A 56,845-nucleotide genomic window follows, 5' to 3' on the forward strand; every position below is an offset into this window, starting at 1 on the left:
AGCGTTGGTTTTAATCAACTGATTGCTGGTACCGTCGTTGCCATAGACCAATATACTGTCGGTTGCGGCAGTTAAGTCGCGGACATCAAGATCGGTTGCAGCGACTGTAACACTATCTGTGCTGGTATCAAGCGGCCTGATATTGGTGCGTCCGGTGTTATCAGTAAGTAAGGGGCGGACATTCGCACCGTCAAAGCCGTATAACTGACTTTTTAGCTGCGCAGGCTGATCTTGCAGGACCTTTAAATTAGGCACTTAATATTCCTCCTTTAAAATTAACATAATGCATTACAATATACTTTATGCGTGCAGGTTTCATTTGGTTACCAAATGACGGTTAATAATTGGAATTCTGCAATCGTCTCAGATTTGGTCTGCATTGTGCGAAATTTCCGTTTGAAAAATCTTTGCAATTTCATTCCATATTTCATGACGGAAAGTATCAGTAAGATCATAAAACAGCCTGACAGTCAGCGATATTTTGCTAACTGTCAGGCTGTCTTTATGACAAAATCAATTAGGCGGGAATATGTTACTTATAGGAGGATTTGCTTATGAGGACTATTTTTATAAAGCCGCCGCAACACAACGCCTTTTGGATTACAAAAGGCATATCGGGAAATTGCATGGTTTGCCAGCGTAAGCCGATACTCTTGTTTGGGCGGCAGGCAGGCAGGGTTTATCGCAGCTTACTGCAGTTTGATCTCTCGCCGTTACCTCAGGGACTGATCATTTTAAGTGCAAGGCTTGCCTGTTACATAGGTTATGATGAATGCCCCGGACGGATAAAGACAATTGATGTGTACCAGATTATGTCCAGATATTCTTTAAAAAGAAAATTACGCCGTACGCCCATCTTAACCAATAGTCAACCAATAGACAGTAAGCAAACCGCCAGTGGACCAGCGCAGGTGGTTTGCTTTGATACTACTTCATTAGTGCAGAACTGGTATAGTGGAGCAGCCGTAAATCTGGGAATACTCATTAAGGCTCATGATGAAACCTTGAACGAACTGACAGGACTGGTCAGCAGCAGGCATCCGGACTCCCAGCAATGGCCGTATTTGGAGATTGGTTATCAGGAGGCAGACGCGTCCCCGGGAAAATGCGCTTCGTCAACTCTTGAGCTTCAAAATAATGTAGTAAGTGCTGATGAATGGCAGCAAACGCCAGTTGTTAATATTTTGCGCTTTAATTACTCGTATATTGTTGTTAATACCGGCGCTCACGGGGCGATTGCCGTTTTGCAGCAGAGCGCCGACGGCCGCAGCTGGCAGGATGAAAGCGGTATATGCCGAATTGCGGCCGGCCAGTCGGCGGCTTTGATTCCGGGGTTTATTGTAAAATACGCCAGGCTGTGCTATAAGTCGCAATTTGCCGGTGAAGCCACCGCCTTAACTATATATTTACAAGGGCGAACGAGCGGGCGGTAAAGGTACAACATTTTCCATCGCTCAGCAGACTTTTTTTGCTATTTTGTGGTTAGACTAATTTTGAGGTGATGATGATGGACAAACTGCGCAGCTTGCTGGACAATACGATGTCCGATGTTTCTGAACGGGAGCAAATCTGCTGTCGTGACAATGCACCTGACGATCAGGATTTGGCGTTTCCGCCGGTTGCAGCTCCTAATCCACCCCAAAAGAATGAAAAAAAAGCAAAGTAAGTTGTATACAAAAGGACGGCAAAAAGCCGTCCTTTTGTATAACAACTGATGAATGCGGTACTAGCCGGCGATGAGTTTGTCTTTTTTCAGTATATGGTCATCAATCCAGTTAATCACGAATTCAAGAATGCCTAATAACGCTTTATCCTGGTTCCGGTCAAGATTATTCAGATCAATATTGTTTATTTTCTCAATAAAAGCAACATGTTCAACTTTATGGGAAAGAAATTTTTTATACCCAACGCTTAGCATATATTCTTCCTCCGAGTTGAAATGATAGATCGTATAGTCTTTGAGTTCTTCTAAAATAGCAATAATCTCGTCGTATTTATCAATGTAGAGATCGTTTTTTAACAGAGTTAGCGCTGATCCGGCAATTTCAAGCAGTTTTTTATGCTGATCGTCAATTTGTGTTATCCCTGTTTCGTAATCTTTTTTCCAGTTTATCACTGGGATTGGCCTCCTTTATACGTCGAAGTTAGCTCTGGCAGGCGGTATTGATGTCTTATACCGCTGATCATGATAAGCCGTATTAAGTACTAATAATTCCATTATACCAATATTGATTTTTTCTTCAACCCCCAATGACAATTCAGCAGACAATTTTAATCTGTATTAGACAATACGCAGGGCAACTGCTAAAATGTGATTATGAGATATTGAAAGGGGCCCAGTCTGTTATATGATACAATACTGATCTGCGAAGATTTTTTCTGTTGGTAGCAGGCAGCAATCTTGATGGAACCAGAGCTGAAAAAAATGCAGTTATTGCGTTTGTGCGCTCTGAACTGCCTGAGACCGATCCGGCGGGGATGATCATGGTGGGAGACCGCAAGTACGATGTGCTGGGGGCGAAAAACAACAAAATTGCGGCGGCGGCAATTGGTTATGGCTATGGCAGTCAGGCTGAACTTAAGGCAGCTGAACCTGACTATCTATTGGCAACCGTTCAGGAACTACACCGTTTTCTGCAAGAGAATTGATTCCTTTCGGGCAATGGGAATGACAGGCATACTTACCGGACTAGGCTGCGACTGGTCCGCTTCAATGCTATATAAGTTGGCGGAGGATTTGTATGGACATTTTTGCAAAACTCAAAATTTTAGTGGAACAAGCCTGTTCCGCCGACCTGATTACCGTTATTGCCGCCCCCGGACAGCAAGCCTCGGCTGTGGGGCAAATGCTGGCTGTTCCCGCAGGGCAGGCGCAGGTTGGACTGCTTGTTGACGCAGCCTTTACGGCGGGGGTGATACAGTACATTCAGACCCTGACATGGACAGCCCCGTGTTTAATTGAATTTGAACATGAAGGGCGTTATCAGTTATTCTGGGATAAACTGAGCGGCAGCCGTTGCGCGTTAGTGCTGGGCGCCGGGCATATCAGTCAGCCGGTAGTGGAATTGCTGGCTATGCTTGACTATAAAGTCACAGTAGTGGATGATCGTCCTGAGTTTGCCAATTGCGCCCGTTTCCCTCAGGCAGAGGTAATTTGCCGAAGCTTTGACCGGGTCATTGCAGAGCTGGCGTTAGAAAGCTACGCTGCCGTTATCATTGTTACGCGGGGCCATCGCTATGATTTGGATTGTTTAAGAGCAGCTCTGCCGCGCGCTGCCGGCTATATCGGCATGATTGGCAGCCGGCGGCGGGTTCGTTTGGTATTAAATATGCTGGCTGAGGAAGGCCTGGCTGAAGAACTGCTTCGCAGGCTGAAATCGCCGATCGGCCTGGATATTGGCGCGCAGAGTCCTGCCGAAATTGCTGTCAGTATTGCGGCCGAGATTATCGCAGCAGAGCGCGGCGGCAGCTGCCGGCCGTTAAGCAGCAAACAGGAGTGGTGAGATGGAAATAAGTATCCTTGAAGCTATTTGCCGTAACCGGCAGCAGGGCCTTAAGGCAGCTCTGGTTACCATCATTGACACACGGGGATCTACGCCCCGTAAAGCGGGCAGTAAAATGCTGGTGCAGCCTGACGGAAGGATTACCGGAACGATTGGCGGCGGCTGCGCCGAGGCTGAGGTCCGGCTGCAGGCGTTGCATGCAATTGACGCCGGGCAGTCGTTTGTCTATCAGGTTAATATGCTCAACGATGCGGCCGCCGATGAAGGAATGGTATGCGGCGGTGTTATGGAGGTTTTCATCCAGGTTGTATAAGAAAATGCAAACAGGAAACTGCTTGCATTTTCTTAACGCCCTGTAGGTAAATTTCTGATACTGAACTGTTTGCTCCCGGAATTTTTCTTCAAGGGGAACAGCGGAACATGACTGCGGCAGGTATCTTTGCGGCGAGCAGGAGTTTGGGCTTTTTTGTTGAACGGTAATATTGATATAGTCGGTATTCTGTTAGAAACCGAACTTGACATAGCGGCAGGTTATATTCGACTTATATCCTTAAGGAATAAGAGCGGAGGGTATGAAGATGGAAAAACGTATTCAGCATAAGTCTAAGGTTAGAAAAATGGCGGTTGTCGGGATGTTGTCGGCGATCTGCGTAATCCTGGGGCTAACAGGCTATGGATTTATCCCGCTGCCTATGGCAAAAGCTACGATTATGCATATTCCGGTGATTATCGGGGCTTTGCTGGAAGGCCCGGCCGTTGGCCTGCTGATAGGGTTAATCTTTGGTTTGTTTAGTATTTTTCAGAATATGGCAGCCCCTAATTTGTTGTCATTTGCCTTTATTAATCCCTTGGTTTCAGTATTGCCAAGGGTATTGATTGCTTTAACAGCGTATTATTCCTACCGGCTGCTGTCAGGGCGGCGGGAGTTTGTTGCGATTGGCTTGGGTGCGGCAATTGGTTCCCTGACCAATACCATTGGCGTTTTGGGCATGATTTATCTGCTGTATGCGGCTGATTTCGCAGCCGCCCGCGGGATCAATCCGGATACCGTATTCAATGTAATTGCCAGTATTGCCGTGATGAACGGCCTGCCGGAGGCTTTGGTTTCAGTGTTAATTACCATCCCGGTGGTGGTTGCGGTCAGAAAGGTAAAATAGAATGCGGCTATTCCGCTCCTGCATGGGCAGTCCGCCAGCCAGCCTTCTGCAGGCAGTCCAAAAAAATCAGCTGTCTCAACAGGGAGACAGCTGATTTTTGTTTTAATAACCAAATGTACGGCCTGTCTGACAATAACAGGTATAATTTGGCAGAACGTTGCGTATAATATACCGTTAAGGCTGCCGCTCCAGTACTGCACCACCCTGAAGTTCAGCTACGGCCGGTTTCCGTAAGCGCCGCCAGTTGGCATACGCCGGTATGCCTCGATTCCGCGGCCTTGTCTTGCGGGAATTCGTCCGCCATCAGCCCGCAGTTTCAAGATTGTCGCAGTACAAGTTCTGAAAATCATGGGTAATGCTGCGATTTTCCATCCGGTGGAAATCCGGCGTTTCATGGCTGGCGCACTCGGCCGGCAATTGAAAACGACTTTCCTTTGTGGGGATTGTTCCTACAGGTGGTTTGATTTCTACGGTGATTTCAAACATCCGGTGCCAGGGGAAGACTGCCTGAACGGCAACAGGATCCAGCCAGAGGTATTGCCGGGTAAACTTTTGCAGGCGCTCGTTGAGCTCTGGCAGCAGCTCAGGCTCCAGGTAGGCGATGTATTCGGGGTTGGCATAGTTTGGGACGATCCTATTCCGGTAAAGGTCTTTTCTGATATTAGCCTGATAGGCCCAGTCGTCGAGGTAGCGGATTGCCAGCAGCAGCTGGCGCGTTTTTGCATTCATGCCGCGGGCCAGCATGCCCTGCGCCACACTGTAGCCCATGGTATTACTGGCCGTATTCCAGCCGGAATAAGCGCTAAGCCGGTCCAGCAAATGCTGCTGGTGAAAGGCGTTTAATAAGGAGTTGTCAGACCCGTTGTCAAAGGCAATATCGGCAACCGCCACCGGAATGCCCTGGTTTAACCACTCGCCGATATCAGCGGCAAATTGGCGGGTGTATAGGTTATCCATTGCAAAGTTTTCAAATACTTCAGCTTCGGCTGTCTTGCCGTTTAATGGAGTGTTGACGGCCAGGATTAAATCAGGAGCGGCTGATTTGTCCGCCGGCCTGCCGCCGGCAGCCAGGATATGGTCGCGAATGGTTTGGTCAATTGGCTGGTCTTCATAACCGGCAGTTGTTGCTCCGCCTTTGCCAAGGGTATAATGAACGGCCACCGCCGGTTTTTGCCCGGTAAGCTCGTTATAAGCCCTGGCTAGCAGAAGGATGCCCAGTTGGTCGGCTCCGGGGAAAGCCAGATATTGGTTGTCCGCCAGTCCGCGGGTAAACTTGGTAAGCCAGCGGGCTTCACGGTGAGACTGGGAAAAAGGGGCGGTGTCGTCCCGGCCAATAATGAGATAATCAAACAAACCGTTGCGGGCCAAATCTACGAGCCGGGTATTAAGCTGGAAATTCTTTTCTCTGCGTTCCAGCCAGTCGGCCAGATATTCCGTCGGAATGGCTGCTTCCAGTGTGGCCATGGTTGTCCGTTCAACCGGCGTCAAGGCCTGAATTTCCCCTTTGTCTCTTAAGGCTGTCAGCTGGAAAATTTCCCGGCCGTAATGCTCATAATAAAGCGGTTCGACAACTGCCGAATCGGTTTGCGGCGATCGCATCAGCGTACTGAAAACATAAATAGGCATGTCGGGATATGCCTTACGCAAGGTGTTGTAATTTTGTAAGCGCCAGCCGAGCTCGAGGCGGCTAAAGCTGTGTATGCGGGAATCCACCAGACTGCCATACAACAATGCGTCATTTGACAATACTAAGGCATCCGCCGAGGCGGCATTGGCTTGTACCCACTCCCATAACCGCTCAGGATTGCCATTGCGGTTGCGGCCGCCAAGATAATCAACCGGCGGCGTTAAAATTGTCCAATCCACCGCTTTGACGGTGTCTGCCGCATAATCCAGTGATACCGGCCGGTCATCCAGTGGTACATACAGGATGGTTTTAGCCCACGCAGGAGGCAATATCAAGGCCCAGGCAAGACTGAAAACTACAAGTTTTAACCAAAGAAACTTCATTTTTCCCCCTTCTTAACTGTGGCAATATTTGTATAAAAATGGCCTCAATAATTGTCTTATTTACTATATCACATTTCCGTATTTTAAAGAATAATGTCGAAAATAATCTTTATGCAGCTTCGTCTGTTTTGTTGCAAAGCAGACGAAAAAAGGTTAATTATTTTAATAATAAAAATATTATAATAATTTAAATTATTTGTCTTATTTATATTGACAAATTAGGATTTGATGTGTAATACTTAGCGTGTAAGGTGTTTTGTGAAAAATTTCATAATGTCCAGAATAGGTATCCTTTCGTGCTTAAGCGGGAAGACAGGTAGAAAAGCCAGCGCGCTTCGCCAATGGATATCCGGGGGCCAAAGGCCGCCAGAAAAATTGTCTGTTCGACAATTACCGCTAGTATCTGAGTCAGCAGCTGGCGGATTAGCAACCGGGCAGATTGCCAGCTATGTGAAAAAATTCATAATATCGGCGACAGGCGATTTTAGGCTAATAGGGAAGGGCGGTGCGTTTCCCCCGCATGGCTTAAAAATCTGCAGTAACGACACCGGAGAAATCGGGGGGAGTTACAGATTTTGGTCAAATTCCTGTTGGACAATTACCGTTTGATCTGTAAGCCAGCAAACTGGCTTGGGATAAGTTATAGCAGCATTTTTGCAAAAAATTTTATACCATTCGGAATAGGTGCCTTTAGGGCTTAATAGAGAAGACCGGTGAAAAGCCGGCGCGGTCCCGCCGCTGTATAGTTGAAGAATCTGCAACAACGTCACTGGAGAGATCCGGGAAGGCGCAGAGTTTTGATGAAGCTAAGCCAGAAGAACTGCCTGTTCGACAATCACCGTTTGACCTGCGAGCGATGGGGAGGAGATTACCGGAAAGATTCAAAATTTTCAGGCTTATTTGCCGTGGGAATTTTGAGGTTCCTGTAATAAAAATGTCCCTTTTCGCCAGCGGCGGAGAGGGATTTTGTTTTTGAGGAGGTGATGAAGCGCTAGGCCGGGCGGCAGCACTGATTGATCTGTTTGCGAAAAACTAGCTGTAAATGAAAAATAGTAATTATGCTTTGAGCAAAAGGAAAGGAAGGATATGAATATGGGTTTGTTTACACTTACTGAGGAACAGGAAATGCTGCGCAAAGTGATCAGGGAATTTGTGGAGGCGGAAATAGCGCCCAAGGCTCATGAATGGGACGAACAGAATTATTGTCCGACCGAATTGTTTGGGCTTTTGGGTGAAATGGGCATTATCGGAACTTTTGTTCCTGAAGAATATGGCGGAGCCGGTCTGGGATTTATTGAACGGTCAATTTGCCTGGAAGAATTGGGCAGGCACTCGGCGGGCCTGGCGATCAGCGTAATGGCGCATCAGTTGTGCATGGGCGGGATATTGTTTTTTGGCACAGAGGAGCAAAAACAAAAATATTTGCCTGATCTGGCCAGCGGCAAAAAGATCGGCGCTTTGTCATTAACCGAGGCGACCGGCGGTTCGGATTTTATGGGGCAAAAGTCAACAGGCGAATTTAAGGACGGCAAATGGGTGCTGAATGGCCGAAAATGTTTTATTACCAATGCTGCTGTGGCTGATATTGATCTGTGGACGGTAATTACCGGGAAAAATGAGAAAGGCCGGCCAGTTATGACGGCATTTTTGATTGATAAAGATACACCAGGCCATACTTCGGGCCGGGTTGAGCACAAAATCGGGCTGCGGTCGTCAAACACCGGCGATGTGAGCTGTGTCAATGTTACACTTGGACCTGAGCAAATGCTGGCGCAGGAGGGCAGTGGTCCCAAAATAGCTTTATCCACTATTCAGGAAGTGGGCCGGGCCGGAATGAGCGCCATCAATGTAGGCATTCTGCGGGGCTGCCTGGAAGAGTCGGTCAAGTTTTCCAATGAACGGATTATTTATGGCAAACCACTCAACAAGCTCATGAATATTCAGTTTGCCATTGCGGAGACCAAGCTGGATTATGAAACGGCCTGGCTGCTGACTTACCGGGCGGCGGCGATGAAAGACCAGGGGCTGCCTTGTGCGGGTGAGTTTGCCCAGTCCAAATACCTGGCAACCGAGGGGGCCATACGGTCGGCTAAGCGTACCATTGATTTGATGGGCGGCTATGGCGCAATTAATGAATATCCGGTTGGGCGGTTTTTGCGGGATGCACTGGCCGGTTCGACCGCCGGGGCAACTTCGGATGTGTTGAAAGTCGTCATTGCGGCTGAAACGCTGAAACGCTGATCAACAGCAACAAAAAAGGAGGCAACAGTGTGGGGTTAAATATTGCAGTATGCATTAAATCGGTACCCGATCCCAACGATTACGATAAAATTACGATTGATATGAGAACCAAAACAATTACCCGGACCGGGATTCCGACCATTGTCAATCCTGCGGACAAAAGTGCGCTGGAAGCGGCTCTGCAGGTCAAAGAGAAGTATGGCGGCAAAGTAGTGGTATTTTGCATGGCTCCTCCTGAGGCCAAAAGCGAGTTGTATGAAGCAATGGCCATGGGAGCCGACGAAGCTGTGCTGTTATCCGACCGGGCGTTTGCCGGCGCCGATACGCTGGCGACTTCCTATACTCTGGCGCAAGGGATCAAGCAAAACGGAGCGTTCGATCTTGTCTTTACCGGCACTGAGAGCGCCGACGGCGCTACGGCCCAGGTGCCATCCCAGCTGGCCGAATGGCTGGGTATCGCCCATTTGTGGAATGTAAAGGAATTCGCTTTCAACAACGACCGGGAAATACAGGCCAAAGTCAAACTGGATAATGCGGTTGGCGAATATGTCATTAAGCTGCCGGCTCTGCTGGCTGTAGCCCGTGAAGCCAATAAACCCCGTTATACCAGTGCGATGGGTGTGATGAAGGCCCGCAAGAAACCATTGGCGGTGCTTGGCAAAACCGAACTGAAAGCGGATGAAAGCCTGCTGGGGCAGCAAGGTTCACCCACCTGGCCAGGAGATATCGCTATTCCTTCTATGGCCCGCAAAGGTCAGCAGCTTACCGGAACACCGGAAGAAATTGCAGTTCAGATATTTACTAAATTACGGGCTGCCGGCATCAACTTAGTTTCAAAGGGGGGAATTGGCTGATGCAAAATGATAAAGCATACCGGGGCATTTGGGTCGTGGCTGAGCAAACCGCAGATGGTTTGAGCGGCGTAAGCTTTGAATTGCTCACCAAAGCCAGACAATTAAAGGAGCAGGGCGGGATCAGTGAGCCGGTAACCGCCGTCATTTTGGGGGAGAATCTGGCCGGTTGCCAGGCTAAGCTGGCCGAGGCAGGCGCGGAAGCAGTAATTATCGTTGATCATCCGGAACTGCGTCTTTTTCAAAACGATATCTATGCGGCAATATTGAAAACTTTAGTGGAATTAAAAAAGCCGGAAATTGTTTTAATGGGCGCTACCGCGGCCGGATCAGATTTGGCGCCGACTCTTGGCGCCCGTTTGAAGACAGGCGTGTCGGCGCATTGTGTTGATTTACGGCTGAATGACGATGGAAACCTGGTTGCCGTAGTACCGGCTTTTGGCGGAAAAGTATTGGGTGATATCCTATGTCCTGAACGGCGGCCGCAAATGGCGACGATCCGGCCTGGTATTTTGGGTAAAGCCGCTTGCTATCTTAATGTGGAATGCTCGGTGGAACAATTTGACCCAAGCGCGATCATTGCCGAAGATCAAGGCCGGGTGAAAGCAATCGGCATTACCAGGGAAGAACAAAAAGGCGTTCCGCTGGAAGAAGCCGATGTGGTGGTAGTGGGCGGCTTTGGTTTGATGAGCAAAGAAAACTGGCAATTGATTGAGACCCTGGCGTTAATGCTGGGCGGAGCGGTCGGTTGCACCAGGCCGCCTCTTGACGAAGGCTGGGCGAAAGAATATCAGATGATCGGGACCAGCGGGAAGTCCGTTCGTCCGAAAGTATATATCGGGGTAGGCATATCGGGTGCAACCCATCATGTTTGCGGGATGAAGGACGCCGGGCTGGTTATCAGCATCAATAAAGATGAAAAAGCGCCTATCTTTGAGGTTTCCGATATTGGCGTAACTGCTGACGCCACTGCAATTCTGCCGTTGCTGATTGAGGTCATGCAGAGATATGACGACAATGTCGTTTGCTGATAAGGGGGCTGGGAAGTGAAATTTGATCTGAGTGATGATCAAAAATTGTTGCAGCAGCGGATCGGCGACTTCGCAAGGGACAAAATAGCGCCCGGAGTTGACGAACGGGATGAGAATGAATTTTTCGACCGGACGTTGTATGACGAAATGGGATCGCTGGGACTTACCGGTCTTTGCTATTCCAGAGACTTGGGCGGCTCAGGCGGAACCTATCTGGATTTTGCTCTGGCTGTGGAGGAAGTGTCAAAAACCGATGACAGCTTAGCTTCATCTTTATCAGCCTCCGTATTTCTGTGTCAGTGGCCGATTAGCCAGTATGGCACGGAGGACCAAAAGCAAAAATATCTTAAGCCGCTGGCTGAAGGCCGCCATCTGGGCGCATTTGCTCTCACTGAGCGTAATGCCGGCAGCGATGTGGCCGGCATGCAGACAACAGCGGTCCGGCAGGGCGGCGAATATATTCTAAACGGCGGCAAAATTTTCATTACCAATGGCGGCGAGGCCGAGACCTATGTTGTTTTCGCCATGACCGACCCAGCCAAGGGCAGCAAGGGAATAAGCGCCTTTATTCTACCCAAGGGGCTGCCGGGGTTTAACTTCGGCAAGCGGGAAAAGAAGATGGGAATCCGCGGGTCTGTAACCAGGGAATTAATTTTCGAGAACGTAAAAGTTCCGGCAGATCAGTTGCTGGGCGCCGAAGGTCAGGGCTTCAAAATTGCAATGACGGCGCTGGACGGCGGACGTATCGGCGTTGCCGCGCAGGCTGTGGGCATCGGGCAGGCCGCCCTGGATCATGCCATAAGATATGCCAAAGAAAGAGTGCAGTTTGGCAAGCCGATTGCGAGCCAGCAGATCGTGGCCTTTATGCTGGCCAATATGGCAACCAGGCTGGAGGCGGCGAGGCTTTTGACCTATCAGGCCGCCTATGCCAAAGATGAAGGCCGGCCTTTTTCCAAGGAAGCCGCTATGGCCAAATCGTATGCTTCCGATACGGCTATGGCGATTGCCACTGATGCCGTGCAAATTTTTGGCGGCTATGGATTCAGCCGGGAATATCCGGTTGAGCGGTTGATGCGCAATGCGAAAATAACCCAGATTTATGAAGGAACTAACCAGATTCAGAATATCGTTATTGCTAGCGCATTATTGCGCTAATCTTAAAATTCAATGTAAAGGTTGGGATAAAACATGACAGATGGAGAAATTTTACAAAAAATGCTCAGACAAAGCCGGCAAGCGCAGGCCGAAATTGAAAAGTGCAATCAGGCCCAGGTAGATGGTTTTGTCAGGGCAATTGGCAAGGCTATTTATGACAATGCCGAGCTTCTGGCCCGGGAAGCAGTGGATGAGACCGGAATGGGTGTGTATGAGGACAAAGTGGCGAAAAATAAAGGGAAATCCAGAATGATCTGGCTGAGCCTTAAAGACAAAAGATCAGTTGATATCATAAAAGAGGAACCGGAAAAGGGATTGGTCTATGTAGCCAAACCCAAAGGAGTAATTGCTGCAATTACGCCAACAACCAATCCGGTAGTAACGCCGATGTGCAATGCGATGTTTGCTCTAAAAGGGCGCAATTCGATTATAGTAGCGCCGCATCCCCGGTCCAAGCGTTGCTCGGCTCATGCCGTGGCCTTGATGAACGAGGCGTTAAATAAACTGGGAGCGCCGGAGCATTTGATTCAGATCATTGAAGAACCTACCATGGAACTGACCCAGGGACTGATGGGCGTTGCCGATGCGGTTGTGGCCACCGGCGGCATGGGGCTGGTAAAGGCGGCCTATGCCAGCGGCAAACCGGCTTATGGCGTGGGAGCAGGCAATGTGCAGGTAATTGTGGACAGAGAATACGATTATGAGCAGGCCGCAAAGGATATTATCGCCGGCCGCAAGTTTGACAATGGCATTATTTGTTCGGGGGAGCAATGCGTAATTACGCCCGCGGAAAAGCATGAAGAAATTATGGCTGCTTTTGCCAAACACGGCGGTTATTATATCCGGGAAGCCGAACAAATTGAAAGGTTTCGTAAAGTGATGTTTCCTGAAGGTAAAATCAACACCAAATTGGTTGGTCAATCGGTGCAGCATATTGCCGCAGCCGCCGGGGTTCCTGTACCGGAATGGGCAAAGATCGTCATTTTACAGTCATCCGGCAAGGGTGAACTGGATATTCTGTGCAAGGAAAAAATGTTTCCTTATATGAACACACTTAGCTACAACAGTTTTGAAGAAGCCATTGATATTGCCAAAACCAACTTGTTTTACGAAGGCGCAGGACATACCGCGGTAGTTCACTCTAATAATGAGGACCATCTTAGAGAGGCCGGCCGGCAGTTGCCAATCAGCCGTCTGGTAGTCAATCAGCCTTCCTCCACCGGAGCGGGAGGCAGCATCCATAACGGGTTTAATCCCACCACTACTCTGGGCTGCGGTTCCTGGGGCAACAACAGCATTTCGGAAAATTTAAGCTACGAGCATTTAATCAATGTATCACGAATTGGTTATTTCAATAAGGAAGCAAAGATGCCCGAAGATGCCACCATCTGGAATTAAGGAGGGGGAAAACTGCATGAAGCCATTTAGGATTGTGCCGCAAATAGCGATATATCAAAATTATGGTGAGTTTGCCGATGCGTTCAGCATCGGCTCCGATGACCTGGTGGTCACGAATGAGTATATTTATACTGCAGGAATGCAGCGTGATAACGATCAGAGCAAGCGGATTTTTCAAGAAAAATACGGGGTCGGGGAACCGTCCAATCATATGATGGATGCGATGCTTGCCGATGTGCGCAAGCATCAGTTCAAACGCGTTGTTGCCGTAGGCGGCGGTACGGTCATTGATATGGCCAAACTGCTGACGCTGGGCGGCAATCATACCGCCGCCGAGTATTTCAGCGGCCAAGTGGAGCTTCGCAAGGAAAAAGAACTTTTGCTTATTCCGACCACTTGCGGAACCGGCAGTGAAATGACCAATATTTCCATTTTGGAAATTAAAGAGCAAAATACCAAAAAAGGATTGGCGACAGACGTATTATATGCAGATTATGCGGTACTTATACCGGGTCTGCTGAAAAGTCTGCCATTTAAGGTTTTCGCCACCAGTTCAATTGATGCATTGATTCATGCCACCGAATCTTTTGTGGCTCCTGCTTCTAACCAGATTACCGAGCTGTTTGGCATCCGGGCGCTGGAAATGATTATCGGCGGCTATCAGCAGATCGTGGATAAAGGGCCTGAGCATCGTAATGTTATTATTGAAGATTTCCTTTTGGCAAGCGCTTATGCCGGCATTGCCTTTGGCAATACCGGCGTGGGAGCGGTTCATGCCCTGAGTTATCCGCTGGGCGGCGTTTATCATGTTCCGCACGGCGAGGCTAACCAGCAACTGTTTACCGAAGTATTTAAAGCCTATAAAAGAATAGATCCGGTTGGCAGGATTACCACTCTTGAAGCGCATCTAAGCAAGCTATTGGGCGTGCCGAACGCCAGCGTGTGGAAGGAACTCGACAGTTTACTGGAAAGTATCTTACCGCGTAAGCCACTGCGGGAGTATGGCATGAAACGGGCGGAGATTGAAACCTTTGCCGATAGCGTACTGGAAAATCAGCAACGGCTGCTGAAGAATAATTATGCACCATTATCTCGGCAGCAAATGGTGGACATTTATAGTCAGTTATATTAATTCAATTATATGGGGAGGTCATGAAAATGGCATTGAAAACACCAGAGCAATATGAAGAAAGTTTACGGAAAATGAAGCTAAAGGTCTATGTGCAGGGGGAATTGGTGGAAAACCCGGTTGATCATCCGATCATCCGGCCATCCCTGAATTCGGTGAAAAAAACTTATGAACTGGCGCAGATTCCGGAATATCAGGAACTGATGACCGCTGAGTCGCATTTGAACGGCGAGCGGGTCAACCGTTTCTGCCACTTGCATCAGAACACCGATGATTTGGTTAAAAAAGTTAAAATGCAGAGGCTGCTTGGTCAAAAGACCGCGGCCTGCTTTCAGCGCTGTGTAGGAATGGATGCAATTAATGCGGTGGACAGCGTAACATTTGAGATGGACGAAAAACTGGGCACTGACTATCATAAACGGTTTACCAAGTTTCTTGAGCGGATGCAGGAAGAGGACTGGACTGTGGACGGCGCAATGACTGACCCGAAAGGTGACCGCAGCCTGCCGCCCCATAAGCAGGCCGATCCCGACATGTACGTTAGAGTAGTGGAAAAGCGGGCTGACGGCATCGTGGTCAGAGGCGCCAAAGCCCACCAAACCGGGGCGATTAATTCGCATTGGATACTGGTTATGCCCACCATCGCCATGGGCAAGGACGATGCCGATTATGCCGTGTCTTTTGCCGCGCCGGCTGACGCCGAAGGAGTATTCTATATTTATGGCCGGCAGTCCTGCGATACCCGCAAACTGGAAGGCGTTGAAATCGATGTCGGCAATAAACAATTTGGCGGCCACGAGGCGCTGATGGTGTTTGAGAATGTGTTTATTCCCTGGGAGTATGTATTCATGTGCGGTGAATATGAATTCAGCGGCAGTCTGGTTGAGCGTTTTGCCGGTTACCACCGGCAAAGTTACGGCGGCTGTAAGGTTGGGGTTGGCGATGTCCTCATTGGGGCTGCGGCTTTGGCTGCCGAATACAACGGGGTTGCAAAAGCTTCGCATATTAAAGACAAATTAATTGAAATGGTGCATTTAAATGAATCGTTGTATTCCTGCGGCATTGCCTGTTCGGCTGAAGGGCAGAAAACGGCCTCAGGCAACTATATAATTGATTTGCTGCTGGCCAATGTTTGCAAACAGAATATTACCAGACTGCCCTATGAAATCGCCCGGCTGGCCGAAGATGTCGCCGGCGGCCTGATGGTTACCCTGCCGTCGGAGCATGATTTGCGTCATCCGGAAATTGGTAAAATTGTAGAAAAATACTTTAAAGGAGTAGACAGTATTCCAATGGAAGACCGGATGCGGATTCTGCGGCTGGTGGAAAACCTGACGCTGGGCACTGCTGCGGTCGGCTACCGGACAGAGTCCATGCATGGCGCCGGCTCGCCACAGGCGCAAAGAGTAATGATTGCCCGGCAGGGCGACCTGGGCAGCAAAAAGGAACTGGCGAAAGAGATTGCCGGTATCAAGAAAAAAAATCAGCACTAAAAAAAATTAGCACCAAAGCTGCCCTGGCTGGCGGCTAATCTATAGCGGAATGAGTGATGAGGATGGAAAATTGGCAAAAAAAGCATCAGCATAAGCTGGTTGGGGCGGCCGAAGCCGTTAAGCGTATTAAATCCGGCGACCGGGTGGTGATTGGTCATGCCTGCGGGGAACCCCAGGCGTTAACCAAGGCAATGACCGAACGCTACCAGGAATTGCAAAATGTTGAGATTGTTCATATGGTGGCAATGGGAGATTCCGCTTATGCCCAGCCGGGTATGGAAAAAAGCTTTCGGCATAATGCCCTGTTTGTCGGCCGGAGTACCCGCAAGGCGGTGGAAGAGGGGCGGGCTGATTATACTCCTTGCTTTTTCTCGGAGATTCCCCGCCTGTTTAAGGAAAAAATTCTTCCGGTTCAGGTGGCGTTGCTGCAAGTAACGCCACCTGATGAAGAAGGCTTTTGCAGCTATGGCATATCAGCCGACTATACGGTTGCCGCGGCTGAAACCGCCGAGTTGGTAATCGCCCAGGTGAACCGGCGGTTGCCGCGTACCCAGGGAGCGAGAATACACCTTGATAATATCAGCCTGCTTGTGGAACAAGAGGAGGATTTAATCGAGCTGCCCTCGCCGGTTATTGGTGACGTGGAACGCAGTATCGGACAGCAGATCGCCAACCTGGTGCCGGACGGCGCAACCCTGCAATTGGGCATTGGGGCTATTCCGGATGCCGTACTGCTGTTCCTGAAGGACAAGAAGGATCTGGGGATCCATTCAGAAATGTTTTCGGACGGGGTAGTAGATCTGGTTAACGCCGGTGTCATTACGAATCGTAAAAAAACCATCAATTCCGGCTTATTTGTCGCCACTTTCTTGATGGGGACACGCAAACTGTATGATTTTATTGACCAAAACCCGGTAGTGTATTTAAGACCGTCGGATTATGTGAATGATCCCTGCGTTGTTGGCCAGCATGAAAATATGATTTCTATTAATTCCGCTGTACAAGTGGATTTAATGGGTCAGGTCAATGCGGAAATGATGGGATCGAAGCAATTTAGCGGCATTGGCGGGCAAGTGGATTTTGTCCGGGGCGCAAGCCGGTCTCCCGGTGGGAAATCAATTATTGCCTTGCCGTCAACCGCAGCGAAAGGGTCTGTTTCGCGTATTGTAATCGAACTGGATAAGGGGGCAGCCGTATCGACCAGCCGCAATGATGTGCAGTACGTGGTTACAGAATATGGCACCGCTAACCTGCGTGGCAAAAGCATTCGGCAAAGAGCTGCGGCGCTGTTGGAAATTGCTCATCCTAAATTCCAGCCGTCGTTGCAGGAACAAGCAAAAAAAATAGGCCTGCTTCCCTGAGAAATATCAAGCTCGTTGCAGCGTGAAAAAATTGCAAGGTATCCGGATCTTATCAGATGCGGGTACTTTGCAGGCAAAACATGTGAATAATTTAACAATGCTTGCAGGTACTTAGTGTTTTATTCCCAATTAGTCAAAAAAAAATAAAGGAGCGATTAGTTCAGTGGCAGGAAAAATGAAAACCATGGATGGTAATGCAGCCGCCGCGCATATATCGTATGCATTTACCGATATTGCAGCAATTTATCCGATTACTCCGTCCTCACCAATGGCCGAGAGCGTGGATGAATGGGCGGCCCAGGGCAAAAAGAATCTCTTTGGGCAACCGGTAAAACTGATTGAAATGCAGTCGGAAGCCGGAGCCGCTGGTGCTGTGCATGGGTCATTACAAGCTGGAGCGCTTACCACGACATATACCGCATCGCAAGGTCTCTTGCTGATGATTCCGAATATGTATAAGGTTGCCGGTGAGCTGCTGCCCGCAGTATTTCATGTGAGCGCCCGGGCGCTTGCGGCCAATTCCCTGAGTATTTTCGGCGATCATCAGGACGTGATGGCGGCCCGTCAAACAGGGTGTGCGATGCTGGCTGAGAGCAGCGTGCAGCAGGTGATGGATTTGAGCGCTATTGCGCATTTAGCGGCAATCAAAGGACGGGTGCCGTTCATTAATTTCTTTGACGGCTTCAGAACATCCCATGAAATACAAAAAATAGAAGTGCTGGAATACGGTGAACTGGAAAAATTATTAGACTGGGAAGCGGTCAATAAATTCAGAAAAGGCGCCTTGAACCCCGATCGTCCGGTCGTGCGGGGAACCGCGCAGAATCCGGATATTTACTTCCAGGAAAGGGAAGTAGCCAATAAGTATTATGATGCCCTGCCGGAGCTGATTGAAGGCTACATGGCGGAGATCACCAAGCTGACCGGGCGTGAATATCACCTGTTTAACTACTATGGAGCGCCGGATGCGGAGAGAATGATCATAGCGATGGGTTCGGTGTGTGAGGCGGCCGAGGAAACGGTTGACTACCTGAACGCCAGAGGCGAAAAGGTCGGCCTGCTGACAGTGCATTTATACCGCCCGTTTTCGCTGGAACATTTCTTCAAGTATATTCCGCAGACAGTGAAAAGAATTGCGGTATTAGACAGAACGAAAGAACCGGGAGCGTTGGCGGAGCCGCTGTATCTTGACGTAAAAACAGCATTTTATGGCCGCCAGGATTTCCAGCCGGTGATTGTGGGAGGGCGGTATGCCCTGGGAGGCAAGGATATTGTCCCGAGCCATATCGTAGCAGTGTACGATAATCTGAAAGCCGAGCAGCCGAAAGATGGTTTTACGGTTGGGATTGTAGACGATGTCACGTTTAAATCGCTGCCCATAGGCGGAGCGGATATAGACACAACGCCGGCGGGAACAACGGCCTGTAAATTCTGGGGCTTAGGCTCTGACGGAACAGTGGGAGCGAACAAAAGCGCAATCAAAATCATCGGGGATAAAACAGAGATGTATGCGCAGGCGTATTTTGCCTATGACTCGAAAAAGTCGGGCGGAATCACCATGTCGCACTTAAGATTTGGGAAACAGCCGATAAAATCGCCGTACCTGATCCATAAAGCAGACTTTATCTCATGTTCGCAGCAGTCGTATGTAAATAAATACGATTTACTGGCAGGGCTGAAGGCCAATGGGACATTTCTGCTGAACTGCACCTGGACGGAGGAAGAGCTGGAAGAAAAACTGCCGGGAGCGATGAAACGGTATATAGCCGAGAACAAAATAAACTTTTATATAGTCAATGCGGTAAAAATAGCGCAGGATCTGGGGCTGGGCGGTCGCTTCAACATGATCATGCAATCGGCGTTCTTTAAGCTGGCCAACATCATTCCGCTGGAAAACGCGGTAAAATATCTAAAAGACGCAGTGGTTGGATCGTACGGAAATAAAGGGCAAAAGATTATTGATATGAACAACGCGGCCATTGACCAGGGGATAGAGGCGTCGATTAAAGTAGCGGTGCCTGAAAGCTGGAAGGGCGCGGCGGACGAAGCGGCGGCAGCAAAAGATGCGCCTGAATTCATCAAAAACATCCTTGAGCCAATGAACCGGCAAGAAGGGGATGCCCTGCCGGTCAGCGCGTTTGCCGGGATGGAAGACGGAACGTTCCCGGTGGGAACGGCGGCGTATGAGAAACGGGGCATAGCCATTTTGGTGCCGGAGTGGCAGGCGGAGAACTGTATCCAATGCAATCAGTGCGCGTTTGTATGTCCGCACGCATCAATCAGACCGGTGCTGGCGGATGAAGAGGAAGTAAAAAATGCGCCGGAAGGTTTTGCGGTAAAAGCGGCGCTGGGGGCCAAAGGACTAAGCTACCGGATGGCGGTTTCCCCGCTGGATTGCGCGGGTTGCGGCAATTGCGCGGATATTTGTCCGGCCAAGCAGAAGGCGCTGATCATGAAGCCGCTGGAAACGCAGCTGGAACAAGCCCGGTTATGGGAATATGCGACAAGTGTATCGGCCAAAGCCAATCCGGTGAATAAGAAGACGGTAAAAGGCAGCCAGTTTGAACAGCCGCTGCTGGAGTTCTCGGGAGCCTGCGCGGGCTGCGGTGAGACGCCGTACGCGAAACTGGTGACACAGCTGTTTGGGGACAGAATGATGATTTCCAATGCAACCGGCTGCTCGTCGATCTGGGGAGCAAGTGCGCCGGCAATACCGTATACGACAAACCACCGGGGCCATGGCCCGGCCTGGGCAAACTCCTTGTTTGAGGATAATGCGGAATTCGGCCTGGGGATGTTCTTAGGAACGAAAGCGGTGAGGGAAAACCTGGCAAGCGATATAGAGGCTGCGCTGGCGTCGGGAGTGAGCGCCGAGCTGGAGGCCGTATTCAGCGAGTGGCTGGAAACGCGCAATACGGGAGAAGGAAGCCGGGAGAGAGCGGATAAGATTATCGCAATATTGGAAGAGGAAAAAGGCGGCAATGAGCTGCTCAACAAAATTGCGTCCAGCGCGGACTTTTTAGTAAAACGGTCGCAATGGATATTTGGCGGAGACGGCTGGGCGTATGATATCGGTTACGGCGGCCTGGATCATGTATTGGCGTCGGGAGAGGATGTCAACGTGCTGGTGTTTGATACCGAAGTGTATTCAAATACGGGAGGCCAGTCCTCGAAATCGACCCCGGCGGCGGCGATCGCGCAGTTTGCGGCCAGCGGGAAAAAGACCAAGAAAAAAGACCTGGGCTTGATGGCGATGAGTTACGGTTATGTGTATGTAGCGCAAATCGCGATGGGAGCGGATAAAAATCAAACGCTCAAGGCAATTGCCGAAGCGGAGGCGTATCCGGGCCCGTCGCTGATCATAGCGTACGCGCCGTGCATCAATCACGGTTTAAGAGCAGGAATGGGCTGCAGCCAGCAGGAAACGAAACGAGCAGTGGAGGCAGGCTACTGGTCAACGTACCGCTATAATCCGTTGTTGAAAGAGGCGGGAAAAAATCCGTTTATTTTAGATTCGAAAGAGCCGAGCGGTAATTTCCAGGAGTTTCTGATGGGAGAAGTACGCTACTCGTCCTTGAAGAGACAGTATCCGGAATTTGCCGAAGCGCTGTTTGCCAAAACGGAGCAGGATGCAAAAGAAAGACTGGAAAGCTACAAAAAGCTGGCCGGTTTATAGACTGTACCGCCCGGCAAAGCATAATTATTTAACTGTATCAGGAAAAGGCATTTGGTGATTGTCACCAAATGCCTTTTCTGTTATATAAATATAGTAACCGGCAGTAATCGCAGAGGATGTTTTGAGCTGTTTGACGGAAGGGAGTATAGAAATAAAAAAATAAATTGACAATGATAATCATTATCTTATATACTTTAAGGTAAGATAAAAATAATCAGTTGTTTGCTAGCGCCTTGGCAAGGCAGATGTTAGTTTTAGACAGCGGAAAAGATGCGTTGTACAAACCTAATACTTTATCAAGTCTGGTATCTTGTACACAGCTGATTCGGCCTAATCAGGCTTGCAGCCGTTGTTTTATTTGTGCATAAGTTAAGCATGGGCTGCATATAAATAGTTTTGTTGAGTCTTTTATTTGCAGTAGCTGTTCGGCGTGGGAAAGCTGGCAGCAGGTCGTTGCTGACAATAAAACGTTTACATTTTTTTATTTTATCACTTGGAAGGGAGCTGTTATAATGGTCGAAAAACGAATAAAAAAGTTATATAATAGGCTGATGGCGCTAGGCTACTCGCCGTTTCATGTTGAAATCATTTTGCAGGAGACGATTGGCATTCCGGATATAACTTCTGTGGAGGGCGGACGGAAGGAAGATATCATCCGGGTATTGGAGCAATATGAAAAGCTGGGCACAGAGTATATGACCGCTTACAGCAAGTGAAGTATTTTTAGCGCGGCCCTAGTGTCTTGACCAAGTTAAATCTTAGCTTAGCCAGCGTATCTTTTGCGCACTGCTGCGTTGGCCGTAACGGCATAAGGGCAACATCGGTTTTTGCCTTCGCTACGCTCGGTATAAACCGTGTTTTCTTTATCGTCAGTCGGCATACGTCCGTAGGCCTCATTCCTCCACCTGGTCTTACGAAAATTGGTCTCACCATCCACTGGCAGTTTCAAGACTGGCGGACTAGGATAAATAAAAAAGCGGCGATCAGGCCTGAGCCTGATCGCCGCTTTTTGCCTTATGCTTTGCCGTTGGCGTCGTACTTAGCGGTCAAAGTGCCTTGCGGAGTTTTTTTGGCATTTTTGGCGGCTGTTGACGATGCGTAGTCATTGTTGGCATCGTATTGGGCAGTCAAAGTGCCGTATTGCGTTTGGCTGGCATTGGCGTTAGGAGCGGCGCTGCTGCCGGTGGAAGCATAGTCATTGTTGGCATCGTATTGGGCAGTCAAAGTACCGTATTGCGTTTGGCTGGCATTGGTATTAGGAGCAGCACTGCCGCTGGCGGAGGAATACTCGCCGTGAGCGTCAGACAATGCAGTCATCGTGCCGTATTGAGCTTTGCTGGCACTAGTATTCGGCGACTGAGTGGAAGTTGAGCTGGAGTACTCCTTGTTAGCATCCGCGGTAGCAGTAAGAGTACCGTATTTTGCTTTGCTTTCACTTGTTTTGCTGTTGGATGTCATGCAAAAACCTCCTTAAAATTATATTTGGCCCTGCTATTAGTATCTAAAAGTTACGAAAGAGAATACCTGGAATTTTTTTCAATGGGCCGGGCTGCTGTTTTGCCAATAAATGCCTGCGTTTATTTGGGGGACAGCTGTCTACAATAAAAATGTGTTTTTACATAATACAAATGTTGAAATTATTGGAAAAAATATTAACAAAAACAGCTTGACAAAACCATTTGGTATTGGGATAATGTATACAACGTAATATTCATGGACTTAAGTCCTAATACAAGTAATGATTGGGTAAAAGGCAAATGATGACACTGCAGAGAGCCGGTGGTGCTGTAAACCGGTGTGCTAGTTTGCTCAGCTCGCCCATGAACTCTTTCCTTGAACGCAAATGCCGGCCGGTATTTGGGCTAGAGGAAAGCGCTGCCCGGCGTTAAGCGGTTTGCTGGTATTAGTCCAGCGTAATGAGTACAATGTAGGGTGGTACCGCGGTTAATCCGCCCCTATTGACCAGGCTTTGGTCAATAGGGGCGTTTTTTATATTCCGTTCCAAGGGGGGGAGGCCATTGAAGCACGTATTGTCAGTATTGGTACAGAATCAGCCGGGGGTATTGGTGCGGGTTGCCAGCATGTTCTCGCGCCGAGAGTTTAATATCGACAGCCTGGCTGTTGGTGTTACTCAGCTTCCGGAGTATTCGCGGATGACGGTTGTTGTTCACGGGGATCAGGCCATTATCAGCCAAATGATTAAACAACTGGAAAAATTAGTGGAGGTAGTTGCTGTCCGGATCTTGCCGCCGCATTCATCGGTAAGCAGGGGGATGACGCTGCTAAAGGTAAACGCTGAAGGCGATACTCGCGCGGAAATTCTAAAAATGGCGGAAATATTCAGAGCTAAAGTCGTGGATGCTCAAAAAACCACGCTGATTTTGGAAATTACCGGCGATGATGAAAAAATTGACGCATTTACCGAAATACTGGCGCCTTACGGGATTCTTGAAACCATCCGTACCGGCCTGATTGGGCTGGAACGGGGCGATCATACCATTTATAAAAAATACGAGGAGAGCGATAATGATGGCGAAGATGTATTATGAGCAGGATGCAAACTGGGATTTAATTCAAAACAAAACGGTAGCGGTGATTGGTTACGGCAGTCAGGGGCATGCCCATGCTCTTAATCTTAAGGATAGCGGCGTCAGTGTAATCGTAGGCTTGTATCAAGGCAGCAAATCCTGGACAAAAGCGGAAAGCGATGGTTTGACTGTTGCCCCGGTAGCTCAGGCTGTAGCTGCCGCCGATATTACGATGATTCTAATTCCGGACGAGAAGCAGGCCAAGGTTTATCGGGAGGAAATTGCTCCTAACCTGCAAACTGGGAGCGCTCTGGTGTTTGCCCATGGTTTTAATATTCATTTTAACCAGATTATTCCACCCGGCAATGTCGATGTATTTATGGTTGCGCCAAAGGGACCGGGTCATTTGGTTCGCCGGGTATTTACCGAAGGCGGCGGCGTACCTTGTTTGATGGCTGTTCATCAGGACTATAGCGGCGCCGCGCGGGAACTGGCTTTGGCGTACGCCCGCGGCATTGGCGGGGCGAGGGCCGGGGTTCTGCCCACAACGTTTAAAGAAGAAACCGAAACCGATTTGTTTGGCGAGCAGGCTGTGTTGTGCGGCGGCTGCACCGAACTGATCAAAGCCGGTTTTGAAACTTTGGTGGAAGCCGGGTATCAGCCGGAACTGGCCTATTTTGAATGTCTGCATGAAATGAAATTGATTGTGGATCTGATGTATGAGGGCGGTATGGCTGCGATGCGCTATTCGATTAGCGATACGGCCGAGTACGGCGATTATATGATTGGCAAGCGCATTATTACCGACGAGACCCGGGCAGAGATGAAGAAAGTACTGGCTGAAATTCAAAATGGTGTGTTTGCCAGAAACTGGATATTGGAAAATCAGGCCAACCGGGCTGAGTTTTCCGCAACCAGACGAAGAGAAGCCGAGCACCAGGTGGAAAAAGTGGGCAAGGAACTGCGGTCAATGATGACCTGGTTGAATAAGAAGTAAGCATCAAGCGGCTGTTGGAACACGAATTTGTCAGAGTTTCAACAGCCTTACCAATAAAACTACCAAGGAGGTGGCTGATTTGGATATTACCAGAATTAAAATCTTCGACACAACGCTGCGCGATGGCGAGCAAACCCCCGGCGTTTGTCTGGAAGCCGGCGAGAAGCTGGAAATCGCCCAGGCTCTCGCCAAATTGAAGGTCGATGTCATCGAGGCCGGATTTCCCATTGCTTCACCCGGCGATTTTGCGGCTGTCAGTATGGTGGCGGCCAATATTCAGGGACCGACCATCGCCGCTCTGGCCAGGGCGAACAAGAAAGATATTGACTCTGCCCGGCAGGCGCTGGAAAAAGCTGAGAGCGCCCGGATTCATACGTTTATTGCCACCAGTGACATTCATTTGGAGCATAAGCTGAAAATGAGCCGGGGGCAGGTGCTCGCCCAGGCGCAGGATGCCGTAAGGTATGCCCGGCAGTTTGTCAGTGATGTTGAGTTTTCCGCTGAAGACGCTTCGCGTTCCGACTGGGATTTTCTCTGTCAGGTGTATCGTGCGGCAATTGCCGCGGGAGCTACCACCATCAACGTACCGGATACCGTGGGTTATACCTCGCCAGGCGAGTTTGGCGCATTAATCGCCTATTTGCGGGAGAATGTGGTCAATATTAACCAAGCGGTGATCAGTGTACATTGCCATGACGATCTGGGGCTGGCTGTGGCCAATTCGCTGGCGGCTGTGGCCAACGGCGCAACCCAGGTGGAATGTACGATTAACGGCCTGGGTGAACGGGCCGGCAATGCCGCAATGGAAGAACTGGTCATGGCGTTGAATACCCGCAGGGAGTATTACCGGGCGGCAACCGGTATCGACACAAAGCAGATTTACCGCGCGTCCCGGCTGGTCAGTACCCTGACCGGAATCATTTTGCCGCCGAATAAAGCGGTAGTCGGTGACAATGCTTTTGCGCACGAGTCAGGTATTCATCAGCATGGGATTATGAATCACGCGTTAACTTATGAGATTATGCAGCCGGAATCGATTGGCATCAGCCATAATACCATTGTTTTAGGCAAGCACTCCGGCCGGCACGCTTTTGAAGAGCGGCTTAAGCAGCTCGGTCATGAGCTGGACAGTCAAACGGTCAACAATCTGTTCGGCCAGTTTAAAGAATTGGCTGACCGCAAAAAAATGGTGTTTGACCGTGATATAGAAGCTCTGGTCAATGTGAAAAAGACGGAAGCTCCCGAATGGTACCGGCTGGTCTATCATACTGTGGTCAGCAGCAACAAAACGGCGGCTACGGCATCTGTTCAATTAAGCAGCGGGGATAAAGTCATTGAAGAAGCCAGCTGCGGCGACGGGCCGGTTGACGCAATTTTTAAAGCGCTGGAAAAGGCAGTAGGACTGTCGATTGATTTAAAGGATTATCAATTGAAAGCGGTAACGGCGGGTGAAGACGCGCTGGGCGAAGCAACCGTCCGGATTGAGCGGGACGGACGAACCTTTAGCGGCCGCGGTCTTAGCACCGATGTCATTGAAGCCAGCGCCAAAGCTTATCTGAATGCCATTAACAAGATGCTGGCTGTTTGCGGTTGTTCGCCGGCCGGGCATAAGGAAGGGGTTGTTTAGTATGGGCATGACGATGACGGAAAAGATTCTGGCCCGGCATGCCGGTTTAGCCGCCGTTTCACCCGGACAGTTAATCAAGTGCCGGCTGGATCTGGTACTGGGCAACGATATTACTTCACCTCCGGCGATCAAAGAATTTGATAAAATTGGCCGGCCGGTGTTTGACCGGGAGAAGATTGTGCTGGTGCCTGATCATTTTGCCCCCAATAAAGACATCAAGTCAGCCGAGATGACCAAAATTGTCCGGGAGTTTGCCCGGAAACATGAAATAGTCAATTATTTTGAAGTAGGCCGGATGGGGATTGAGCATGTGTTATTGCCGGAAGCGGGCTTGGTTGCTCCCGGCGAGGTTATTATCGGCGCCGATTCTCATACCTGTACCTACGGGGCGGTAGGCGCGTTTGCCACCGGTGTCGGGTCAACCGATATGGGGGCGGCAATGGCTACCGGCGATACCTGGTTTAAAGTACCGGCAGCCATCAAGGTTGAATTAACCGGAAGCCTGCCTAAATGGGTGGGGGGCAAAGACGTCATTTTAACACTGATCGGCATGATCGGCGTAGACGGGGCTCGTTACCAGTCGCTGGAGTTTACCGGCGGCGGACTGGCATCGCTGACTATGGCCGACCGGCTGACCATTGCCAATATGGCTATTGAAGCCGGAGCGAAGAACGGCATTTTTCCGGTGGATGATGTGACCAGAGATTACCTTAAAGACCGGGTGACCAAACCGTATGAGGAGGTTCAGGCTGACACCGATGCAGTATATACGCAGGTAGTAACCATTGATTTGAATCAGTTGACGCCGGTGGTGGCTCTGCCGCATTTGCCGGAGAATGTCCGGCCGGTGCAGGAGGTGCCGGAAACGGTGATTGATCAGGTCATTATTGGTTCCTGTACCAATGGAAGAATTGAGGATTTGGCTCAGGCGGCTCAGGTTTTGGCCGGACAAAGCATTCACCCTGCGGTCAGGGCGATTATTATTCCCGGCAGTCAGGCGGTATATTTGGAAGCAATGCAGCGCGGTTTTGTCGAAACCTTCATTAAAGCCGGCGCTGTGGTCAGCACGCCGACCTGCGGTCCCTGTCTCGGCGGTTATATGGGCATTCTGGCGGCCGGTGAGCGGGCTGTGGCGACAACGAACCGGAATTTCCGCGGGCGGATGGGGCATGTAGACAGTGAAGTTTATCTGTCCGGGCCGTATGTGGCGGCGGCCAGCGCTGTACTAGGCCGCATTGCCGCTCCTGAGGAGGTATTGGCATGATTTTAAAAGGTAAGGTTTGGCGTTATGGCAATAACGTGGATACTGATGTGATCATTCCGGCCAGGCATCTGAATACTTCCGAGCCGCAAGAACTGGCTGTCCACTGTATGGAGGACATTGATCCTGATTTTGCCGGTAAGGTGCAACAGGGTGATATCATTGTGGCCGACAAAAATTTTGGCTGCGGTTCGTCGCGTGAACACGCACCGGTGGCCATTAAGGCCAGCGGCATATCGGTAGTGGTGGCTGACAGCTTTGCCCGGATTTTTTATCGCAATGCGATTAATATCGGCCTGCCGCTGCTGGAAATCGGCCCGGCGGTGAAACGGATTAAAGCCGGTGACAAAATCAGTATAGATTTAAGCTCAGGCTCGGTGGAAAACCTGTCAACAGGCGAAGTCTTTACTGCGCAGCCCCTGCCTGGGTTCATTCAGGATATTGCCAAAGCCGGCGGCTTGGTGAACTATGTGAAGGAGGCGCAAAAATGAGTAAAGCGATTGTGGTTATTCCTGGCGATGGGATCGGGGAAGAAATCACTGCCGCCGCTGTTGCCGTATTACGGCGGGCTGACCATAAACACTCGCTGGGACTGGTTTTTGAGACGCACCAGGCTGGCGGCGCCGCCCTTGATTTGTACGGTTTGCCTTTGCCGGAGCGTACAGTGGCGGCGGCCCGGCAGGCTGACGCCATTCTGTTGGGCGCGGTGGGCGGTCCGAAATGGGATGCGGTCCAGCCGGAGCTAAGGCCGGAAAAAGCCATTCTGGGCTTGCGAAAAGCTCTGGGGCTGTATGCCAACTTACGGCCTATCCGGGTGCCGGCGTCATTGTCGGAATATTCACCCTTAAAGCCGGAGATTGTCAGTGATATTGACATACTGATTGTCAGAGAGCTTACCGGCGGCATATACTTTGGCGACCATTGTGAAGCCACCGTGATTGACGGTGTTGAAAAAGCCTGGGATATTGAGGTTTACAGCGTTCCTGAGGTGTCCAGAATTGTGGCGCTGGCTTGTCAGGCCGCAACACTGCGCCGGGGCCGGGTGGTATCTGTTGACAAGGCCAACGTGCTGGCATCCTCAAGGCTGTGGCGGCGTACGGCTGAGCAGGCGGCGGAAAAATATGCCGGTGTGACGCTGAGTCACATGTATGTGGACAATTGTGCAATGCAGCTGGCGTTAGCGCCGAAAAACTTTGATGTTATTGTGACCAGCAACCTGTTTGGCGACATCTTAAGTGATGAAGCCGCCGTTTTAGGCGGGTCAATTGGCATGATGCCGTCAGCCAGCCTGGGGGAAGGGCCCGGTTTGTACGAGCCTATTCATGGTTCCGCTCCGGATATCGCCGGCAAAGGCATTGCCAATCCGGTCGGAGCAATTCTGTCAGCGGCAATGCTGCTTAGACACTCGCTTACCGCAGAAACCGCGGCAGTAAGCATCGAGCGGGCGGTGGATAAGGTTCTGGCCGATGGCTACCGGACTGCCGATTTGTACCGTCCGGGATTAACGGAAGTGTCAACTGAGGACATGGCCCGGTTGATTGAACGGAATATTTAAACGTATCGTCGTATGACAGAAAGGAGGGCAGCCATGAAGATGACGGGAGCTAAGGCAGTGATCGAATGTCTGGTGGAGCAAGGTGTTGATACGATATTCGGCTATCCGGGCGGGATGATTCTGCCTCTCTATGATGCCTTATATGATGCGACAGGCCTGCGGCACATTCTTACTGTGCATGAGCAGGGAGCAGCCCATGCCGCCGACGGTTATGCCCGGGCCAGCGGCCGGGTCGGCGTATGTATAGCAACCTCCGGGCCGGGGGCGACAAATTTGGTTACCGGACTGGCGGCGGCGTTTATGGATTCGGTGCCGCTTGTGGCCATCACCGCTCAAGTACCGACAAATTTGCTGGGGCGTGATGCTTTTCAGGAAGTGGATATTACCGGCATTACCATGCCGATTACCAAACATAATTTACAAATTAAAGATATTCGCAAACTGCCGCAGCTGCTCCGGCAGGCCTTTAAAATTGCCGGCAGCGGCCGTCCCGGCCCAGTGCTGGTGGATATTCCGCGTGATGTATTGTGCGCCGAATTTAATTTTGACACCATCCCAGTGATGCCATTGCCTGACTGGAAGCTAACCCGCCGGGTTGAAAATCTTGTGAGGGAAGCGGCTGAAGCGATTGGCAAAGCCAGCCGGCCGGTCATTGTCGCCGGCGGCGGGGTTATTTCGGCCGGCGCCAGTCCTGAGCTGCTGGCCTTGGCCCAAAAACTCCGGCTGCCGGTGGTTAGTACACTGATGGGCTTGGGGGCTTTTCCGGCGGCAAGTGATCAATTCCTGGGTTTAACCGGCCTGCATGGCTGGCAGGCGGCAAATAATGCGGTACACGGCGCTGATGTGATCATTGCCGCCGGCAGTCGTTTTAGTGACCGGCTGACCGGTAACCGGGCTCAGTATTCGAGTGATAAAGTGGTCATCCACATTGATATTGATCCCGCGGAAATTGACAAAAATGTCTTAACCCATTTGGGTTTGGCCGGTGATATGAAAACAATTCTGACCCTGCTTGAGCAATATTGCCGGCCGGGGAATATTGCTGACTGGTGGAATACCATCGGCCAATGGCAGCGGCAATATACCTTTCGCTATGACGACAGCGCGTTAAACGCACCCTGGGTAATGCGGCAAATGGCCGAAAAAACCGCCGGACAGCCGGTCGCTTTCACCACCGATGTCGGTCAGCATCAAATGTGGGCGGCCCAGCATCTGAAAATTGAAACGCCCCGTTCCTGGATAACTTCCGGGGGCTTGGGGGCAATGGGCTTCGGTCTGCCTGCCGCGCTTGGCGCCCAGTTAGCGTTAGGTGACCGCCGGCGAATCGTTAATATTGTTGGCGACGGCGGCATAAAAATGACCGGGAATGAATTTTTCACAATAGCGGCCCAGTGTTTGCCGGTGATTACCGTCATTATCAATAACAGCGGGTTGGGCATGATCAGACAGCTGCAGCACGCCTTCTATGATCAACGCTACACTGCCTGCTGTTTGCCGCAGGAGGTTGATTTTTCCATGTATGCCAGGGCTTTTGGCATACACAGCGTCACCGTAAACCGGCCGGAAGAGTTTTGTCAGGCTTTTGACGCAGCCTGGTCATCCAGCCGGCCGGAGGTTATTGTCGTCAATGTCGCCGAAGATTTTGTCAGGCCTATGATTACCCCGGGGGCGGCCTTAAATGAGTTTGTCGATATGTAGGAAAATACGAATAAAACAAGAATAAAAACCACGCCGGACGGCGTGGTTTTATCATAAGGCCGGACATTAGGCAAGCTGGTATCCGGAATAAACAATATGCAGGGTTACGGAGCAGGAAAATCGTTTGCTGACGCATGGTATCGTTAAACGTTTTGCAGCTTACGGCTGCCCAAGGTATTGCGGTTAAACAGTTTATTGCAGTTTTTTATTAATATCAAAAATGGCGCGGCAATGACCAGACCAAACGTATACAAGGTAAATGCCACACCTAATACGGCAATGAATAGTCCGTAAACAACCCGGGTTAGCATTGACATAGCAACCACTCCTAATTAAGTAAATTAATTATTTGTTGTTACTTATATTATAGCGTTTTTGCCATTAATTTGGAAGTGTTTTAAATAAAATAAATTATTTAAATTATATTATTTAAATAATTATAGATATAAAAGAGACCGGGCAACGTTAGGCGAGCAGAGCAATCATAGCGCTGAAAGCAAAATAAGGGCCATACGCTATGGTGTCCCCGGGCTTTTTTCTTTTGCCCAACAGCAAGAAGGCGCTGATCAGGCCTGCGCTTAAACAGCCCAGCAGCACGGTGAGCAGCAGTTTTTCCGTGCCCAGCCATAAGCCGAGAACAGACAGCAGCTTGATATCGCCGCCGCCAAGTCCTCCTTTGGTGAGGACCGCGATAAGGAAAAAAATCAACCCTCCGGCGGCCGCAGCCAGGAGGCGGTTGACGAGCAGGGCCGGCAAAACAGGCGAAAAGCACAGGGCCAGGAACAGTAAGGGCAGGAGTACCTGATCCAGAATGATCTGCTGTTCAAAATCCATCACACTGATCAAGAGCATGAATGCGATAAAGACCCAGAAGCTTAAGAGCTGCGCCGCATCAATCGCCAGCTGCCCGCTCAGGGCGTACAGCGGGAAAATCAGGGCAAGCAGAATGAGCGGGCGCCGGGACTGCACGCACAGCAGCTTTTGCGGGGCTTCCAGAATGGCGACAGAGCGGTTCATTAAACCGGCGATTGTTGCCGCTAATATTTGACTTACAATGATTGTTAACGCTAAAAGCGTAAGGACCATACCAAAGAATGCCATTTGGTCAGGCATGGGGAGACCGCCTTTCAGGGTGAAGTTTGCCGCCGGGCGTTCCCTGGTGTCATTTCGTAAGGCCGGCGGAACAAAAACCGGGACAGCAAGAGTAAATGCCCGATTTGGGAATTTATTATGATTTTGTTAAAATTTCATGATTTTATTTAAGTAAGTATTGTAGATTTTATGATAATGCGTTAGTATTATTTTGTAAAGAAAATGAAATAATTGGCAAACTTATGCGAAAGCTAAGGACGCAAAGCCGTGGGTCTAAGGATAGAATGTCTATGACTGCCTGGTTGCATAAAAAACTGATTACAAATGTAATTTTGTATTCTTTTTATGCAGCCAGGCTTTTTTGCTTTTAACATAATGTAATTGTGGATGGGGTTGTCATGTTTTGCATTGGGAGGATTTATTTTGAGTTTGCCTCAAATTTCAAAAGGACTGGTAGGAAAATTAGAACAAATGGCGCCAAAGCGCCTTATTCTGCTGGCCTTTATGGTGAGTTTGCTGTTTACGCTGCTGCTGTATTTTTATCTGGCGAAACTGGAAAATGAGCAGCAGGAAAAGCCGCCGCTGACAGGCGTGGTTATTGCGGCTGTAGATATTCCGGAAAAAACGGTCATCAAGTCTGAAATGCTCAAAACGGTTCAACTGCCGCGGGAGCTTAGTCAGCCGGATACGGTAACCGATTTGTCCTCTGTGGTGGGGAAGACTGCGAGAATCAGTATTCTGCAGGGTGACCCCGTAACGGAAAAAAAACTGTTTGGCGATATCAGGCTGGCCGGTTTTACCGGCAGTATTCCGGCGGATAAGCGGGCCATGTCGATTGCGATAACGGACACGACGGCAATTTCCGGCTTTGCCCAACCCGGCGATTATGTGGATGTCATGCTGGTTACCGACAAGGCCTACCCCAATACCATTTCAGGGGAAATGATTCTGCAGAACATCCTTTTGCTGGCAATTAATAAAAGCAGTGCCGCCACAGCAGGGAGCAAGGACGGCAAGGCCGAGCAAATGGCTACCGCCACCCTGGCGGTTGACCCGGCGGCGGCAGTCCGGCTGGCTGTGGCGCAGTCACAGGGGATGGTATATCTTGTTCTTCGCCCCTTACAACCAAAAGAAAGTTTTGTATTGACCACCAAGCTGCTGGCGCAGTTCGGACAGGCTCCGGAAATGCCGCGCCCGGCGCAAGCGGATTCCGCTGCGCCGCCTGTCAGGCCTGCGCCGGAGCAGGAAGCGCCGGTCCAAAAACGTGCGGACGGCATTTTGGTCATCCGCGGCAGCTCAGCAAATATGGTAGAAGTGCGATAGGGGTAAAGTGCAATGAACAAAAACCAGATGATAGGCAAGAATTTATTTCTTTCGGCTTGTTTTATATTTGCGCTGTTTTATATGGGTGGGACGGCAACGGCGCAGGAGACCATTTCCCTGGATGTCAGCCGGTCTTTTTGTTTCAGCGCAGGTGAAGAAATTACGCGCGTCGCCGTTGCCGACCCGGAGCTTGCCGATGTCACGGTCATTTCCAAGCGGGAACTGCTTGTTCTCGCCAGGAAACCGGGAACAACAACGCTGTATGTCTGGACAAATGACGGCATGCGGCAGGAGTACGCGATAAACGTTACTAACCAAGATACGCAAACAGCGGCGGCAGTGAAAACCATGATTGGTTACGCAGGGATTATGGTAGAAAAAGTTGGCGATAAAATCCTGTTGGAGGGTTCGGTGCAGAACCAGTTGCAGAAGAACCGCGCGCAAAAGATTGCTGAAATGTACAGTGAAAAAGTCATTAATCTGCTGGAAATGACCAGGCCTGACCAGGTCCGGCTTGAAGCTAAAATTCTGGAGATATCTACCGACAAGGTGAAGAAGCTGGGTATCCAGTATGCGAATGCCTCTGATATTGATACTGAAAAGGGAATCGTGACCATCGGACCAACCGGCATTTTTGGTTTTGGTCAGACTTTTTCCAATTCCCGCGACTCGTCAAACGCCAAGACCGGCGGTTATGCGGATATTAATGCAACGCTGCAGGCGCTGGTCACCAGCGGTGACGCCAAGGTGCTGTCCCAGCCGAGTATGGTGACCATGAGCGGTGAAAAGGCCAATATTCTCATTGGCGGGGAAATGCCCATTCCCATGAGCAATTCCGAAGGGCAGCTTACCGTCGAATGGCGTGAATACGGGATTAAGCTGAACATTGAACCTGTCGTGGATACTGACCAAAGCATTACCAGCAAGGTAAGCGCGGAGGTGAGCACCCTCGACAGCTCCTCCGCCGCGGCGATCAATCTGAGCAGCGGGCTGTCGATTCCGGCGCTGCGGTCCCGGAAGGCTGAGACGGTCATTCAGTTGCCGTCAGGCAGTACAATGGCGATCGGCGGCCTGATTACCTCCGAGGAGGGCCGTCAGATTACCAAAGTTCCGTTTTTGGGAGATTTACCGATCATTGGTCAGTTTTTCCGCAGTACGGCAACAAGCAAGGAAAAGAAAGAAATTATTATTTTGGTGACGCCAACGCTTGTTGACGAAACAACACCGGCAGGCATGTCCGAAGAAATGGAAGCTTTGCTTGAGAGCCGGCAGCCGGAGGGAGCAAAAACGGAAACCAAGAACAACTAAAGTGCGGTGAAGCATAGTGGAAAAATCAGTCAGAAGCGGCATTGTCCTTACTATATTCAGTACAGCCTCTGCTGTCGGCAAAACGCTGCTGGGCGTCAATATGGCCGCCGAACTGGCGCGGAATGGGTATAAAGTCTGTGTAGTCGATCTTGATTTGCAATTCGGCGATGTCTGCAATTATCTCCAGATGTCGCCGTTAAAGACCATTTATGACGCCCAGTTGGCGGCGGAAAGAGCTGTTGATACCATGGGCAGCAGTGAATATATCATAAGGTATGAACGGGGCGGCGCGGCGTTTTCGGTGCTGGCCGCACCGCTGAGGCTGGAGGAGGCCTATAATATCCTGACGCCGGCTGTGACCGCTCTGCTTGGCAGATTGCGCCGGGAATATGACTATATTGTTTTGGATACCGCGGCGGCTTTCAGCGACTTGAATCTGGCGGTAATGGATCTCAGCACGATTATTACCTTTGTCGGCATCGTGGATTTTATTCCAACCATAAAAAATATGAAGGTCGGCTATGATACCATGCGCAGCATTGGCTATGACAAAAGCAAAATCCGGTTTATTCTCAACCGCAGCAATTCCAAGACCCATATTGAGCTGCAGGATGTGGAGCAGCTGCTGGAAGAACGTTTTTATCACGTATTGCCCAATGATTTTTCAACGGCGCTCAATTCCATTCACCAGGGCATTCCTCTGGTATTTGGCCGGGAGAAAAGTCCTTTAGGCCAAAGTCTGCAGGAATTGGTTGCCAAGTATACCAATCGCCTGCCGCAAGTAAACGACCAGGAAAACGCCTCTTTGTCATCCTGGATAAAGCGCCTGTTTACATAGCGGCGGAAAGGAAAAAACATGCAGGAATATCGTGTTCTTCTCATTGAGCAAAACCGGATCATGCTGGAACGCTTATCCAGTGTAATTCGAAACAGCAAAGATTTCCAGCTTGTTTCCCGGGCCATGAATCCGCGGGAAGCTTTGGGGCAGGGCGGCGTTTTTGTACCCAACCTGATCCTGCTGGATATTGATATGCCGGACAGCGCATTGTTTGTCCGTGAATTTGTCCGGGCATTTCCCCAGGCCGGTATTTTGTGCCTGAGCAGCCAGTGGAATGCCGAGGCTGCCAGTACAGCCGTAAAAGCGGGCGCCAAAGGCTATTTAATCAAGCCTTTTACCGGTGAGGAGCTTGTGGCGGCGGTGCATACCTTTGGCAGCAGCGGTATGGGCATGATCAGCGAGGTTATGACGTTCTTCAGCCCCAAGGGCAAGAGCGGCAAGACGACGCTGATTGCCAATCTGGCAATGGCGCTGGCGAAAAAAAGCGGGCAGAACGTGGCGATTATTGATGCTGACGTACAGTTTGGCGATATGGCGGTGTTCTTTAATCTGGAGCCGCCGAGTACAATCAGGGAAGCCGCCAGAGATATTAAATTTTTGTCGCCGATCTCACTCAATTCATATTTTATGCCGATTGCGGATCAGGTCAAAGTGCTTTGCGGTACCAAGCGGCCGGAATTTGCCGAAGATGTAAGTCCGAAGGCTTTGGTCGACCTGGTAAGTATGGCCCGCAGTTTATTCCGTTATATTTTAATTGACGTTCCCCCGGCCTTTAATCCGGTTTCGGTTGCGGCGGCCGAGGCGGCCGACAGCGTGTTCCTGGTTTCCATGGTCAGCAATGGCTATGAAGTCAAGCATATGCAGCGAGCACTGGAAATTTTTAAAGCCTGGCCGGATCATGCGGCCAGAGTAAAAACCATATTTACCAGGGTGGAGCCTTGCAATGAGCAGGAGCAGCGGCGGATGGAGACGCTGCTGGAGTATCCGGTATACGGCATTCTGCCCAATGAGTACCTGCTGGTTTCGGTTGCGGCCAACAATGGCCGGATGGCGGTTGATGTCAAACCGGAATCGCCGTTGGCGCGCAGTGTTGATTTACTGGCCGCAGGCATCTGCAGCCGGCAGTACAAGGCGGGATAGTTATGCTGATGATGGCTTTAGCCGGCGGGGTACTGATGTTTTTGCTTTTTTTAATTGTGATAACCTATTTCAGCGGGGAAAAAAGCGAAACAGCCCGGAAAGTCCGGCGTTACGCCGCCAGCTCCTCTGCCGGAGAGGACAAAGAAAAGCGCGCGGACTATCTTGAGCAATTCATGAAGCTTATCCGGTATCTGGGCCTTAGATTCCAAGGCGCGCCGCAGGTCAAAGCGCTGGAAATCAGAATGCAGCAGGCCGGCTTGCCGTTGCTGGGCGCGGAGTTTTTGGCGCTGGCCGGGGTTATTGTTATAGCCGCCGGGGTGTTCGGCCTGATGCTGACCCTCAGCGTGGAGTATGCTTTAGGCCTTGCCCTGCTGGCCGGGCTGGTCTGCTGGCTGTATCTGAATATCCGGATTGACCGGCGGCGGCAGGCGTTCAGCAATCAGCTTGGCGATGTGCTGATTATGATGTCCAACGCTATGCGGTCAGGCTTCAGCTTTATGCAGGCCATGGACCTGATCGCCAAGGAAATGAAACCACCCGTTTCGGTGGAGTTTATGAAAACCCTTGCCGAAATCCGCCTGGGCGGGGATACTGAGACTGCTTTTTTCAATATGGGAAGACGGTCGCAAAGCTCTGATCTGGATATGGTCATTACCGCGGTGCTCATCCAGCGCCAGGTCGGCGGAAACCTGGCTCAAATCCTGGATACCATTGCGGTGACCATCAATGAACGAATCAAGATGAAGCGGGAAATCAAGACCCTGACCGCGCAGGGGCGCCTGTCCGCCTGGGTGCTGGCTGCTTTGCCTTTTGCTGTGGCCGTCTTTGCCAGTATTATTAATCCGGGCTATCTGCAACCGTTTGTGGAGGAACCCCTTGGCCAGGTGTGTTTGGCTGGTGCGCTTGTTAGTCAGGCGGTGGGCTTTCTGGTTATCCGCCGGATTGTAAATATTGATGTTTAAAGCTTGCCGGGCAGGCTTTTACATAAATAGTCAAAAGGAGGATGAACTGATGTTAAAAGTATGGAAAAGGCTGAGGTTAGGCCGCTTAAACCAAAAAGGGCAAGGGATGGTGGAGTATGCGGTAGTTCTTGCTATTGTTGCAGCTATTGGCGTAACTTTAGTTAACGGCAATACTTCTCTGAGAGAAAGAGTAAGCAACCTGTATATTGACGTCACCAACGATTTGCAGACAATCAGGTCTAGACTCTAACAAGTACGAAGGAAAGTCTCTTACTATATAATTGAGAGGCTTTTCTTTCTTTAAAACATAAGGAGATTTCTGTATGGGTAATTATTTTGCGGACAGGCGCGGTCAGGCTTTGGTTGAATTTGCTATTATTCTGCCAATCTTCTTTCTGATGCTATATGCTTTGGCCTATTTAGGAATGTTTTTTCATGACTATCTCACACTGAATGAGCTGACCCGTGATATTGCCCGGAAGGAAGCGGTAGGGATTTCCTTTGACGATATAAAACAGAATTACCGGGAGCGAACATTTTTGACCAGTGTTTACAGCTTTAACCCGGATGATGTTACGGTGACGACAGAGGCGGAGGAGATTGGCGGGGGGCAGCAGGTTACCGTTACCCTGACGGCAACGGTTAACGTAGCGGAAAATAGTTTCTGGGGAGAAATGCTGCCGTCCACTATTTCTTCATCATTGACGATGCGCAAGGAGGAATAGCATGTCACTATTGGAGCGGCTAGGCAAAAAAAACGGTATGGAAGAAGCAAAGCCGATTTTTGCCGGACGGAAGACCAGTTCGTCAGATGATCAGTATCAGGAGCTGAAGCTGGAAATCCATCAACGGATTGTCAGTGAAATGAATGTCGAGCAGCAGCAGGTGCTGATGAACAGCCAGCAGGACCGGCGGGAAGTCGAGACTGTCATTGCCGAGTATTGCAGCCGGGTGCTTGATGAAAACCCGTTTGTCGTACCGCGGGGCGACCGGGCGGCGATTGCGGCCGATGTGCTGGACGAGATCCTGGGGCTGGGTCCGATTGAACCGCTGCTCAAGGATGAGACGGTTACCGAAATTATGATTAACGGGCCGAAGCGCATTTTTGTCGAGCGGCTGGGCAAGCTGCATATCACCAAGGTCCGGTTTTATGATGAGACCCATTTGATGAGCATTATTGAGCGAATTGTCACCCCGCTGGGACGGCGGGTTGATGAGGCTTCACCGCTGGTCGACGCCCGGCTGGCCGACGGTTCGCGGGTCAATATCATCATTCCGCCGCTGTCGCTGACCGGGCCTTGCGTCACCATTCGCAAATTCGCTCAGAATCCGCTGACTGTGGAGAATCTGATCGGGTTCGGCTCGTTGAGTGAGGCTATGGCCGGATTTTTGCGGGCCTGCATTGCCGCCCGGATCAATATTGTCGTATCCGGCGGAACGGGGTCCGGTAAAACAACGACCCTAAATGTACTCTCTTCCTTCGTACCTTCGGACGAGCGGGTTGTTACCATTGAAGACGCGGCCGAACTTCAGCTGATGCAGGAGCATGTGGTTACCCTGGAAAGCCGCCCGGCCAACATTGAAGGCCGCGGCCAGATCACCATCCGCGATTTGGTCCGCAATGCGTTGCGGATGCGGCCTGACCGGATCATTGTCGGTGAAGTGCGTTCCGGTGAAGCGCTGGATATGCTGCAGGCGATGAATACCGGGCATGACGGTTCGTTAACGACAGCGCATGCCAACAGTCCACGCGATGTACTGAGCCGGCTGGAAACAATGGTGCTGATGGCCGGAATGGAATTGCCGGTCAAAGCGATTCGCGAACAGATTTCCTCAGCCATCGATCTGATTATTCAGCAATCCAGGCTTCGGGATGGCAGCCGCAAGATTACTCATATTACCGAGGTGCAAAAGATGGAGGGCGATGTTATTGTTCTGCAGGACATCTTCCGGTTTGTCCAGGCCGGTGTGGATGAGAGCGGCAAGATTTTAGGCGCCTTTGAAGCAACCGGCATGAGACCTGACTTTATAGAAAAGTTTGAAACCAACGGGATCAGGCTGCCTCACAATATTTTTACGCCTGGCGTTCACTTGGCAGGCGACGAAGACTGGAGGCGATAGGATGGCACTGTGGGTTGCCCTGGCTTGCGGGTTTTTCTTATTTTCATTTTTTTATTTGCTGGCGATGACTAAAATAGCGCCAAAGACGCAGGTTAAAGGACGGGTACAGCAACTGCGACGGCCGGTTTCTCTCGATGAGCGGGTGCGGTTTGAAAGTGAACAACTGAATAGACCGTTTGCCGAACGGCTGATCTTGCCGCTGTTCCGGCGGCTTGAGGAACGGCTGATCCGGTTGGCCCCGGCGCGCATTTTCGCGGTTTTGGCGGAACGGATCATGAAGGCCGGGAAACAGCATAGCTGGAGCATAAATACGTTTGTCTGTTTTTGGCTGATTTCTTCCCTGGGTTTTTTCGTGATAACTGGTTTTTTCGCTTTCTATGCCAATCCGCTGCCTTTTTTGCAGGGCGTTGCCCTGAGTGTTTGCGGGCTGATTATTGGCGCCGCGTTGCCGGTGGCCTTTTTGGACTGGCTGATCGCCATACGGCGCAAGGCCATTCTGCGGCAGCTTCCCGATGTTTTGGACTTGCTGTGTATCAGTGTGCAGGCCGGTCTGTCGTTTGATGGCGCGATGGCCAGAGTGGCGGAGAAGATGAACGGACCATTGATTGAGGAATGCAGCAAGATGCTGCGCGATGTCCGTATGGGGATGACCCGGCGGCAGGCCTTAGCCAACCTGGCGGAACGGTGCAAAATTCAGGAGGTTTATCTGTTTACGTCAGCCGTTGTGCAGTCTGACCGCCTAGGTGTCAGTATGGCGAAAACACTGGCCATACAGTCAGAAAATATGCGGGAAAGAAGACGGCAGACAGTTAAGGAGCAGGCGCTGAAAGCGCCGGTGAAGATGCTGCTTCCCTTGGCTGTATTTATCTTCCCGGCTTTATTTATTGTTATTATGCTGCCGACGTTATTTTCGATTTTGAATAATTTAAAGGCTCTGGGAAAATGAAAAAAATAACACTATTTCTCGAAGGCAAGGCCATAGACAAGCAACTGGAAATTTTTGTAGCCGATACTTTTTTCACCCGGTTCAAAGGCCTGCTCGGCACCCGGCTGCTGCCGGAGCACGAGGGGCTGTTGCTGCGGGGCTGCAACAGCGTCCATATGCTGGGCATGCGATATGCATTGGATATTGTGTACCTGGACAGCACCGGGACTATTGTGAAGCTGGTGGAAAATCTCAGACCCTGGCAAATAAGCTTCTGCCGCCAGGCCCAAGATACCCTGGAAGTAAACTGCGGAACAGTCCGTAGCGCGGGCTGGAAGATTGGGGACAGGCTGGAACTGCATAACTAAAGCGCAAATCATAGCGATTTGCGCTTTAGTTATAGGTATTATTCGGTTAACCGGACTTTAGGCGCACCGCCGCCCGCCCAGTTTGAATTCTGATAGGTTCTGCCGCCGTTGCCTAAAGTGATGCTTTGGCCGATCAAAAAGCCGTCAATTGTTGCACCGCCGCCCTCCACCGTAATAGTGCCTTTTGGCGCCAGAGCGCTTAATTTGAGGTCTTGATAAGCGTTGATGACGATATCTCCGGTCAGAGAGCAAAGGATGATTTTTGTGTTTGCTGAAATATTGTTGATGTTGTTAAATCCGAGCTTAATGCTGCCGTCTGCGATAATGGTAATTGACCCGCTATAGAATGGCTCCCAGGCCAGATAATAAACGCCGCCGTTTTGATCAAAACTGCCGCGTATGTAAACCTTTTCACCCAGTGAAGACAGGGAACGGTTATTTCCGATGGCGCCGGCTTGCAGTTCAGTTGCATTTTTTTTCAGATTGCCAATATAGTTGCTGATAACCGGATTGTTTTCGCTAATATCAATGTAGTCGGCATTGAAAGAGATGTTGTCAGCAAAGGCATTTTTGTTGGCAGGAGTATCGAGGCCATGAATGGGATAATATTCTGCGGCGATTTTAATAGACGCATCTACCTTGTTTGAGGTGAAATCACCGCTGCCGGTACTGGTGAATTGGAAGTTTTGCCCGTTTACATGAATTGGCCCGTTAAATGTATTGCTACCGGACCCCCACTGGCCCAGCAGGTAAAATGGCCCGTCGCCGGCGGAAACAATGCTGTGCTCGAATATGCCCGCAGCACTGCCGCTGTAAGCAGCAATTGCATATACGGCGAGGTCGATGGTATCATAACCAAAGTACCTCATAAATAATAAAGGCGCAGGTCGTGTAATATCGACGCGAATCTTTTTCGTGTTATTTTCCTCCAGGAACGTAAAGGTTTCCACGTTGCCTGCATCGGCGGCGCTGCTGTTAATTTCCAGGTAGGTTTCAGCCAGCGCCTGCGCATCGGACGTACCTGAGCCCAGTTTGGCCGCTCCGGCCAGAGCAGCGGCGTCGGCAATATTCTGCAAGTGGGAGCGCTGGACATAGAGATAGCCCACGTCAGCGGCAAGGGCGCTGAATGCGATAAGCAGGGGAATGGTAAAAGCCATGAGAATAAAGACCGAACCTTTTTGATTGAAACAAAAGCGTTTCATTGGAAAGCTCCTTATGTAAGATAACATCATTATATAATGGCGTTAAACTCTTTTTCAAGGAAGAAAACTAAAGCCGTTTAAAGAAGAGTTTTCAGTGTACTCCAAGCAGAAAAATTTTACTTGCGAACTTTGAGACTTTTTTCGTAAGGAGGCAGGAGATCATGTATGGAAACTTTAAAAAGTTAGATGAACTTTTAAAAAGCAAGGAATTGAATTGATCTTTTGATTCGGGCGAAATCGGACAAATTGCGGTCAAGCCCTTTAAAGCAGAATGAGGATGTTTGACTCAGTTGTTCAGGCGTTTTGAGGGGAATGGATAGAAAGCTTTTTTTCTGTTAATATTTATGATATAATTTATGTTCAAATAAAGTTAAGTAATATATTTTTATATTGGTATTATGAATTTCAATTTATAGAGTTGGAGGGTATAGACAAATGCAGTTATGGTGCACAGAGAATCAAAGCGATTCCTTAGGGTTAACCGCTCGTGTTAAGGAAACTTTATTTACGGGCAGGTCGGAATTTCAGGATGTGGCGATTGTAGATACCTATCAATTCGGCCGCATGCTGGTACTGGACGGCGTATTTCAGACCAGCGTTGTTGAGGAGTTTATTTATCATGAAATGATTGCGCACGTACCGTTATACACCCATCCTAACCCGCAGCAGGTTTTGGTGATCGGCGGCGGCGACGGCGGTACCATTCGTGAGGTGGTGCGGCACGACTCGGTAAAGGTCGCCGAGATGGTCGAAATTGACGGCATGGTGGTTGACGCCTGCAAAAAGTATCTGCCTGAGACCAGCATAGCTTTAAACGAGAACAATCCTAAGGTCCGGCTGAAGATCGGCGACGGGATTAAGCATATGAAAGAGGCTGAAAATAAGTATGATGTGATCATTGTCGACTGTTCGGACCCCATAGGGCCGGGGGAAGGTTTGTTTACTCATGCTTTTTATCAGGACGTATTTAAAGCGCTTAAGCCGGACGGCTTATTTGTGCAGCAGACAGAATCGCCCTTTTATCATCAGGAGCTGATTCAGCGCTTAACCAAAGATATTGCTTCCTTATTTCCGATTACCAAACTATATTTAGCCAGTATTCCTATTTATCCCGGCGGCTTGCATTGCTTCACAATCGGTTCAAAGCAGTATGACCCCAGTACGGGGGAGACCGGCAAGCGGCCGCAATTGAAAACCCGCTATTACCATGCCGATTTGCATAAAAGCTGCTTTGTTCTGCCGAATTTCATTCGCGAACTGCTGAAGTAACCAAATCAGGAATTAAGAAAACAGCACCTCGCTGCTCCGGCAGCGGAGGTGCTGTTTTTATGGTTTGACGGTATACCTCGGAATGCTGCACTGGGGAGTTTTACGCAGCCAGTTTTTATCTACGACATTGTAACGTTATGTAAACATGGGTCATAGTATGTAATATCCCAGGGCAAAGGAGGCAGTTCCTTGAATTATCAACAACCGCTGATTGATCCCAGTAATCCGGAGTGTGATCTTGAGTCTTTTTGGGCCAATGCAGTTCCATCCTGATTTGTTCGGGCCTGGCCTGCTGTGGATTTTGCAGTTATTGCAAAATCCACAGTTTTTGTCAGCCGGACTGTGATTAAAATCTCTGTAAATGGATAAATGAATGGAAGGGATAAACAAGCAACCGGATTTATCTCAGATTTTCCGGATTCAGGCCGTTTAATTCGGCAATGGTAAAGCGGCCGTCCTGCCGGATCAGACGATCGTCAAACCAGATCTGGCCGCCGCCGTAATCAGGCGTTTGAATGGCTACCAAATCCCAGTGAATGGCTGATTTATTGCCATTAAAAGCTGTGTCGTAAGCCATGCCCGGGGTGAAGTGGAAACTGCCTTGAATTTTTTCATCAAACAGGGTATCTTTCATTGGTGTCGTTATATGGGGGTTAACGCCAAGGGCAAATTCACCAATAAAGCGGGCGCCGTCGTCGGTATCAAATACTTTATTGAGTTTGTCGGTATGGTTGGCGGTCGCCTTGACTATTTTACCAGCAGAAAACTCCAGCCGAATATTTTCATAGGTGATTCCCTGATAGACAGCCGGGGTATTATAGGTAATATAACCATTAACCGAATCCTTGACCGGGGCGGTGTAGACTTCACCGTCAGGAATATTACGCAGGCCGGCGCATTTAACCGCAGGGATCGATTTTATGGAGAAGCTGAGGTCGGTCGCCGGACCGGCAATCCGGACTTTATCCGTTTTTTCCATTAATTCCACCAGCGGGGTCATAGCTTTCGCCATTTTGGCATAATCCAGATTGCAGACGTTAAAGTAGAACTCTTCAAAGGCTTCAGTACTCATGTTTGCCAGTTGAGCCATTGCGCCATTGGGATAGCGCAAAACGCACCATTTGGTTTTCGGCACCCGGATATCGCTATGAACCGGTTTTAGCCAGTATTGCTGATACAGCTGCATTTGCTCGCTGGAAACGTCAGCCAGCTCGCTGATATTCTCGCTGGCCCTGATGCCAATATAAGCATCCATTTGCCGCATTCTGGCGGCTTCAAATTCACCGAGCAGTGTTAATTGCTGTCTGCTTGCTTCGCGGACAAGCGCCCGTTGCAGCTGGTTGTTTTTTAAGGTTACAAACGGAACTGCTTTGGCCTTATAGGCTTCAGTGATCAGGACTTTGGCCAAAGGCAAGGCGTAATCGAACATTTCAATCAACAGCTTTTCTCCAGGTTGAAGATTGGTTGAATAGGTAATGAGATTTTTGGCCAGTTGCTGGACCCGGTTATCCAAAGTAACGCCTCCTAAACGTTGTCTAATGGTAATGCTCTATATAGTATTTGATAAAAACTGCAAAATACCTACAATTTTTATTAATAAAGCTTGTATTTTTCATGCCAATGATTTATAATCTATTATGTCGTTCCTCGATAGCTCAGCTGGTAGAGCAATCGGCTGTTAACCGATCGGTCGTAGGTTCGAGTCCTACTCGAGGAGCCATTGTAGACTGGCCCGTTGGTCAAGCGGTCAAGACACCGCCCTTTCACGGCGGTATCAAGGGTTCGATTCCCTTACGGGTCACCAATTAGATGTTAGACGTTGGATATTGGCTATTGGATAATTACCTTGGACAAGTCTGACGATAAATAAGGAAGATGTTAGGTGGAGGTCCAAAATTCAAACGGGCGATTAGCTCAGCCGGGAGAGCGCCTGCCTTACAAGCAGGATGTCGGCAGTTCGATCCTGTCATCGCCCACCATAGAATTTTTTGCGAGTGTTCAGAAGTCTTTTCTGAACACTCGTTTTGCGTTTCTAAACAATAGCAGGGCTTCAAACCTAATCCTGTGGATACTGACGGGTTGTTTTCCGTAAAGCTTCGTTACCTATCTATGGCCGATAGGCGCGGTTCCTCTGTCTTGCTGAGCAAAACCACGCGCAATTCATCCTGGAATTTTAACAGTTGCAGAGCCCTACTAAATAAAGGATAAAAGGTTCATTTAGCGAAATATGTCAGTAGGTTATGTCGTAATGGATGTGATTAAACTGATAAAAGTGCTGACAAAAGATACCTGGGCTAAACTGGCGATTGTTGTCGCTGTTTTATGTTTATTTGCCGGAATGTTCAAATTTTTATTTGAAATGAAATATCAGGCAATTATCGCTGCCAAACGCAGTGATCTGCAGGTTGCGGCTAATTATTTGGACGTACAGCTTAACTATCGGTTAACAGCCTTGGAACTGCTGTTTGCCAATCATAAAATGCTTGATATGGCTCCGGCTCAAATTAGCGAGGAACTAAAACGGGTTGTTCAGGTGATGGGTTTTTTTAATGCCGTGGTGTTTGATGTTAATGGCCGATTTATAGCGGAAGCCGAACCGGAAAAGCATGTCGGAAAGGTTTATGATGTTGCCAGCTTTGATAAAGCGGCCAATGGCAGCCCGGCAATATCCAAACGGATTATCTATAGCGATCTGAATCATGCTTATGTCAGTCTGCGTGTACCGGTCACTGCTTCGGACGGAAAGGTGAAAGGCGTGCTGGCCGCCGGATTGATGCTTGATAAGGTGGGCGAAATTTTAAAATATAAAGCTTTTCAAGAGCCGGAATATCTCTTCATTATGGATAATCATGCAAATTATATTGAGCATCCGCTCATGGAGCAAATTTATCCTGAACTGGGAGCATTCGGGAAATACCGGGATTTTTTCTTTCAGGATTCAGCAGGCGAGTTAATTGATGTTGATCTGGTGGATGGAATTGAAAAGCTATACATCTATACTGCGCTGGAAAAGGCCGACTGGCGGGTGGTGAAAGCCATACCGGTCAGTTCAATTTATTACTCGGTAATGCGGGCCATGGTGCCTGAGCTGCTGTTGCTGCTGTTATTGCTGACGGTAATTGGCCTGGCGTACCACATTGTTTGGCAGACGCAATATTACCAGGGTGAACGGGAGAATATGCGATTGGAGCGATTGAAAACGGTCAGCTTAATTGCCGCCGGTTTGGCCCACGAAATCCGTAATCCCTTAACGGCAATCAAAGGATTTGTGCAATTAATGGCCAGAAGACCGGAACAACTGGTGCCGTCAGCTCATCTGGATATTATGCTGACCGAAATTGAACGGATCGAAAGACTGACCAATGAATTCCGGATGTTAGCCCGCCCGCCCCGGGCTTTGCAGTATGCGCCTGTGGATTTGCTTTCTGTCATTAAAGATGTGCTGCTGCTAAGCGAGCAGCAGGCAGCCGACCGGGGAATCAGTTTAAGCTTTCAGGTTGTAATGGCGGATCAGAGCCAGTTTCTATGGCCAATTCTAGTTGATGCCAAATATGCTCCGGAAAAGTACTATAGGATTAATGGCGACGAAGGGCAGATTAAGCAGGTTATGCTGAATTTGCTGCGCAATGCAATGGAGGCTATTGTTGATAAGGGGTGCATCCAGATTACCCTGGGCAAATCCGGCGATCATGTGATTATCGCGGTAAAAGACAACGGCAGCGGTATCTGCCGCGAAGCTTTGGCGCAAATTGGCACCCCTTTTTTCACCACAAAAGTTACTGGAACCGGTTTGGGCTTGTCGGTCTGCTATAGTATTATCCAGCAGCATGGTGGTAAAATAGAAATAAACAGTGTAGTAGATCAAGGAACAATCGTGTCGATTCTATTGCCTGAAATGAAGTGATATTGGCTGCTTGAATCTGCGGCCGGGAAGGATGACAGGCATGGAAACACAAGAACGCCGGGCGCTTTTGCTGGCGAAATTAAAGGCAGCCGACAAACCGTTGACGGGGACGGTTTTGGCGCGGGAATTAGGGGTCAGCAGGCAAATTATTGTTGGCGATATTGCCATTATCCGCGCTTCCGGAGTCGCAGTTTATGCAACGCCGCAGGGGTATATCATACCGGCTGACTTAACAACTGCTATTTCCGCAACGATTGCCTGCCGGCATGAGCGCGATGAATTGGAGCAAGAACTGGCGATCATTATTGATCATGGCGGCAAAATCCGGGATGTGATTGTTGAACATCCCCTATACGGCGAAATAAGAGCAAATTTGATGCTGCGTTCCCGGCGGGAATTAGATGAGTTTTTAGTCAGGCTGGCTGAGAGCGGTGCGAAACCGTTGTCTATTGTCACCAGCGGTACTCATTTGCATACAATTGAAGTCCCCAATGAAAAAGTTCTGGCCAGTATTGAGGAAGAATTGCGTAAGCAGGGAATTTTGTTGGAATAGCCGCCGGGACAGTTGCTTACACAGTCAATTGTTTGGTTGCTTATTGATAGCCGAAAGCTTATAATATAACTATATTTGTCACGGAGGACAGTCTATGGGAACACTTAGTCTTTTGATTCCGTTGTTGGCCGGAATCTGGGTATACAATGATGCCAAAAAACGCGGTCATACCACCACTATGGTGCTTTTATGGGCAGCCGGAACGATTGCGATGTTAATCGTGTTTCTGCCTTTGTATCTGATCCTGGGCCGGCGTCAGCCTGTGGTCAAGCCACAGCGGGACAATGCTGAAAAGACCATTGACGTTGAGGCTACCGTTGTGGTTGAAGAGACCGTTTGCTGCCCAATGTGCGCCAGTAAGGTAAAGACCGATTATAAGCTTTGTCCTTATTGCGGGCATACGATGCAGCCCAAATGTGAATTCTGCGGCTGTGAACTTAAGCGTGAGTGGAAGAATTGCCCCAATTGCCAGCAACCGGCGGTCTCGAAATAACCGGATGTTTTTAACAAATAAATTTAATAAATTTTATTAGACATAACTACTTTATTATGATATAATATTTTTTGTTACTGATACGCGCCCGTAGCTCAGGGGATAGAGCACCGGTCTCCGGAACCGGGAGCGCAGGTTCGATTCCTGCCGGGCGCACCATAAGTAAATCAAGCCTTCCAGCGATTTTGCTGGAAGGCTTTTTTGCTGGAAAATTGCTATGCACTGCTGTTGGATGAAATCGATAGCTATATGTATTTTGATTTATAAATATTTGGAAAGCATACCGCTCTCTTTATATGCCAAGACCCACCCTTGTTTCTGAATGACAAAGTATTCTGTTTTGTTAGGAGTTGTTTTTAATTATGAGGTTTTATATAGTACATGTGTATGTTTCTAGCGAGGTTTTGCTTTGCGGAATCTTTTTTCTTTGTTTTGAATCAAAAATAGTAAAATAAATTATTTACATAGGAACAGATTCTATCCCTGGCGTTTTATTCGTGGGAGTTCTTGCCGCATCAAGTCCCAGCTTTTTGGCATCCCTTTGCCCTTGGCCGCCGCTACTGTGCCACATTGAAAGCAGCGGGAGATTGTAAGAGCGTCCAAGCGGATTTTCCAGCGGGTTGCTTACGTCCACAGGCTTTGTTCCTGCCGTTCGTTCATGATTATTCCCGGCCTTATTTCGCCGGCAAATACGCCAAAATCTCGGCGGCGTTAGTGTCGGGCTTGACCTTGGGCATTGCCTTTTCGATCACGCCGTCCTCATCAATAATATAGGTGGAGCGAACTACGCCCATACTCACCTTGCCGTAAAGCTTTTTTTCCTGCCACACGTCATAGGCTTGGATCACAACCAGCTCCGGATCGGAGAGCAGGATGAAAGGCAGGTTATGCTTCTCAACGAACTTCCGGTGCGAAGCGACACTGTCCTTGCTCACACCGACGACCACCACATTGTGGTTCTTGAACGCTTCATAAGCTCCGGCAAAGGCGCAGGCCTGGCGGGTGCAGCCGGGGGTGTTATCCTTGGAGTAAAAATAGAGCACTACCTTCTTACCCCGGAAATCAGACAGGGACACAGTGTTGCCGTTCTGGTCGGACAGAGTAAAATCAGGCGCTTTGCTACCGGATTGCAGCATCTTTGGTTCCTCCTTTTATAAACACAAAATTAGTATAATTGGAAAGCTCTTCACAGTATGTATAGCCCAAGCGATCGAAGCCTTTAATGTCCTCCGGATCCGTTATATGATGTTCAGCCAGCCAGCGCACCATTTCGCCACGGGCCATCTTGCACAGGGTGCCCTTTTCGATGACCTTGCCTTCTTTTCCCTCTCCGAAGGTACAGGAAAGAAAGCGGACAGTTTCCGGCAAATGCACTGAAACGGCTTTGCTGTACTCCTTGGAAGCCAGATTCAGAATAAAGCCGGTCTCCGAACAAAGCTGCCGCGCCAGCTTATCTCCCCAGAAGGCATAGAGGTTTTTCCGACCGTCCGCGGACAGCTTTGCCTGCATTTCCAGCCGATAGGGCATTACCCCGTCAAAGGGGCGCAATAAACCGTAGAAGCCCGATAGGATACGCAGATGCTCGTTGCTGTAGGCAAACTGGCTGTCCTCAAAAACACCGGGAGCCATGTACTGGTACTGAAGGCCCTCAAAGGCCAGAATAGCGGGGGACAGGCTGCGCTGCAAATCCATCTTTCGCAGACGTTCGTAATTGTGTGTGGCGATGGCAGCATTGCAGCGCCACAACGATTTCAGCCCGGCATAGTCCATGCCTTGCAAGCACTGCAGCAGCTTTTTCGCTTCGCTCAAAAACCGCGGCAGGCTCTCATAGGGCAGACTGTCGGTGTCGGTATTCATTTTCTTGGCGGGGGAGATGATGATTCTCACAGGCTCACGATCCTTTTTTGTTTACATCACCAGTTTAGCACGTTTAAAATACTTCGTACAGGCGCAAAAGCTGACGTACAAAGCTGCCGACTTCTTGCAGCAATACGGCCAGAGCATATTAAGTTATGACAATAAGCTAGACAGTCAAATGGAGAAAGTCGGAAAAGAAGACGGTATGCGATATGTTGAAGTGGATTCAAATAAATCTTTTTTAGCGCTGATGCTTAGGCGAAAACGAAGAGAATTTTAAAACCCACTGTTACAGACAGCGGGTTTTAAAATGACTATTTCTTTTTCCAGCCATGACCTTTTTCCTGCGTAGGCGGAAGCTTGTCACCGGGATCAATTTTTACTTCCCGGGCATTAGACACCCGGTCGCCATGCGAGCCAACTTCAACATAGGTTCCAGCAGGTTTATTGTCTGTGCCAGGTTTAATTGGTTTTCCCATACAAATCCACTCCTTTTTATGAGTTGATGCCAATCTTCATGTTTAGTATTACTGGACGTTGACGAGATCATACAAAGCGGAAGAATAAAATTAAGGGGGAATAGCAATGGGTGATAGAGTGTTCGAGTATTTAGCCAAGGCAGTGGTGAGTTTCCCCAGTCGTGACGGAGGCGATTATTGGCCCCGGCTCGGCCGGGGCTTTTTTTGTCAAGATGCTAATCGGATTTACGCGCTATCATCTCTATTTCAATTTGTGCACCAAGAGGAAGAGCTGCTACGCCGATGGTAGTGCGGGCTGGATAGGGCGCTGAAAACTGTTTTGTATAGATTTCGTTCATTGCTGCGAAATTTTCCATGTTCGTCAGAAAGACGTTGACTTTGACGATATTGTCGGGCGTTAAACCGGTAGCTGCTAAAACATTAAAAAGGTTTCTAAAACATTGTTCCGTCTGAGCCTCAATGCTGCCTGCTGTTAATTTTCCAGTACTGGGATCAATTGGGGTTTGTCCTGAAAAATAAATCGAATCTCCGGATTCCACTGCGTGAGAGTATGGGCCTACGGCAACAGCACCGGAGGCATTGAATGCTTTTCTAGTCATAAAATAAACCGTCTCCTTTGTCGATATTTGGTACTTGTGTTATCGTTTAAATTTATAAAACCAATTTTTGCATATAAACAATATAACAGTCAACAGCTTTGTATAACAGTTAATATTCTACCGAATGGCCTTGTTTGAGGCGAATACTGGGCTGGCTTTATTGCTGGCCGGGAGATCGTGAATGCTCCCGAGTATATTGGGAATATAAAGCCGGGCTTGGAAGTTAACTATTTAGGGCATCAACAATTTTTTAAAAAGTGGCTTGTTGATACTAGAACGCTTAAGGAAGTAGTTAATGTTTGCTTTTTATTAAGGTATAATAGCAGTTAATGATTTATATAACACGCAGATTAACAGGAATTTAAGGGGAGAAAACAACATGACTATCGTTTCAATACGAGAGCAGCTTCATCATGCACAAGCGGCAATTGAATACTTTTGCAAGCGTTGGGCAACCGAAGATAGCAGTATGGTATATGAGGATTGTATATTAAGCTGTCTTGACTCGAACTCTCCGCTGCCGCAATGGTACCTGCTCTATGACAAAGAAAAAATCATCGGCGGCGCCGGGCTGGTTACAAATGATTTTATCAGCAGAATGGATTTATATCCCTGGTTGTGCGCTTTGTATATTGAGGAGGATTACCGCGGCCACTCTTACGGCTCGCTGCTTATCGACCGCAGCAAAATAGATTGCAAAGAAAGGGGCTACAGCAGTTTATATCTTTGTACTGACCATGTAGGTACTATGAACACTACGGCTTTAACTATGTTGCGCAAGGCTATCACCCCTGGGGCGCTAGTTCGAGAATATATCAGGCCAAACTATAAAACAGATCCTTGATTTGTCAAGCAGACGATAAATGACCTCCGTCCGGGCCGTAAATCTTTTTCACAGTTTTACGCCAAAAGAACATACGTATTTTGACAAGGAATTTATCGGTTCCTTTCTGTTTCCCAATACGCTATAATAGCGGGTAGGTACCTTATACGACACGAGATAAACAGGTCTTTGAATCACGGATTATTTATATGTATGAGGGTCAAAACATGAGTGATAAAATTATTACAGCTTATCGAAAATCTAAAAGCATTTATGATGATGTATTAACACAGAGAACCTGGTGGAGCAGACTGTATAGCCATTTATTTTGGGGCGGAACTGATGACCGGGATATCGCAGCCCGTCTTCTTGCGTACATTCCTGCTGACTTTTCCGGCAGTTTATTGGATGTTCCGGCAGGTACGGCAGCGTTGACCTGGGAAAAATATAAAGCTTTGCCGGCTGCTTCAATCACTTGCCTGGATTACAGTGAGGATATGCTGGAACAGGCAAAAAAACGCCTCGGTCATGTTGCCAATATCGCTTTCCTGCAGGGGGATGTGGGGCATATGCCATTTAAGGATGAGGCGTTTGATACTGTGTTGAGCATGAATGGCTTCCATGCTTTTCCGGATAAAGATCAGGCTTTTTTGGAAACATATCGTGTTTTGAAAAAAGGCGGCAGTTTTTTAGCCTGTTGTTATATTTGCGGACAATCAAAAGCAACTGATTTTTTAGTTACTTCTTTTTTAGCTAAAAAAGGGTGGTTTACGCCTCCTTTTGAGACAGCGGAAAGTTTAAACAGCAGACTCAACGGATTATATCAAACAGTCAATCTTCATCTTGATGGTGCGATGGTTTGGTTTACCTGCGTTAAGTGAGCGTAATTTTACACCGAAAGCCAAACCGCTTTTTTGCCGGAGGCTTTTTTGCAGGTCGAAAATTCCCAATTTATCTTGCTACGTTAAGTTATTTTGATTTAACGCAAGGAAACTATGTCGATCTGCCTGGCAGTACCAGTGGGAAATACACTTTGGCCCAAGACGGGAAAAATCGTTATAAAGGAATTGAATTAACCATTACGCTTTCGGCAGCCTTTGACCTGTAAACCGCGCAACAGTCTGATTTTAATTAGAGGGAGATTCTCATCAATCGAGAATTTCCCTCTAATTCTGCTTCACAATGGAATCTTACTGCTCCTTTCCCAGTTTATTTTAGTTGTAAATTATACCAGTCAGAAAGAAAAAGTAAATGTTTCAGCACTGTTACGTCAGCTGCCGCAACACATTACGCCGTGAGGCGCTTGATGAATAGCCCGCCATTATGGACATTTTATCTTAAATACAATAATTTATTTAATTAGAGGTATTTATAAATAATAAAATCAGACTATAATTAAATTATAGAAAGGAGGTGTGCAGTAGGCGCGAACAAAACGTTAGCGTCTGCGATTGGTTATGACGAAATGGGGCAAATTGACACTGATAGCCACGACCATGCTGGCGGTCTATATGTCATTTCGCATAGACTGGGGTTTTGAAAATTTTCTCACCCTTCTGACCGGTATTCTGATCGGCATCTGCCTGGCGGGCGCGGTTGTATGGTGGAGGTATCGCAATTGGTAAAAGTTCAGCAGGACAGAGCCTATGATGCGAGCAGCGAAAAAATTTATTATAAATTAACTGCTTTAAATTATTAGCTAATTCTGTTAAAATAATTTTGGCAGCAGTTTCTATTTTGGTAATAATTAGGAGTTCCATATTATTTGAATAGGTAAAATAAACCAGCAAACTTATTGAAAGATAAGGACGCAAAACCATGGGTCTACGTACATTGTATAGGATTGCCAGGTTGCAATTGCAACCTGGCAGTTTTTTTTACTCAATACAGATCATCTGCGTCCAATTGGAACAGAACTTAAACCAGCAGTGATTTGATTCGGTCGATGCGGCTTTTTCCCACTTGAGAGTTGTTAGAGTATCGAGATAGCCGGTACCGCTATTGATGGTGCAGTTTGTGAGGGCGGGTGAATCATGCAGTGAAAAAATTTGCAAGAGTACTGTTTGTTTTGGTAACAGTCATCGGCGTATCTACGGTGAACGGCTTAGGCAAGAATAAGGTGGCTTATGCTTCCCCTGAGCCGGTGGGCGCGAGCCGAAGCAGCCGTCAGCCGGCAATGGCGCAGGCTGACAAAAATGAGAGTTTTAATGTTCAATTTTCCTATGAGATGGCGCAGATCACAGCCCAAATAGTTTCTTTTTCAAGTCCGGATGTTGCCGGCTTTAAAGCCCGGTTTGCTTATGCTGCGGCGCAAACAACAGCAAAGGTTATGCCAATATTGCCGGAAGGACGAAAAAAGGAATTTGCCTATGAAATGGCGCGAATGACAACAAGGATCATCAGCGACCAAAATCTGAATCTTGAAGAAGCCAAAGCAGAGTTTGCCTATGAAATCGCCCAACTTACCACAAAAATCATCATGAATGAAGTTGCGGGGATTGCCGGCGAGTCCAGTGAAAAGACGCTGCTTAGGAATGATGCCGCGGCTGGGCGGCGGTTAACGGGTAGTGAGAGCAGTAACAGCACCGGGCAACAGGCAGCCGTTTCTTCCGGCTATGCTGAGCAGGAAAACTATTCAGAGATTGTTGATCAATTGGCGCAGATTGGTGATCGCCGTCAGCAACTGGATAACAAAGTGAATATCGACGGTGAAGTGCGTTATCATTATGCTTCCGACCGCGGCCCCGGGCAACGGGATTCATCGGGAATTCGCATTCGCCTTGGCGCTGATGCGGCAATCGCCCAGGATTGGCGCGTCCATGGGATGCTGGAAGGCAGAACCAGTTTAGTAAATTACAATAACGACTTCAAGCTTTCCCGTCTGTATGCAGCCGGTACATTGGGACAAGCGGCGGTTAGGGCGGGATCCTTCGGGTATCTGATGGCTGAAGGAAATATTTATGACAGTGTTTTTGACGGTGTTCGCACCGAGTTTAGCGGACCGGTGGACTATACAGCGGCTTATGGGCAAACTGACGATAGCAAAGAGACGGTGATCGCAACTGCTCGTTATCATGATTATGATTATGACGTGGAAGCCGGCGTTTATCACTACCGGACAGACGGCCTGAAAAATACAATCCGGACACTTGGGGGAAATTATTATTTCAGTAATTTTAGTCTCGGAGCCATGGCTTTGGACGCCCGCCGGAAGGATGGCAAAGGAGACGGCAGCGGCTATGTACTTAGTTTTAACTATGGTGATTTAAAGTCCTGGCGGCCTGGTACATATGGGATATTTGCCAAATATTACAATCAGCCCCGACATACTTATATTATCCACGGTATGAATGGCGCGGGAAAAGGAATGCAGGGCTTTAAAGGCTACGGCCTGGGCGTGGACTATACGGTTGCTGAAAACTTTATCGCCGGAATAGAGTATTACGACCAGACCGATAAAATTTCCGGCGAAAAGGCGGAAACCTGGTGGAGCCGTCTGACTCGGTATTTTTAAATGAACAAGTAGGTGAACTGGCATACAGATGGAATGTTTTAAACAAATACAAGCAAAAGAAGCTTTTGTGGCGGTAGTAGGTCTTGGTTATGTAGGATTGCCGGTCGCTGTCGCCTTTGCAGGAAAAGTCAAAACACTGGGCTTTGATATTAATGAGGCAAAAATTGATCTTTACCGGCGGGGGATTGACCCGACCAATGAAGTTGGCAATGAGAAGCTACAGCATACGACATTGGAATTTACCGCAAACCCGGCCAGGTTAAAAGAAGCAAAAATGATTATCGTTGCTGTGCCGACACCGATCAATGGCGATAAAACACCGGATTTGGCGGCTGTCATCAAGGCCAGTGAAATGATCGGGCAAAATTTAACCCCGGGCAGTATTGTGGTTTTCGAATCCACCGTATATCCGGGGGTTACTGAAGAAATATGCACGCCGGTCTTAGAAAGAGAATCAGGTCTGATTTGCGGAAAAGACTTTAACATCGGCTATTCACCGGAACGAATTAATCCCGGCGACCAGGTGCATAGACTGGAGAATATCCGGAAGATTGTCGCCGGGACGGACGCAGCGACAGTGGAGGCCATTGCGGCTGTTTACGAGCTGATTATTGCCGCCGGTGTGTATAAGGCGTCAAGCATTAAGGTGGCGGAAGCGGCAAAGCTGGCTGAAAACGCACAAAGAGATATCAATATTGCCTTTATGAATGAGCTGGCAATGGCGTTTGACCGTATGGGGATCAGTACAAACGATGTCATTGATGCCATGAATACCAAATGGAACGCCCTGGGGTTTTATCCGGGACTGGTCGGCGGTCATTGCATCGGGGTTGATCCGTATTATTTTATTTACCAGGCGGAGCTGCTGGGGTATCACTCGCAGATTATTGCCGCCGGACGAAGAATCAATGATGATATGGCGGCTTATATAACAGCGCAGATTATTAAAAAACTGATTCAGGCCGAAATTCATATAAAGCAGGCCAACCTTTATGTCATGGGTATTACATATAAAGAAAACTGTCCGGATCTGCGCAATTCAAAAGCTGTTGACGTTTGCAGGCAGCTGGCGGAATATGGCGTTAAAGTAAAGGTCGTGGACCCGGTTGCCGATCAAATGGAATTAAGAAAAGAATTCGACGGAGAGATTATTGATATCCAAGAAGTCAGAGAGGCCGATTGCCTGGTGTTTTTGGTAGCTCATCAACAATTCAAAGCGCTGCGGCCGGCTGATCTGGCAAATATGTTCAAGCCGCCGCATTTAACTAAACGTGTCGTAATTGATATCAAAAATATATTTTTGCAAACAAGCCTGGAAGAAAAGGTTTATTCCTATTGGAGTCTTTAAGGGTTAAGGGGGATTGGATGTGACAACCAAAAAACTGGTTTTAGCGCTGGTTTTTA

At 49.0% G+C, this 56,845-nt stretch carries 57 protein-coding genes, 4 tRNA genes, 3 riboswitches and 1 other annotated feature (1 of these 65 cut by a window edge); of the genes, 49 read left to right on the forward strand and 12 right to left on the reverse strand.

Features of this window, described 5'->3' with window-relative positions; genetic code table 11:
* Positions 1–255, reverse strand: a 255-nt coding sequence (locus tag BLR06_RS18105) for a hypothetical protein (protein ID WP_217636941.1), incomplete at its 3' end; no start/stop codon positions are given.
* Between the two features lie 299 nt (positions 256–554).
* On the opposite strand from BLR06_RS18105, the gene BLR06_RS18110 reads away from it, so the two are divergent.
* Positions 555–1,433: a DNRLRE domain-containing protein gene (locus BLR06_RS18110; RefSeq protein ID WP_092075001.1), complete on the forward strand. Its 879-nt coding sequence runs from the start codon at positions 555–557 to the stop codon at positions 1,431–1,433.
* 68 nt (positions 1,434–1,501) lie between these two features.
* On the forward strand, positions 1,502–1,666 hold the full coding sequence (locus tag BLR06_RS19670; RefSeq protein ID WP_173813107.1) for a hypothetical protein: 165 nt from the start codon (positions 1,502–1,504) through the stop codon (positions 1,664–1,666).
* A 60-nt stretch (positions 1,667–1,726) separates the two neighbouring features.
* Here the strand turns inward: BLR06_RS19670 and BLR06_RS18115 are convergent, their stop codons facing one another.
* Positions 1,727–2,116: a bacteriohemerythrin gene (locus tag BLR06_RS18115; RefSeq protein WP_092075002.1), complete on the reverse strand. Its 390-nt coding sequence runs from the start codon at positions 2,114–2,116 to the stop codon at positions 1,727–1,729.
* A 266-nt stretch (positions 2,117–2,382) separates the two neighbouring features.
* Between BLR06_RS18115 and BLR06_RS18120 the strand changes: the two genes are divergently transcribed.
* The 4 genes from BLR06_RS18120 to BLR06_RS18135 all read left to right on the forward strand — a co-directional run bounded on the left by BLR06_RS18120 (position 2,383) and on the right by BLR06_RS18135 (position 4,660).
* Complete coding sequence (locus tag BLR06_RS18120; RefSeq protein WP_092075003.1) at positions 2,383–2,649, forward strand: HAD hydrolase-like protein; 267 nt, start codon at positions 2,383–2,385, stop codon at positions 2,647–2,649.
* Positions 2,650–2,741: 92 nt separating this feature from the next.
* Positions 2,742–3,503 (forward strand): XdhC family protein, encoded by a 762-nt coding sequence (locus tag BLR06_RS18125; protein WP_092075004.1) that lies wholly within the window; start codon positions 2,742–2,744, stop codon positions 3,501–3,503.
* 1 nt (position 3,504) lies between these two features.
* Positions 3,505–3,816 (forward strand): XdhC family protein, encoded by a 312-nt coding sequence (locus BLR06_RS18130; protein ID WP_092075005.1) that lies wholly within the window; start codon positions 3,505–3,507, stop codon positions 3,814–3,816.
* A gap of 265 nt (positions 3,817–4,081) precedes the next feature.
* Positions 4,082–4,660, forward strand: coding sequence for an ECF transporter S component (locus tag BLR06_RS18135; protein WP_092075006.1), 579 nt, complete (start codon positions 4,082–4,084; stop codon positions 4,658–4,660).
* A 303-nt stretch (positions 4,661–4,963) separates the two neighbouring features.
* Here the strand turns inward: BLR06_RS18135 and BLR06_RS18140 are convergent, their stop codons facing one another.
* Positions 4,964–6,670 carry a DUF4127 family protein gene (locus tag BLR06_RS18140; RefSeq protein ID WP_092075007.1) on the reverse strand — a complete coding sequence of 569 codons (1,707 nt, stop codon included), beginning with the start codon at positions 6,668–6,670 and terminating at the stop codon, positions 4,964–4,966.
* A 665-nt stretch (positions 6,671–7,335) separates the two neighbouring features.
* Positions 7,336–7,512, forward strand: a riboswitch (cobalamin riboswitch).
* A 250-nt stretch (positions 7,513–7,762) separates the two neighbouring features.
* On the opposite strand from BLR06_RS18140, the gene BLR06_RS18145 reads away from it, so the two are divergent.
* The 10 genes from BLR06_RS18145 (at position 7,763) to BLR06_RS18190 (ending at position 21,721) form a co-directional block, all read left to right on the forward strand.
* Positions 7,763–8,911, forward strand: coding sequence for an acyl-CoA dehydrogenase family protein (locus BLR06_RS18145; RefSeq protein ID WP_173813109.1), 1,149 nt, complete (start codon positions 7,763–7,765; stop codon positions 8,909–8,911).
* Positions 8,912–8,940: 29 nt separating this feature from the next.
* Positions 8,941–9,765, forward strand: a complete 825-nt coding sequence (locus tag BLR06_RS18150; RefSeq protein WP_092075009.1) for an electron transfer flavoprotein subunit beta/FixA family protein — start codon at positions 8,941–8,943, stop codon at positions 9,763–9,765.
* Positions 9,765–10,793, forward strand: a complete 1,029-nt coding sequence (locus BLR06_RS18155) for an electron transfer flavoprotein subunit alpha/FixB family protein (RefSeq protein ID WP_092075010.1) — start codon at positions 9,765–9,767, stop codon at positions 10,791–10,793. Before BLR06_RS18150 ends, BLR06_RS18155 begins: the two co-directional genes overlap by 1 nt.
* 15 nt (positions 10,794–10,808) lie before the next feature.
* Positions 10,809–11,948, forward strand: a complete 1,140-nt coding sequence (locus BLR06_RS18160; RefSeq protein ID WP_092075011.1) for an acyl-CoA dehydrogenase family protein — start codon at positions 10,809–10,811, stop codon at positions 11,946–11,948.
* A gap of 33 nt (positions 11,949–11,981) precedes the next feature.
* The gene (locus BLR06_RS18165) at positions 11,982–13,346 is read left to right on the forward strand and encodes an aldehyde dehydrogenase family protein (RefSeq protein ID WP_092075012.1); all 1,365 of its coding nucleotides are present in this window, start codon (positions 11,982–11,984) and stop codon (positions 13,344–13,346) included.
* Positions 13,347–13,362: 16 nt separating this feature from the next.
* Positions 13,363–14,478: a 4-hydroxybutyrate dehydrogenase gene (locus BLR06_RS18170; RefSeq protein ID WP_092075013.1), complete on the forward strand. Its 1,116-nt coding sequence runs from the start codon at positions 13,363–13,365 to the stop codon at positions 14,476–14,478.
* A gap of 26 nt (positions 14,479–14,504) precedes the next feature.
* Complete coding sequence (locus tag BLR06_RS18175; RefSeq protein ID WP_092075014.1) at positions 14,505–15,968, forward strand: 4-hydroxyphenylacetate 3-hydroxylase family protein; 1,464 nt, start codon at positions 14,505–14,507, stop codon at positions 15,966–15,968.
* Positions 15,969–16,030: 62 nt separating this feature from the next.
* Positions 16,031–17,329 carry an acetyl-CoA hydrolase/transferase family protein gene (locus BLR06_RS18180; protein ID WP_092075015.1) on the forward strand — a complete coding sequence of 433 codons (1,299 nt, stop codon included), beginning with the start codon at positions 16,031–16,033 and terminating at the stop codon, positions 17,327–17,329.
* Between the two features lie 163 nt (positions 17,330–17,492).
* Complete coding sequence (gene nifJ / locus BLR06_RS18185) at positions 17,493–21,005, forward strand: pyruvate:ferredoxin (flavodoxin) oxidoreductase (protein ID WP_423069640.1); 3,513 nt, start codon at positions 17,493–17,495, stop codon at positions 21,003–21,005.
* A 512-nt stretch (positions 21,006–21,517) separates the two neighbouring features.
* Positions 21,518–21,721, forward strand: coding sequence for a hypothetical protein (locus BLR06_RS18190; protein WP_092075016.1), 204 nt, complete (start codon positions 21,518–21,520; stop codon positions 21,719–21,721).
* A gap of 298 nt (positions 21,722–22,019) precedes the next feature.
* On the opposite strand, the gene BLR06_RS18195 is transcribed toward BLR06_RS18190, so the two are convergent.
* A complete protein-coding gene (locus tag BLR06_RS18195; RefSeq protein WP_092075017.1) occupies positions 22,020–22,463 on the reverse strand; it encodes a hypothetical protein in 444 nt (147 codons plus the stop codon).
* 271 nt (positions 22,464–22,734) lie between these two features.
* Positions 22,735–22,965: a binding site (T-box leader), on the forward strand.
* Between the two features lie 58 nt (positions 22,966–23,023).
* On the opposite strand from BLR06_RS18195, the gene ilvN reads away from it, so the two are divergent.
* The 7 genes from ilvN to ilvB all read left to right on the forward strand — a co-directional run bounded on the left by ilvN (position 23,024) and on the right by ilvB (position 30,671).
* Positions 23,024–23,554: an acetolactate synthase small subunit gene (gene ilvN / locus BLR06_RS18200; RefSeq protein WP_092075018.1), complete on the forward strand. Its 531-nt coding sequence runs from the start codon at positions 23,024–23,026 to the stop codon at positions 23,552–23,554.
* Complete coding sequence (ilvC, locus tag BLR06_RS18205; RefSeq protein ID WP_092075049.1) at positions 23,535–24,530, forward strand: ketol-acid reductoisomerase; 996 nt, start codon at positions 23,535–23,537, stop codon at positions 24,528–24,530. Before ilvN ends, ilvC begins: the two co-directional genes overlap by 20 nt.
* 79 nt (positions 24,531–24,609) lie before the next feature.
* On the forward strand, positions 24,610–26,157 hold the full coding sequence (locus BLR06_RS18210) for a 2-isopropylmalate synthase (RefSeq protein WP_092075019.1): 1,548 nt from the start codon (positions 24,610–24,612) through the stop codon (positions 26,155–26,157).
* 1 nt (position 26,158) lies between these two features.
* On the forward strand, positions 26,159–27,421 hold the full coding sequence (gene leuC / locus BLR06_RS18215; protein ID WP_092075020.1) for a 3-isopropylmalate dehydratase large subunit: 1,263 nt from the start codon (positions 26,159–26,161) through the stop codon (positions 27,419–27,421).
* The gene (locus BLR06_RS18220) at positions 27,418–27,909 is read left to right on the forward strand and encodes a 3-isopropylmalate dehydratase small subunit (protein WP_092075021.1); all 492 of its coding nucleotides are present in this window, start codon (positions 27,418–27,420) and stop codon (positions 27,907–27,909) included. Before leuC ends, BLR06_RS18220 begins: the two co-directional genes overlap by 4 nt.
* Complete coding sequence (gene leuB, locus BLR06_RS18225) at positions 27,906–28,973, forward strand: 3-isopropylmalate dehydrogenase (protein WP_092075022.1); 1,068 nt, start codon at positions 27,906–27,908, stop codon at positions 28,971–28,973. Before BLR06_RS18220 ends, leuB begins: the two co-directional genes overlap by 4 nt.
* A 39-nt stretch (positions 28,974–29,012) precedes the next feature.
* On the forward strand, positions 29,013–30,671 hold the full coding sequence (ilvB, locus tag BLR06_RS18230) for a biosynthetic-type acetolactate synthase large subunit (RefSeq protein ID WP_092075050.1): 1,659 nt from the start codon (positions 29,013–29,015) through the stop codon (positions 30,669–30,671).
* Between the two features lie 143 nt (positions 30,672–30,814).
* Here ilvB and BLR06_RS19675 read toward each other — a convergent pair whose 3' ends face one another.
* Both BLR06_RS19675 and BLR06_RS18235 read right to left on the reverse strand, forming a co-directional pair.
* A complete protein-coding gene (locus BLR06_RS19675) occupies positions 30,815–30,988 on the reverse strand; it encodes a hypothetical protein (protein ID WP_173813086.1) in 174 nt (57 codons plus the stop codon).
* A gap of 148 nt (positions 30,989–31,136) precedes the next feature.
* The gene (locus BLR06_RS18235; protein ID WP_092075023.1) at positions 31,137–31,784 is read right to left on the reverse strand and encodes a prepilin peptidase; all 648 of its coding nucleotides are present in this window, start codon (positions 31,782–31,784) and stop codon (positions 31,137–31,139) included.
* A gap of 202 nt (positions 31,785–31,986) precedes the next feature.
* Positions 31,987–32,073, forward strand: a riboswitch (cyclic di-GMP riboswitch).
* A gap of 113 nt (positions 32,074–32,186) precedes the next feature.
* Between BLR06_RS18235 and cpaB the strand changes: the two genes are divergently transcribed.
* The 10 genes from cpaB (at position 32,187) to BLR06_RS18285 (ending at position 40,748) form a co-directional block, all read left to right on the forward strand.
* Positions 32,187–33,086, forward strand: a complete 900-nt coding sequence (gene cpaB, locus BLR06_RS18240) for a Flp pilus assembly protein CpaB (RefSeq protein WP_092075024.1) — start codon at positions 32,187–32,189, stop codon at positions 33,084–33,086.
* 12 nt (positions 33,087–33,098) lie between these two features.
* Complete coding sequence (locus BLR06_RS18245) at positions 33,099–34,394, forward strand: type II and III secretion system protein family protein (RefSeq protein WP_245698226.1); 1,296 nt, start codon at positions 33,099–33,101, stop codon at positions 34,392–34,394.
* Positions 34,395–34,410: 16 nt separating this feature from the next.
* Positions 34,411–35,232 carry a CpaE/TadZ family protein gene (locus tag BLR06_RS18250; protein ID WP_092075025.1) on the forward strand — a complete coding sequence of 274 codons (822 nt, stop codon included), beginning with the start codon at positions 34,411–34,413 and terminating at the stop codon, positions 35,230–35,232.
* Positions 35,233–35,250: 18 nt separating this feature from the next.
* The gene (locus BLR06_RS18255; RefSeq protein WP_092075026.1) at positions 35,251–36,372 is read left to right on the forward strand and encodes a CpaE/TadZ family protein; all 1,122 of its coding nucleotides are present in this window, start codon (positions 35,251–35,253) and stop codon (positions 36,370–36,372) included.
* A gap of 2 nt (positions 36,373–36,374) precedes the next feature.
* Complete coding sequence (locus tag BLR06_RS18260) at positions 36,375–37,334, forward strand: type II secretion system F family protein (RefSeq protein ID WP_092075027.1); 960 nt, start codon at positions 36,375–36,377, stop codon at positions 37,332–37,334.
* Between the two features lie 49 nt (positions 37,335–37,383).
* Positions 37,384–37,584 carry a Flp family type IVb pilin gene (locus BLR06_RS18265; RefSeq protein ID WP_092075028.1) on the forward strand — a complete coding sequence of 67 codons (201 nt, stop codon included), beginning with the start codon at positions 37,384–37,386 and terminating at the stop codon, positions 37,582–37,584.
* Positions 37,585–37,657: 73 nt separating this feature from the next.
* Complete coding sequence (locus BLR06_RS18270; protein ID WP_092075029.1) at positions 37,658–38,059, forward strand: TadE/TadG family type IV pilus assembly protein; 402 nt, start codon at positions 37,658–37,660, stop codon at positions 38,057–38,059.
* 1 nt (position 38,060) lies between these two features.
* Positions 38,061–39,455 carry a TadA family conjugal transfer-associated ATPase gene (locus tag BLR06_RS18275; RefSeq protein ID WP_092075030.1) on the forward strand — a complete coding sequence of 465 codons (1,395 nt, stop codon included), beginning with the start codon at positions 38,061–38,063 and terminating at the stop codon, positions 39,453–39,455.
* A gap of 1 nt (position 39,456) precedes the next feature.
* Entirely contained in the window at positions 39,457–40,401 is a 945-nt protein-coding gene (locus BLR06_RS18280; protein WP_092075031.1) for a type II secretion system F family protein, read from the forward strand.
* A complete protein-coding gene (locus tag BLR06_RS18285; RefSeq protein ID WP_092075032.1) occupies positions 40,398–40,748 on the forward strand; it encodes a DUF192 domain-containing protein in 351 nt (116 codons plus the stop codon). Before BLR06_RS18280 ends, BLR06_RS18285 begins: the two co-directional genes overlap by 4 nt.
* Positions 40,749–40,786: 38 nt before the next feature.
* On the opposite strand, the gene BLR06_RS18290 is transcribed toward BLR06_RS18285, so the two are convergent.
* On the reverse strand, positions 40,787–41,950 hold the full coding sequence (locus BLR06_RS18290) for a pilus assembly protein TadG-related protein (protein ID WP_092075033.1): 1,164 nt from the start codon (positions 41,948–41,950) through the stop codon (positions 40,787–40,789).
* Positions 41,951–42,385: 435 nt separating this feature from the next.
* On the opposite strand from BLR06_RS18290, the gene speE reads away from it, so the two are divergent.
* Positions 42,386–43,219 (forward strand): polyamine aminopropyltransferase, encoded by an 834-nt coding sequence (gene speE / locus BLR06_RS18295; protein ID WP_092075034.1) that lies wholly within the window; start codon positions 42,386–42,388, stop codon positions 43,217–43,219.
* A 400-nt stretch (positions 43,220–43,619) separates the two neighbouring features.
* Here speE and BLR06_RS18300 read toward each other — a convergent pair whose 3' ends face one another.
* On the reverse strand, positions 43,620–44,732 hold the full coding sequence (locus BLR06_RS18300) for an aminopeptidase (RefSeq protein ID WP_092075035.1): 1,113 nt from the start codon (positions 44,730–44,732) through the stop codon (positions 43,620–43,622).
* Between the two features lie 131 nt (positions 44,733–44,863).
* On the opposite strand from BLR06_RS18300, the gene BLR06_RS18305 reads away from it, so the two are divergent.
* From BLR06_RS18305 to BLR06_RS18335, 7 genes are all read left to right on the forward strand, one after another.
* Positions 44,864–44,939: transfer RNA gene (locus tag BLR06_RS18305), tRNA-Asn, on the forward strand.
* A gap of 9 nt (positions 44,940–44,948) precedes the next feature.
* Positions 44,949–45,023: transfer RNA gene (locus BLR06_RS18310), tRNA-Glu, on the forward strand.
* A gap of 99 nt (positions 45,024–45,122) precedes the next feature.
* Positions 45,123–45,198: transfer RNA gene (locus BLR06_RS18315), tRNA-Val, on the forward strand.
* A gap of 269 nt (positions 45,199–45,467) precedes the next feature.
* Entirely contained in the window at positions 45,468–47,123 is a 1,656-nt protein-coding gene (locus BLR06_RS18320) for a sensor histidine kinase (protein ID WP_173813089.1), read from the forward strand.
* Positions 47,124–47,163: 40 nt separating this feature from the next.
* Positions 47,164–47,676, forward strand: coding sequence for a transcription repressor NadR (locus tag BLR06_RS18325; RefSeq protein WP_092075037.1), 513 nt, complete (start codon positions 47,164–47,166; stop codon positions 47,674–47,676).
* Between the two features lie 94 nt (positions 47,677–47,770).
* Complete coding sequence (locus tag BLR06_RS18330; RefSeq protein ID WP_092075038.1) at positions 47,771–48,169, forward strand: zinc ribbon domain-containing protein; 399 nt, start codon at positions 47,771–47,773, stop codon at positions 48,167–48,169.
* Between the two features lie 84 nt (positions 48,170–48,253).
* A tRNA-Arg gene (locus BLR06_RS18335) sits at positions 48,254–48,328 on the forward strand.
* Between the two features lie 515 nt (positions 48,329–48,843).
* Here BLR06_RS18335 and bcp read toward each other — a convergent pair.
* A complete protein-coding gene (gene bcp / locus BLR06_RS18340) occupies positions 48,844–49,305 on the reverse strand; it encodes a thioredoxin-dependent thiol peroxidase (protein WP_092075039.1) in 462 nt (153 codons plus the stop codon).
* Positions 49,289–50,056 carry a peroxide stress protein YaaA gene (gene yaaA, locus BLR06_RS18345; protein ID WP_092075040.1) on the reverse strand — a complete coding sequence of 256 codons (768 nt, stop codon included), beginning with the start codon at positions 50,054–50,056 and terminating at the stop codon, positions 49,289–49,291. The genes bcp and yaaA overlap by 17 nt, the downstream gene beginning before the upstream one ends.
* Here yaaA and BLR06_RS19355 point away from each other — a divergent pair.
* The gene (locus BLR06_RS19355) at positions 50,043–50,306 is read left to right on the forward strand and encodes a hypothetical protein (RefSeq protein WP_139164542.1); all 264 of its coding nucleotides are present in this window, start codon (positions 50,043–50,045) and stop codon (positions 50,304–50,306) included. The genes yaaA and BLR06_RS19355 overlap by 14 nt on opposite strands.
* A gap of 34 nt (positions 50,307–50,340) precedes the next feature.
* On the opposite strand, the gene BLR06_RS18350 is transcribed toward BLR06_RS19355, so the two are convergent.
* Together BLR06_RS18350 and BLR06_RS18355 are read right to left on the reverse strand one after the other, a co-directional pair.
* Positions 50,341–50,505: a YjzC family protein gene (locus BLR06_RS18350; RefSeq protein ID WP_092075041.1), complete on the reverse strand. Its 165-nt coding sequence runs from the start codon at positions 50,503–50,505 to the stop codon at positions 50,341–50,343.
* A 215-nt stretch (positions 50,506–50,720) separates the two neighbouring features.
* Positions 50,721–51,104 (reverse strand): RidA family protein, encoded by a 384-nt coding sequence (locus BLR06_RS18355; protein WP_092075042.1) that lies wholly within the window; start codon positions 51,102–51,104, stop codon positions 50,721–50,723.
* Between the two features lie 379 nt (positions 51,105–51,483).
* Between BLR06_RS18355 and BLR06_RS18360 the strand changes: the two genes are divergently transcribed.
* The 7 genes from BLR06_RS18360 to BLR06_RS18385 form a co-directional block, all read left to right on the forward strand.
* On the forward strand, positions 51,484–51,948 hold the full coding sequence (locus tag BLR06_RS18360; protein ID WP_245698227.1) for a GNAT family N-acetyltransferase: 465 nt from the start codon (positions 51,484–51,486) through the stop codon (positions 51,946–51,948).
* A gap of 206 nt (positions 51,949–52,154) precedes the next feature.
* Positions 52,155–52,808, forward strand: a complete 654-nt coding sequence (locus BLR06_RS18365; RefSeq protein WP_092075043.1) for a class I SAM-dependent methyltransferase — start codon at positions 52,155–52,157, stop codon at positions 52,806–52,808.
* Positions 52,805–53,035 carry a hypothetical protein gene (locus BLR06_RS18370; RefSeq protein WP_092075044.1) on the forward strand — a complete coding sequence of 77 codons (231 nt, stop codon included), beginning with the start codon at positions 52,805–52,807 and terminating at the stop codon, positions 53,033–53,035. The genes BLR06_RS18365 and BLR06_RS18370 overlap by 4 nt, the downstream gene beginning before the upstream one ends.
* Before the next feature lie 367 nt (positions 53,036–53,402).
* Positions 53,403–53,552 carry a hypothetical protein gene (locus BLR06_RS19680; protein WP_173813090.1) on the forward strand — a complete coding sequence of 50 codons (150 nt, stop codon included), beginning with the start codon at positions 53,403–53,405 and terminating at the stop codon, positions 53,550–53,552.
* Positions 53,553–53,702: 150 nt separating this feature from the next.
* A riboswitch (cyclic di-GMP riboswitch) is annotated at positions 53,703–53,786 on the forward strand.
* A gap of 179 nt (positions 53,787–53,965) precedes the next feature.
* Positions 53,966–55,441, forward strand: a complete 1,476-nt coding sequence (locus tag BLR06_RS18375) for a hypothetical protein (protein ID WP_092075045.1) — start codon at positions 53,966–53,968, stop codon at positions 55,439–55,441.
* Positions 55,442–55,469: 28 nt separating this feature from the next.
* Positions 55,470–56,789, forward strand: a complete 1,320-nt coding sequence (locus BLR06_RS18380) for a nucleotide sugar dehydrogenase (protein ID WP_092075046.1) — start codon at positions 55,470–55,472, stop codon at positions 56,787–56,789.
* 19 nt (positions 56,790–56,808) lie between these two features.
* Positions 56,809–56,845, forward strand: partial view of a polysaccharide deacetylase family protein gene (locus BLR06_RS18385; RefSeq protein WP_092075047.1) — the 5' end (the start) only. It continues 2,618 nt past the right edge of the window; the window shows 37 of its 2,655 coding nt (coding positions 1–37); the start codon lies at positions 56,809–56,811; the stop codon falls past the right edge of the window.

It is taken from the genome of Dendrosporobacter quercicolus (assembly GCF_900104455.1).
GTDB lineage: Bacteria > Bacillota > Negativicutes > DSM-1736 > Dendrosporobacteraceae > Dendrosporobacter > Dendrosporobacter quercicolus.

What these genes read in the sequence shown, in the direction of transcription:
- BLR06_RS18110 (WP_092075001.1), top strand. Translation starts at nt 555, where the DNA reads ATGAGGACTATTTTTATAAAGCCGCCGCAACACAACGCCTTTTGGATT.
- BLR06_RS19670 (WP_173813107.1), top strand. Translation starts at nt 1,502, where the DNA reads ATGATGATGGACAAACTGCGCAGCTTGCTGGACAATACGATGTCCGAT.
- BLR06_RS18125 (WP_092075004.1), top strand. Translation starts at nt 2,742, where the DNA reads ATGGACATTTTTGCAAAACTCAAAATTTTAGTGGAACAAGCCTGTTCC.
- BLR06_RS18130 (WP_092075005.1), top strand. Translation starts at nt 3,505, where the DNA reads ATGGAAATAAGTATCCTTGAAGCTATTTGCCGTAACCGGCAGCAGGGC.
- BLR06_RS18135 (WP_092075006.1), top strand. Translation starts at nt 4,082, where the DNA reads ATGGAAAAACGTATTCAGCATAAGTCTAAGGTTAGAAAAATGGCGGTT.
- BLR06_RS18140 (WP_092075007.1), bottom strand. Translation starts at nt 6,670, where the DNA reads ATGAAGTTTCTTTGGTTAAAACTTGTAGTTTTCAGTCTTGCCTGGGCC.
- BLR06_RS18145 (WP_173813109.1), top strand. Translation starts at nt 7,763, where the DNA reads ATGGGTTTGTTTACACTTACTGAGGAACAGGAAATGCTGCGCAAAGTG.
- BLR06_RS18155 (WP_092075010.1), top strand. Translation starts at nt 9,765, where the DNA reads ATGCAAAATGATAAAGCATACCGGGGCATTTGGGTCGTGGCTGAGCAA.
- BLR06_RS18165 (WP_092075012.1), top strand. Translation starts at nt 11,982, where the DNA reads ATGACAGATGGAGAAATTTTACAAAAAATGCTCAGACAAAGCCGGCAA.
- BLR06_RS18170 (WP_092075013.1), top strand. Translation starts at nt 13,363, where the DNA reads ATGAAGCCATTTAGGATTGTGCCGCAAATAGCGATATATCAAAATTAT.
- BLR06_RS18175 (WP_092075014.1), top strand. Translation starts at nt 14,505, where the DNA reads ATGGCATTGAAAACACCAGAGCAATATGAAGAAAGTTTACGGAAAATG.
- BLR06_RS18180 (WP_092075015.1), top strand. Translation starts at nt 16,031, where the DNA reads ATGGAAAATTGGCAAAAAAAGCATCAGCATAAGCTGGTTGGGGCGGCC.
- BLR06_RS18190 (WP_092075016.1), top strand. Translation starts at nt 21,518, where the DNA reads ATGGTCGAAAAACGAATAAAAAAGTTATATAATAGGCTGATGGCGCTA.
- BLR06_RS18195 (WP_092075017.1), bottom strand. Translation starts at nt 22,463, where the DNA reads ATGACATCCAACAGCAAAACAAGTGAAAGCAAAGCAAAATACGGTACT.
- ilvC (WP_092075049.1), top strand. Translation starts at nt 23,535, where the DNA reads ATGGCGAAGATGTATTATGAGCAGGATGCAAACTGGGATTTAATTCAA.
- leuC (WP_092075020.1), top strand. Translation starts at nt 26,159, where the DNA reads ATGGGCATGACGATGACGGAAAAGATTCTGGCCCGGCATGCCGGTTTA.
- BLR06_RS18220 (WP_092075021.1), top strand. Translation starts at nt 27,418, where the DNA reads ATGATTTTAAAAGGTAAGGTTTGGCGTTATGGCAATAACGTGGATACT.
- leuB (WP_092075022.1), top strand. Translation starts at nt 27,906, where the DNA reads ATGAGTAAAGCGATTGTGGTTATTCCTGGCGATGGGATCGGGGAAGAA.
- ilvB (WP_092075050.1), top strand. Translation starts at nt 29,013, where the DNA reads ATGACGGGAGCTAAGGCAGTGATCGAATGTCTGGTGGAGCAAGGTGTT.
- BLR06_RS19675 (WP_173813086.1), bottom strand. Translation starts at nt 30,988, where the DNA reads ATGTCAATGCTAACCCGGGTTGTTTACGGACTATTCATTGCCGTATTA.
- BLR06_RS18235 (WP_092075023.1), bottom strand. Translation starts at nt 31,784, where the DNA reads ATGCCTGACCAAATGGCATTCTTTGGTATGGTCCTTACGCTTTTAGCG.
- BLR06_RS18245 (WP_245698226.1), top strand. Translation starts at nt 33,099, where the DNA reads ATGAACAAAAACCAGATGATAGGCAAGAATTTATTTCTTTCGGCTTGT.
- BLR06_RS18255 (WP_092075026.1), top strand. Translation starts at nt 35,251, where the DNA reads ATGCAGGAATATCGTGTTCTTCTCATTGAGCAAAACCGGATCATGCTG.
- BLR06_RS18260 (WP_092075027.1), top strand. Translation starts at nt 36,375, where the DNA reads ATGCTGATGATGGCTTTAGCCGGCGGGGTACTGATGTTTTTGCTTTTT.
- BLR06_RS18265 (WP_092075028.1), top strand. Translation starts at nt 37,384, where the DNA reads ATGTTAAAAGTATGGAAAAGGCTGAGGTTAGGCCGCTTAAACCAAAAA.
- BLR06_RS18270 (WP_092075029.1), top strand. Translation starts at nt 37,658, where the DNA reads ATGGGTAATTATTTTGCGGACAGGCGCGGTCAGGCTTTGGTTGAATTT.
- BLR06_RS18275 (WP_092075030.1), top strand. Translation starts at nt 38,061, where the DNA reads ATGTCACTATTGGAGCGGCTAGGCAAAAAAAACGGTATGGAAGAAGCA.
- BLR06_RS18280 (WP_092075031.1), top strand. Translation starts at nt 39,457, where the DNA reads ATGGCACTGTGGGTTGCCCTGGCTTGCGGGTTTTTCTTATTTTCATTT.
- BLR06_RS18285 (WP_092075032.1), top strand. Translation starts at nt 40,398, where the DNA reads ATGAAAAAAATAACACTATTTCTCGAAGGCAAGGCCATAGACAAGCAA.
- BLR06_RS18290 (WP_092075033.1), bottom strand. Translation starts at nt 41,950, where the DNA reads ATGAAACGCTTTTGTTTCAATCAAAAAGGTTCGGTCTTTATTCTCATG.
- speE (WP_092075034.1), top strand. Translation starts at nt 42,386, where the DNA reads ATGCAGTTATGGTGCACAGAGAATCAAAGCGATTCCTTAGGGTTAACC.
- BLR06_RS18320 (WP_173813089.1), top strand. Translation starts at nt 45,468, where the DNA reads ATGGATGTGATTAAACTGATAAAAGTGCTGACAAAAGATACCTGGGCT.
- BLR06_RS18325 (WP_092075037.1), top strand. Translation starts at nt 47,164, where the DNA reads ATGGAAACACAAGAACGCCGGGCGCTTTTGCTGGCGAAATTAAAGGCA.
- BLR06_RS18330 (WP_092075038.1), top strand. Translation starts at nt 47,771, where the DNA reads ATGGGAACACTTAGTCTTTTGATTCCGTTGTTGGCCGGAATCTGGGTA.
- bcp (WP_092075039.1), bottom strand. Translation starts at nt 49,305, where the DNA reads ATGCTGCAATCCGGTAGCAAAGCGCCTGATTTTACTCTGTCCGACCAG.
- BLR06_RS19355 (WP_139164542.1), top strand. Translation starts at nt 50,043, where the DNA reads ATGATGATTCTCACAGGCTCACGATCCTTTTTTGTTTACATCACCAGT.
- BLR06_RS18350 (WP_092075041.1), bottom strand. Translation starts at nt 50,505, where the DNA reads ATGGGAAAACCAATTAAACCTGGCACAGACAATAAACCTGCTGGAACC.
- BLR06_RS18355 (WP_092075042.1), bottom strand. Translation starts at nt 51,104, where the DNA reads ATGACTAGAAAAGCATTCAATGCCTCCGGTGCTGTTGCCGTAGGCCCA.
- BLR06_RS18360 (WP_245698227.1), top strand. Translation starts at nt 51,484, where the DNA reads ATGACTATCGTTTCAATACGAGAGCAGCTTCATCATGCACAAGCGGCA.
- BLR06_RS18365 (WP_092075043.1), top strand. Translation starts at nt 52,155, where the DNA reads ATGAGTGATAAAATTATTACAGCTTATCGAAAATCTAAAAGCATTTAT.
- BLR06_RS18380 (WP_092075046.1), top strand. Translation starts at nt 55,470, where the DNA reads ATGGAATGTTTTAAACAAATACAAGCAAAAGAAGCTTTTGTGGCGGTA.